Genomic DNA, 55,764 nt, shown 5'->3' with positions numbered 1-55,764 from the left:
TAGAGGAGCGCGACTCATGACCGTGATCAAGCAAGACGACCTGATTCAGAGCGTTGCCGACGCCCTGCAATTCATTTCCTACTACCACCCCGTTGATTTCATCCAGGCCATGCACGAAGCCTACCTGCGCGAAGAATCGCCAGCGGCGCGTGATTCCATCGCCCAGATCCTGATCAACTCGCGCATGTGCGCCACCGGTCATCGCCCGATCTGCCAGGACACCGGTATCGTTACCGTGTTCGTGCGCGTGGGCATGGACGTGCGTTGGGATGGCGCCACCATGGGCCTGGACGACATGATCAACGAAGGCGTGCGTCGCGCCTACAACCTGCCGGAAAACGTCCTGCGTGCCTCCATCCTCGCCGACCCGGCAGGCGCGCGTAAAAACACCAAGGACAACACCCCAGCGGTCATCCACTACTCCATCGTCCCGGGTAACACCGTGGAAGTGGACGTGGCGGCCAAGGGCGGCGGTTCCGAAAACAAGTCGAAAATGGCCATGCTCAACCCGTCCGACTCGATCGTTGACTGGGTGCTCAAGACCGTTCCGACCATGGGCGCCGGCTGGTGCCCTCCGGGCATGCTCGGCATCGGCATCGGCGGCACCGCCGAGAAAGCCGCGGTGATGGCCAAGGAAGTGTTGATGGAGTCCATCGACATCCACGAGCTGAAAAAGCGCGGCCCGCAGAACCGTATCGAAGAGATGCGCCTGGAGCTGTTCGAGAAGGTCAACCAACTGGGCATCGGCGCCCAGGGCCTGGGTGGCCTGACCACCGTGCTCGACGTGAAGATCATGGACTACCCGACCCACGCCGCCTCCCTGCCGGTGTGCATGATCCCCAACTGCGCCGCCACCCGTCACGCGCATTTTGTGCTCGACGGCTCGGGCCCGGCGTCGCTGGAAGCGCCACCGCTGGATGCCTACCCGGAAATCGTCTGGGAAGCCGGCCCTTCGGCCCGCCGCGTCAACCTCGACACCCTCACCCCGGAAGAAGTGCAGAGCTGGAAGCCGGGCGAAACCGTGTTGCTCAACGGCAAGATGCTCACCGGCCGCGACGCCGCGCACAAGCGCATGGTCGAGATGCTGAACAAGGGCGAAAGCCTGCCGGTGGACCTCAAGGGCCGCTTCATCTACTACGTCGGCCCGGTTGATCCGGTGCGCGAAGAAGTGGTTGGCCCAGCGGGCCCGACCACCGCGACGCGGATGGACAAGTTCACCCGTCAGATCCTCGAGCAGACCGGCTTGTTGGGCATGATCGGCAAATCCGAGCGCGGTCCGACCGCCATCGAAGCGATCAAGGACCACAAAGCCGTATACCTGATGGCCGTCGGTGGTGCCGCTTACCTGGTGGCGCAAGCCATCAAGAAGTCGCGCGTTGTCGCCTTCGCCGAACTGGGCATGGAAGCGATCTACGAGTTCGATGTGAAAGACATGCCGGTCACCGTGGCGGTGGACAGCAAGGGCGAATCCGTCCACATCACCGGTCCTGCCATCTGGCAGAAAAAGATCAGTGACAGCCTGGCGGTAGAAGTGCAGTAAGCATTTCCCCTGCAAGGATAGGCGACTGCGGCCTTGGCCCTAGTCGCCTTTTTATTGCCTGCTGGTTTCTCTGTAGTGAGCGGGCTTGCCCCGCGCTGGGTGGCGAAGCCGCCCCATCATTTTGCCAAACAGAACGCGGTGTCAGGTTTTAGGGCGGCTTCGCCACCCAGCGCGGGGCAAGCCCGCTCACTACACAACCCCGCTCGCCACAACGTTAACGTCGTGCATGCTATGGTGCACTCCCCTTTCTGCGCCTGCCCATCACCGTATGATCGTGATCCCTCGCCCCCTGCGACTGACGTTCTACTCGCTGCTGATCATCGCCGGTGCCGTGCTGGCTGCCGCCTTGGCCACGCGCCATGCCGAACGCCAGGCCCTGGTGGACGATGCCGCCCGCGCCAATCAGCAGCTTGCGTTGTATGCCAACTCGCTGCACACCCTGATCGAACGCTACCGCGCCCTGCCCGCCGTGCTGGCGCTGGACTCGGAGATGATCAACGCCTTGAAGGGCCCGCTGGATCCCTCCACCCAGGACCTGCTCAACCGCAAGCTCGAACGCATCAACGGGGCTGCGCAGTCTTCCACGCTGGAGTTGATGGACCGCACCGGCCTGGCCGTGGCCGCCAGCAACTGGAACCTGCCCAGCAGTTACGTGGGGCATAACTACGCGTTCCGACCATACTTCAGCCAGACATTGAGCCAGGGCACCGGGCGCTTTTATGCGGTGGGCGTAACCACCGGGATCCCCGGTTACTTCCTTTCCAGCGCGGTGCTGGATGAACACGAGCAGTTCCTCGGCGCCATGGTGGTCAAGCTGGAGTTCCCCGAGCTTGAGCGCGAGTGGGCCCAAGGCAATGACTTACTGCTGGTCAGTGATGCGCGTGGCATCGTGTTTATCGCCAATCAACCCGGTTGGCGTTATCGCAACCTGCGGCCGCTGTCGGCCAGCGACCTTGCCGAACTCAAGGCCACCCGCCAATACGACAAAAAACAACTGCTGCCGCTGGATGCCCAGTCACTGCAGCGCTTTGGCGAAAACAGCCATTTGATGCGTGTCAACGGCCCGGAGGGCAGCGCCAACTACATCTGGGAGTCCTTGCCGCTGAAAGCCGAAGGCTGGACCCTGCACCTGCTGCGCAAGCCCCAGTTCGCCTTCGAGGATCAACGCAACGCCGGGCTGGCCGCCGCCGGTTCCTGGCTGGCGCTGGTGTTCCTGGTGCTGTTCCTGACCCAACGCTGGCGCCTGGCCCGTTTGCGCCAGCGCAGTCGCGAGGAGCTTGAACAACTGGTGGAAGAACGCACCCAGGCGCTGCGCACCGCCCAAGATGGCCTGGTGCAATCGGCCAAGTTGGCAGCGCTGGGGCAGATGTCCGCCGCCCTCGCCCACGAAATCAATCAGCCACTGACGGCCCAGCGCATGCAGTTGGCCACGTTGCGCCTACTGCTCGATCACGGCCGCGTCGACGACGCCTACAAGGCGCTCACCCCGCTGGACGACATGCTCACGCGCATGGCCGCGCTCACCGGTCACCTCAAGACCTTCGCGCGCAAAAGCCCGAGTGGCCTGCGTGAACGCCTGGACTTGGCCACGGTGGTGGACCAGTCCCTGCATCTTCTGGATGCACGCCTGCGCGATGAAGCCATCGGCGTAGTGCTGGACCTGACCCGCCCCGCCTGGGTCCGCGGCGATGCGATTCGCCTGGAGCAGGTGCTGATCAACCTGCTGCGCAACGCCTTGGACGCCATGGCCGACAAGCCGCGCAAACGCCTGGAAATCCGCCTGCAGGCCGATCAACAGCTGTGGCAGCTGACCGTCAGCGATTCCGGCGGCGGGATTGCCGACGACCACTTGAACAGTGTGTTCGACCCGTTCTTCACCACCAAGCCCGTGGGTGACGGGCTCGGCTTGGGGTTGGCGGTGTCCTACGCTATCGTGCACGAACTGGGCGGACGCCTGAGCGCCAGCAACCGGGGCGACGGCGCGGTATTCACCCTGACCTTGCCTATCGCGCTGGAGACGCCCGAACCATGCTGAACGCGGTGATTGTGGTCGATGACGAAGCCAGTATTCGCACAGCCGTCGAGCAATGGTTGAGCCTGTCGGGGTTTGAGGTGCAATTGTTCAGCCGCGCCGACGAATGCCTGGCGCGACTGCCCAAGGACTTCCCCGGAGTGATCCTGAGCGACGTGCGCATGCCCGGCCTCAGCGGCCTGGAACTGTTGGCCGAGGTGCAGCGCCGCGACGCGGATTTGCCGGTCATTCTGCTCACCGGCCACGGCGATGTGCCGATGGCCGTTGAGGCCATGCGCGACGGTGCCTACGACTTCCTGGAAAAACCCTTCAGCCCCGATGCCTTGCTCAACAGCCTGCGCCGTGCCTTGGACAAGCGTGGCTTGATTCTCGAAAACCGACGCCTGCATCAACAGGCCGATCATCGGGCGCAGTTGGAATCGACGCTGCTGGGTGTGTCCCGGGGTTTGCAAACCTTGCGCCGCCAGGTGCTGGACCTGGCAAGCCTGCCGGTCAACGTGCTGATCCGTGGCGAGACCGGCAGCGGCAAGGAGCTGGTCGCCCGCTGCCTGCATGATTTTGGCCCGCGCGCGAAAAAGCCGTTTGTGGCACTCAATTGCGCCGCGATTCCCGAGCAATTGTTCGAGGCCGAACTGTTCGGCCACGAAAGCGGCGCGTTCACCGGGGCCCAGGGCAAGCGCATCGGCAAGCTGGAGTACGCCCACGGTGGCACGCTGTTCCTCGATGAAATCGAAAGCATGCCGCTGGCCCAGCAGGTGAAACTGCTGCGCGTGCTGCAGGAGCAGAAGCTGGAGCGGCTGGGCTCCAACCACAGTATTCACGTGGACCTGCGCATCATCGCCGCCACCAAGCCGGACCTGCTGGAAGAGGCCCGCGCCGGGCGTTTTCGCGAAGACTTGGCCTACCGCTTGAACGTCGCGCAATTGCGCCTGCCGCCTTTGCGTGAGCGCCGCGAGGATATCCCCTTGCTGTTCGACCACTTCACCCACAGTGCCGCCGATCGCCTGGGCCGCACCGTCGAACCGCTGAGTGGCGCGCAACTGGGGCGCCTGCTCAGTCACGACTGGCCGGGCAATGTGCGTGAGCTGGCTAATGTCGCCGAGCGCCAGGTGCTGGGGCTTGGCGACCCGGAACCGGAAGGCGTCGAGGCCGGGCAATCCCTGGCGGCGCAGCAGGAGGCGTTCGAGGCTCATTGCTTGAAGGCCGCGTTGACCCGGCATAAAGGCGATATCAAGGCGGTGCTGGCGGAGTTGCAACTGCCGCGCAGAACCTTGAATGAAAAGATGCAGCGGCATGGGTTGGTGCGGGAGATGTTTCTCTAGGCCCATCGTTGTGTTGACTGGCAGGCCGCTATCGGGGGCAAGCCCCCTCCCACACTTGAGCGTGTTCACAAATCAAAATGTGGGAGGGGGCTTGCTCCCGATGAGGACAGCAGCCATAAGCGGATTTCCGCTCATCACCTGAAAATCATCAGCAACTTTCCGCTCAATAAAATCTTGTAACCCTTCTATTCCGGGCCTTCACCCACCTGGCACAGCTCCTGCTATAGCCCCAGCCAGGCAGTGCTCAAGCACGCTCCATAAAAACAACTAGATGAAGGATCCTTCAATGGATAACTCCAACTCCCTGCCTCTGGGGTCGGCGGCTGCGCCGGCGAAAGAGCGCACCACGTCCAGCCGGATCAAATCGATTTTCAGCGGATCGGTCGGCAACATGGTCGAGTGGTACGACTGGTACGTCTACGCCGCTTTCTCGCTGTACTTCGCCAAAGCCTTCTTCCCGAAAGGCGACACCACCGCCCAACTGCTCAACACCGCCGCGATCTTCGCCGTGGGCTTCCTGATGCGCCCGATCGGTGGCTGGCTGATGGGCCTGTATGCCGACAAAGTCGGACGTAAAAAGGCCTTGATGGCCTCGGTCTACCTGATGTGCTTCGGCTCGCTGCTGATTGCCCTGAGCCCTGGCTATGAAATCATCGGTATCGGTGCGCCGATCCTGCTGATATTTGCCCGCTTGCTGCAGGGCCTGTCGGTCGGCGGCGAATACGGCACCTCCGCCACTTACCTCAGCGAGATGGCGACCAAGGAACGTCGCGGTTTCTACTCCAGCTTCCAGTACGTGACCCTGATCTCCGGCCAGCTCATCGCCCTGGCAGTACTGATCGTGCTGCAACAAGTGCTGACCACCGAGCAACTGTATGCCTGGGGCTGGCGTATCCCGTTCGCCATTGGCGCCCTGTGTGCGGTGGTCGCGCTGTACCTGCGGCGCGGCATGGAAGAAACCGAGTCGTTCACCAAAAAGGAAAAAGCCAAGGAAAGCGCCATGCGCACCTTGATGCGCCACCCCAAGGAACTGCTGACCGTGGTCGGCCTGACCATGGGCGGTACGCTGGCGTTCTACACCTACACCACCTACATGCAGAAATACCTGGTGAACACCGTCGGCATGAGCATTTCCGACTCCACCACCATCTCGGCGGCGACGCTGTTCCTGTTCATGTGCCTGCAACCGATCGTCGGTGGGCTGTCGGACAAGGTAGGCCGTCGGCCGATCCTGATCGCCTTCGGTATCCTCGGCACGCTGTTCACCGTGCCGATCCTCACCACCCTGCACACCATCCAGTCCTGGTGGGGCGCGTTCTTCCTGATCATGGCTGCGCTGATCATCGTCAGCGGCTACACCTCGATCAACGCCGTGGTGAAAGCCGAACTGTTCCCGACCGAAATCCGCGCCCTGGGCGTGGGCCTGCCGTATGCGCTGACAGTGTCGATCTTCGGCGGTACCGCTGAATACATCGCGCTGTGGTTCAAGAGCATCGGCATGGAGACCGGCTACTACTGGTATGTGACCGCATGCATCGCGGTGTCGCTGGTGGTCTACGTGACCATGAAGGACACCCGCAAGCACTCGCGCATCACCACCGACTAACGATTATCTGCAGGAACAAATGTGCGAGCGGGCTTGCCCGCTCCCACATTTTTTTGTGTTGCCTGGTAAAGCGCAGTCAGGACAATTGCCCCACCTCGCGCTGCCCATACCGCCGCTGCGCATACGACGCGCCGGCAATCATCACCACCAGCACCGCCGCCAACACCGCCGATGATCCAATGGTGCCAAAATCCAAACCGCCCTTTTCATGGGGTTTGGTCAGAAAATCCCCCAGCGTAGCGCCAAACGGCCGCGTCAGTACAAACGCCACCCAGAACAACAGCACCGACGAGATCCGGGTGAAGTACTTGAGCGCCACCACCGCGGCGATGGTCGAGCCGATCAACAAGGCGCCACCGGCAAAACCGAGCCCCGAATCGTCCGCGAGGAAATCGCCCAAGGCCGTGCCCAAGGTGTTGGAGAACAGGATCGCCATCCAGTAGAACAACTCGCCTCGGAAGGTCTGCACCTTGTTCACGTTCAGCGAGTCACCACTGAGGTGCCACACGGCAAAGATGATCATCAGGATCACAATCAGGATCATCGAGCCCGTGGCGTAGCCCAGGCCGAGGGTGCGGTCCATGAAGTCCGACATCGTAGTGCCGGCGGTGCTGGTGGACAGGATCACGATCCAGTAGAGCACGGGGTTGTAGGTTTTGGACCAGAGTTGCGTCACCAAGGTGACCAGGAACACGCTGATCAGGATCATTGAGCTGATGGCATAACCGACATTCAGCGTCATCGACAGCAAATCCCCGGCGGTTTCGCCCAGGGTGGTTGCGCAGATTTTCATGACCCAGAACGCGAGGGTGATCTGAGGAAGTTTGTTCATGCGGTAGAAGGCTCCAAGGTTCAGTCTTATGGGGGTGTCGACCTTGGGCGCAGACTGAACGGGGAACTGTGAAAAATAGGTGGGCGAGGAATGAAAATTCCATATCGCCGATGGAAATTAGCCGCCTTGGGTTGCAGTATGGCCACCTCAACGAAGCCAACAGCAGGAACCCGGCCATGTCCGACGATATCCACTTCTACGAACCCGCCAACGGCCACGGCCTGCCCCATGACCCGTTCAATGCCATCGTCGGGCCACGGCCGATCGGCTGGATTTCGTCACACGACAGTGAAGGCCGCCTGAACCTGGCGCCCTACAGCTTCTTCAATGCGTTCAACTACATTCCGCCGATCATCGGGTTTTCCAGCGTCGGGCGCAAAGACAGCCTGAACAACATCGAACAGACCGGCGAGTTTGTGTGGAACCTGGCGACCCGCCCGCTGGCCGAGCAGATGAACCAGAGTTGCGCCGCCGTTTCCCCCGAGGTCAACGAGTTCGAGTTGTCCGGCCTGACGCCGGTGGCGTCGAAGATTGTTGGCGTGCCACGGGTGGGCGAGAGCCCGGTGTCGTTCGAGTGCAAGGTGACGCAGATCATCCAGCTGCAACGTGCGGACAAGGCGTTGGTGCCGAGTTGGCTGGTGTTGGGCGAGGTGGTCGCGGTGCACATCGCCAAGTGGCTGCTCAAGGATGGGGTCTACGACACCGCCGCCGCCGAGCCGATTTTGCGCGGTGGTGGCCCGGCGGATTACTTCCAGTTGGGGCCGGAGGCGCTGTTCAAGATGTACCGGCCAGGCGCCACCAAACCCTGACTGAAAATGCCGTCAAAACTGTGGGAGGGGGCTTGCTCCCGATAGCAGGGGGTCAATCAGCAAACCTTTAGCTGATACACCGCTATCGGGAGCAAGCCCCCTCCCACGTGTGGTTTAGTTTGCGGCGGCTGCCCAGGTCAGTTGACCGTCTTCGTCCACATCGACCAATCGCTCCAATTGCACCGTCGCTGCATCGTCGGCGTCGGAAGCGGTCTTGAACGTCTGTCCATCAAGGATCTTGTGAAACTTCGGTGCGCCCATGCCATCCAGTGCCTTGACGGCGACGGCGGCGCTGTAGCCACCTTCACCCGGTACTACGGCGGATACGGCTTCGTGGTGGGCAAATTGTTTACGTGCCATGTTGCAGGTCCTGGCCAATGGAAAGTCGGCCATTCTAAACCTGATCAGCCGGCGAGTTGCAGGTACTCGCCGTAGGCATTCGCGGCGGATGCATCGGTGAAGGTCTGGAAGTCCATGCTGCGCACGACCATGTCGTTCAACAGCTCGGTAAAGATCATCAGGGCCGGAGAGTCGAAGTAGGCGCTCATCGCCTGCTCGCTGCTCCAGAAACCGGAGATCAACCAGACATCAGGGTCGACCTGGGAATGCTGCAACGAGAATTGCAGGCAACCCTGAGCCTGGCGGCCCGGTTCGATCAAACTGCTCAAGCGTGCACCGAGTTCGGTGCTGCACCCGGTGCGGGCGCGGATAAAGGCCATATGGCTCGCGGGAATGGGGGTGGACATGTTCGACTCTCCCGTTGAGAAGTGATGCTCGGCAAGCACTGTGAGGGTGTGTTGCCACAGGATCAAAGATAACGGCGCGGGTGAGCACGCGGTTAGTCGATTCCTGCCGGCTTATTGCACAATCCTGCGAGAAGCGTAGAGAGGACGTTCGGCCCAGGGCTTTATTCCACGGACAAACGCCGTGTTTCAGGGAGATGACAGGCCCGCTGCTTGCCTGATTCACGATAGGGCGCAGGATCAGGCAAGGATTGTGCAGAATCGACGTAACACGGTTTGAACCGTCGCCGCTAAGCTTGCCCCCATCACCGCAGCCTGTAGAGGACGCCCCATGCCGTCGCCCGAATCCAAATCCATCCCCCTCGATGCCGAGATGGAAAAACAGCGCGCCGAGCTGGCCAGTATCGTGCACCGGCATACCTGGGAAGAAGGCTCCTACGGCACGGCCATCACGACGCTGTACCTGAACCGCCACAACACGCCGCGCGACTTCATGCCGGTGCTGGTCGAGCCGGCCCTGTGCATTCTGGCCAGCGGCAGCAAGGAAGTGCGCCTGGCTGACGAAATCTTCGCCTACGACCCGCTCAACTATTTAGTCTTTTCGGTGGCCATGCCGGTGGCCGGGCGGATCATTGATGCCACCCCGCAAGACCCGAACCTGTCGGTACGCATCAATATCGACCCGGCCCAGCTCACCGCCTTGATTGCCGAAGCCGGCCCGATGGGCGTGCCGACGCGTCCAACCTCCCGTGGCATGTACGTGGACCGTATCGACACCCAATTGCTCGACGCCGTGCTGCGCCTGGCGCGCCTGCTCGATACGCCCAAAGACATCGCGATGCTCGCGCCATTGATCAACCGGGAAATTCTCTATCGCCTGTTGCGGGGCCCGCAGGGTTATCGGCTGTATGAAATTGCCGTGGCCAACAGTCAGAGCCATCGCGTCAGCCAGGCGATCAAGTGGTTGAATGGCAACTACGAACAACCGCTGCGTATCGATGACCTGGCCAAGGAAGTGAACCTGAGCGTCTCGACCTTGCACCACCGCTTCAAAGCAATCACCGCCATGAGTCCGCTGCAATATCAGAAGCAACTGCGCTTGCAGGAGGCCCGGCGATTGATGATTGCCGAAGGGTTGGAAGCGTCGGCGGCGGGGTATCGCGTGGGGTATGAAAGCCCGTCGCAGTTCAGTCGGGAATACAGCCGATTGTTTGGGGCGCCGCCGTTGCGTGACCTGGCGCGGTTGCGCCAGAGCATCTGACCCAATGAAGATCAAAATGTGGGAGGGGGCTTGCCCTCGATTGCGGTGGGTCAGCTACAGACTAAGCTGACTGACATACTGTCATCGGGGGCAAGCCCCCTCCCACACGTTGACCGCTTGTGTTCAGTCTAAGCCGCGCGGTAGTTGCAGGGTCACCCGCAACCCACCCTCGCGCAGATTCTGCAAACTCACTTCGCCGCCATGGCTATGCGCAATGTTGCGCGCTATCCCCAAGCCCAAGCCGTAACCCTGCTGCTGCCCGGCCAGGCGGAAGTGCGGTTCGAACACCTGCTCCAACCGCTGCTCCGGCACGCCGGGGCCTTCGTCATCCACGTGCAGGATGAACTCCGCGCCATCGTCCTCGATGTGCAAATGCGCGTTCTGCCCGTACTTCAAGGCGTTGTCGATCAAGTTGCCGATGCAACGCTTGAGCGCCAGCGGCTTGCCCGGATAAGTGCTCAGGGCGCGGCCATGTTGAGTCACGCGGCCATTACCGTTAGGCGCCAGATACGGCTCCACCAGGCAGTCGAGCACGTGATTGAGGTCGACCGGCTCGATGTTTTCGTGGATATCGGTGTCTTTCACACATTGCAGCGCGCCCTTCACCAGCAACTCCAACTCATCCAGGTCGCGGCCAAACTTGGCTTGCAGGTTTTCGTCTTCAAGCAATTCAACGCGCAGGCGCAGGCGGGTGATCGGCGTGCGCAAGTCGTGGGAGATCGCACTGAACAATTGGCTGCGTTCGGTCAGGTAGCGGCTGATGCGCTCGCGCATGGCATTGAACGCACGCCCTACTTCCACCACTTCGCTGCCGCCGCCTTCGGCCACCGGCTCAACATCGGCCCCCAGGGACATGTCCCGCGCCGCCCGCGCCAGGCGCTTGAGCGGCCGGCTCTGCCAGTGCACCAGCAACCCGATAAACAGCAGCAGGAAACCGCTGGTCAGCACGATAAACCACACTTGCTGGGACGGCAGGCCTTGTTCTTCAAGGCTGGTGTAGGGCTCGGGCAGCAGCGAGGCGATGTACAGCCATTCGCCCTGGGCGAGTTGGATCTGGGTGACCAGCACCGGCGGGTTCACCGGTTCCAGGGTCAGGGCGTAGTGCGCCCAGGAGCGCGGCAGTTCATCGAGTTTCAGGCCGGCGTTGAAGATACGCAGGTCTTCGGCGCTGACGAACTCCACCGACATGTGCACATCGGCGCCGAGGGTTTGTTTCAACACCTCGTCCACCGCCTCGAGCACCGCCTGTTTACGCGGGGTCTGCGGCAGGATGGCCATGTCCAGCGGACGATCATTGAGGGTCACCACAAAACGCGTGCCGCCCATGCTGCGCAATTGGTCCAGCACCAACGGCCGATACGCCACCGGCAACGAACGGAAGTAACTCACGCTGGCGGTCATCGAATGCGCCAGGCTGCGGGCGCTGGTGACCAGCCCTTCGAGCTGGGTGGCACGCAACTGCGACACCCAGATCACACTGGACAGCGCTTGGGCAAACAACACGGCCAGCAGCGTCAGCAGCAGCATGCGCCCCAACAGCGAGCGCGGCACCGGGAAGCGCCGACGGCGCTCGGTCAATGGTTCAGTGGGCATTGCCGGCAACCACGCTGGCTGCCAGTTGATACCCACTGCCGCGCACCGTACGGATCAGCCTCGGCGGTTTTTCGGTATCGCGCAGGCGTTGGCGCAGGCGGCTGACAGCCATGTCGACGATACGGTCCAACGGCATCAGGTCGCGGCCACGGGTGGCGTTGCCGATGGTGTCGCGGTCGAGGATCTGTTGCGGGTGGTCGAGAAATAATTTGAGCAGGGCAAAGTCGGCACCGGAGAGGATCACCTCTTCGCCATCCACGTGGAACAGGCGGTGGCTGATCATATCCAGGCGCCACTCATCAAACACCAGCACATCGCCGCCACTGCTGCGCTCCTGGCCGAACTGGCAACGGCGCAACAGGGCCTTGATCCGCGCCTGCAGCTCGCGGGGGCTGAAAGGCTTGCCGATGTAGTCATCGGCACCCAGCTCCAGGCCGATCACGCGGTCGGCCTCGTCGGAGCTGGCGGTGAGCATGATGATCGGCACCTGCGCCTGGCGCGGGTGCTGGCGGATCCAGCGGCAGAGGCTGAAACCGTCTTCGTCTGGCAACATCACATCAAGGATGACCAGGTCGCAGGGCGCCTCGTTCATCGCCTGGCGGAACCCCGCGCCATCCGGCACGCCACGCACCTGGAAGCCGGCGCGACTGAGGTAGGTCTGCAGCAATTCGCGGATTTCCTGGTCGTCGTCGACGAGGAGAATCGATTTACTGATTACGCTCACGGGGTCCTCCTTGTTGTTATGGGGTGTACTTGATGGCCTCATCGAGGGCAAGCCCCCTCCCACACTTTGAATGTATTCACACATCAAACTGTGGGACGGGGCTTGCCCCCGACAGGGCCATCACTGCCTATGCAAAAGCCTGTTCGAGCGCCACACCCGCCCCGGTCAACCCGGAATACGGCGCCGTCACCAACCACACCGGAATGCCCTTGAAGTAGTCGCTCATGCAGCCTTTGTCACTGAAGCTCTTGGCAAAGCCACTGCTGATAAAGAAGTCGGCAAACCTCGGTATCACCCCGCCCACGATATACACACCACCGCGTCCACCGGTGGTCAGCACATTATTGCCTGCGACGCGGCCCAGCCAGATGCTGAACTGGTCCAATACTTCCATCGCCACCGGGTCACCGGCCAGGCCTGCGGCCGTGATGGCCTCGGGCGTTTCCAGGACCGGTGTGTGGCCATCAACCGCACAAATCGCACGGTACAGACGCGGCAACCCGCCACCGCTCAACGCGGTTTCCGCACTGACGTGACCGATCTCGCTGTAGATGTGCTGCCACAACTGGGTTTCCCGTGGGCTGCTCAGCGGCAAATCGACATGCCCGCCCTCCCCCGGCAACGCCGCAAAGCGGCCTGCGCCGAGGTCCAGCAACGTACCGACACCCAGGCCGGTGCCCGGGCCGATCACCACCGCCGGGCGCAACGGCTCCGGCGTGCCTGCGCAGACCACGCGGAATTCGTCGGGCTTGAGACGGGTCATGCCCAGGGCCATGGCCGAGAAGTCATTGACCAGCAGCAGCTCATCCACTTGCAGGGTTTTGCAGAAGGCAGTCTTGCTCAGGCGCCAGTGATTGTTGGTGAATTTAAATTCATCCCCGCTCACTGGCCCGGCGACTGACAGGCACACCGCGCCGATGTCCCCGATTTCCAGGCCTTCCTCGTTGAGGTAGACCTTGATCGCCTCTTCAGGACTCGTGTGATCCGCCGTGGCATGCACACGGATCGAATGCAGTTCCTGATCCCGCCACAACGCAAAACGGGCATTGGTGCCCCCGATGTCACCGACCAGCGCTAACTTCACTTAAGCGTCTCCAAGGCAGAGGTAAAGGCGCTGGCGCCCTGCTCTGCGGAGCTTGCGGCCATGCGCATAAATGCAAACAGCTCGCGACCGGCCCCCACGTTATTGCCCAACAGGCCCGTGGCAGGCGCGCGCGCTGCAAACTCTTCGGCGTCCACCTTAAGCTCCAAGGTGCCCTTCACGCCATCCACGCGAATGATATCGCCATCGCGCACCCGCGCCAGTGGCCCGCCGCTCTGGGCTTCGGGGTTGACGTGAATCGCGGCGGGGATCTTACCCGACGCGCCGGACATCCGCCCGTCTGTTACCAGTGCGACCTTGAAGCCGCGGTCCTGCAGCACGCCGAGGAACGGCGTCATCTTGTGCAATTCGGGCATGCCGTTGGACCGTGGGCCCTGGAAGCGCATGACCGCGACAAAGTCTTTTTCCAGTTGCCCGGCCTTGAAGGCGTCGGCCAGGTCCTGCTGATCCTGGAACACCACGGCAGGTGCTTCAACGATCTGGTGCTCCGGCGCCACGGCCGAGACTTTCATCACGCCACGGCCAAGGTTGCCTTCCATCACGCGCAAGCCGCCTTCGGGCGAGAACGCACGGGCCACGGGGCGCAGGATGGTTTCGTCGAGGCTTTCGATGGGGCCGTCGCGCCAGATCAGCTCGCCGTCGACCAGGAACGGTTCCTGGGTGTAACGGCTCAGGCCCTTGCCGGCCACGGTGTTGACGTCTTCATGGAGCAGGCCGGCTTCGAGCAATTCGCGGATCAGGAACGACATGCCGCCCGCCGCCTGGAAGTGGTTGATGTCGGCCTTGCCGTTTGGATACACGTGGGACAGGGTCGGCACCACCTCGGAGAGGTCGGCCATGTCGTCCCAGGTGAGGATGATGCCCGCCGACATCGCGATGGCCGGCATGTGCAGGGTGTGGTTGGTGGACCCGCCGGTGGCATTGAGCGCGATGATCGAGTTGACGATGGATTTCTCGTCGACGATCTCGCCGATCGGCGTGAAGTTGCCGTTGGCCTTGGTCAGGCGCGTGACCTGGTGTGCGGCTTCGCGGGTCAGCGCATCACGCAGCGGTGTGTACGGGTTGACGAACGAGGCGCCCGGCAAGTGCAGGCCCATCACTTCCATCAACAGCTGGTTGGTGTTGGCAGTGCCGTAGAAGGTGCAGGTGCCGGGGCTGTGGTAGGACTTCATCTCCGATTCCAGCAGCTCTTCGCGGGTGGCCTTGCCTTCGGCGTAGCGCTGGCGCACGTCGGCCTTCTGTTTGTTGGAAATACCCGACGGCATTGGCCCGCCCGGTACGAAGATCATCGGCAGGTGGCCGTAGCGCAGCGCCCCCATCATCAGGCCGGGGACGATCTTGTCGCAGATACCCAGCATCAGCGCGGCGTCGAACATGTTGTGAGACAGCGCTACCGCCGTGGACATGGCAATCACTTCGCGGCTGAGCAGGCTCAGCTCCATGCCGGGCTCGCCCTGGGTCACGCCGTCGCACATCGCCGGGGTGCCGCCGGCGAACTGGCCGACCGAGCCGACTTCGCGCAGGGCTTTCTTGATCTGTTCCGGGAAATGTTCGTACGGCTGGTGCGCCGAGAGCATGTCGTTATATGAAGAAACAATTGCCACGTTGGCGGCATTCATCATGCGCAGGCTGTTTTTGTCTTCGGTGCCGCAACCGGCCACGCCATGGGCGAAGTTGGCGCATTGCAGCTTGCCGCGCATCGGACCGTCGCTGGCTGCGCCGCGAATGAGCGCAAGGTAAGCCTCGCGGGTGGCGCGGCTGCGGGCGATAAGCCGTTCGGTGACCTCAAGGACGCGGGGATGCATGTGTAGAACTCCAGGCTAACGGATGTGGCGACCTGAGTGTCTATGCTGATCAAACGCCCGCAGCGCATGGGATGGCAGGGAGTCGTTTGGATCATCGGACCAGTTGATTCAGGTCGCTCGTTGTAGATTGAACAAAATATTGCCACTAAAAAGGCTTGTTTTCTATTTTTATGCGAATAATCTTGTAATTCTTACAACAAATCGACGACAGGCACTTTCCAATGACTCTTCGTATCGCAATCAATGGTTTTGGCCGTATCGGCCGTAATGTCCTGCGCGCACTGTATACCCAAGGCTACCGCCAGGATTTGCAGATCGTCGCCATCAATGATCTGGGCGACAGTTCGATCAATGCCCATCTCCTCAAATACGACACCGTACATGGCACTTTCGAAGCAGAGGTCGCCCACGATCAGGAAAGCCTGACCGTCAATGGTGACCGGATTGCCGTGAGTGCCATCCGCAACCCGGCCGACCTGCCGTGGGCCGCGCACAAGATCGACGTGGTGTTTGAATGCACCGGCCTGTTCACCGACCGTGACAAGGCTGCCGCCCATATTACCGCCGGCGCACGCAAGGTGATCATCTCGGCACCGGCCAAGGGCGCGGACGCCACGGTGGTCTACGGCGTCAACCATGACATTTTGCGTCAATCGCACCAGATCATCTCCAACGCCTCGTGCACCACCAACTGCCTGGCGCCGGTCGCCCAGGTGCTGCACCGCGAGTTGGGCATCGAAAGCGGCTTGATGACCACGATTCACGCCTACACCAACGACCAGAACCTCACCGATGTCTACCACACCGACCCGTACCGCGCGCGTTCGGCCACCCAGAACATGATCCCAAGCAAGACCGGCGCCGCCGAAGCGGTCGGCCTGGTGCTGCCGGAACTGGCGGGCAAGCTGACCGGCATGGCCGTGCGGGTACCGGTGATCAACGTGTCGCTGGTGGACCTCACTGTGCAGTTGAAGAAAGAAGCCAGTGCCGAAGAAGTCAACGCGCTGCTGAAAGAAGCCAGCCAACACTCGAAGATCCTCGGCTACAACACCCTGCCGCTGGTTTCCAGTGACTTCAACCATAACCCGCTGTCGTCGATCTTCGATGCCAATCACACCAAAGTCAGCGGCAAATTGCTGAAAGTGCTGGCCTGGTATGACAACGAGTGGGGCTTCTCGAACCGTATGCTGGATAACTGCCTGGCGCTGTGCAACGCGGAATAATTTGAGTTGTGCAGGGCTTGTGTGGGAGGGGCTCGCCCCCTCCCACATTTGATCGATACAGGCTCACAGCAATAGCCACTTGCCATTTGAGTTGATGATAAGCATTATCATTAACTGCAAACCGGTCTGGTATCACTGTGAGCCAATCTCGCTTCAACCACGTCTTTATCACCCAACGGGTGGTTCTGCTTCGCACCTTGCAGCGGATGGTGAATAACCACAGCACCGCCGAGGACCTGTTGCAGGAAACCTACCTGCGCGTCACCCGGGCCCTCAGTGAGCGGCCGATCGATCACCTTGAGCCCTTCGTCTATCAAACTGCGCGCAACCTCGCGCTGGATCATCTGCGCGCGCGTAGGATCCAGGCCCGTACGCTGCAGGAAGATGTTCCGATGGACGTCCTGCAAAGCGTCGCCGCGCCCATCAGCACCCCCGAAGACGCCACCCAGGCCGAGCAGATGCTTGAAGCCCTGAGTGTCAGCCTCGGCCAGTTGAGCGCCCGCCAACAGCAGATTTTCATCCTCAGCCGCCTGCACGGTTGCAGTTACCAGGAGATCGCGGATCAGTTGGAAGTGTCCTTGAGCACCGTGCAAAAGGAACTGAAATTGATCATGGCCATCTGTGTAGGTGTGGCCGAACGGCTGGATCGGCCTTAAGCTTCTCCCGACAGAAACGTCGACCTAAGCTGTAGGAAAGTTGAATAGAACGTGGCGAAGACCCGAGGAACACCGTGACGGACCCGAATAAACTGCGCCCCCATGAGCTGGCTCATGAGGTGTTGCAAGACACGGCTATGGACCAAGCCCTCGACTGGCTGATCGCCCTGCAGTGCCCGCTGCCCGGGCAGCAGGCTGAATTCGAAGCCTGGCTGGCCAGCGACCCCGCGCATGTCCACGCGTTCGGCAAGGCCCAAGCCGCCTGGGGTGGCGCGCCGGTCCACAGCGCTGCTGTCGCACTGGCCGCGCCGCGCAAACCCAGCGCCTGGCGCCGGGTCAAGCCGCATTGGAAACCGCTGGCCACTGCCGCCGTGCTGTTGATCGGCCTGTTCAGCTTCAGCAACCTGCCGGTACGCCTGCAAGCCGACCACCTCACCGTGGTGGGCGAACGCCAGCGCCTGCAATTGGACGATGGCTCCAAAGTACTACTCAACACCAACTCGGCGTTTTCCAGCAGCATCAAGGACCACCAGCGCATCGCCCGCCTGTACCAGGGCGAAGCGTTTTTCGACGTCGTGCCCAGCCATGGCCTGCCCCTGGAGATCGACGCCGGCCCCGTACGCGCCAGCGTGCGCGATACCGCCTTCGCCGTGCGCTACCTCAATGGCGAAGCGCAGGTGCAAGTGCAGCGCGGCGATGTGGACCTGAGCAATACCTTCGACGATGCCCGTGTGCGCCTGAGCGCCGGTGAAAGTATCCGCATCGGGCCCAAGGGCTTTGGCCAACCCGCCAAACTGGACGCCAACAAGGACTTGGCCTGGGTGCAAGGCCGGCTGATCTTCGAAAACTGCCCGATGAGCGAAGTGCTCGCCGAGCTGCGTCGCTATTACCCCGGCTGGATCGTCAACACCAACGACCAACTCGCCAGCGTCGCCGTCACCGGCAATTACCGCCTCGACCAGCCCCTGGACGTGGTGCGTTCGCTGGCGCACATCACCTCGGCCAAGCTGTCGGAATACCCGGCGCTGGTGATCTTGAACTAAATGAGAATTATTTTTACTCGATAGCTGTCGGTGGTACGTCTCGTCTTAGCCAATGCAACTGATTCCTATTTGTCTCAGTTCGCAACTATAAGACTCGTACCCCGGAGCGCTCTCGATGTCCTCTTGTTTCAACCGCCGGTCCTCTTCGCCCGTCCTGTCCTTGCTGACGGCAGCCATCCTGTTGGCCGCTGCGCCAGTGATGACCGCCACCGCCGCCGAACCTGCCCCGCGCAGCCACGGCAATTACACCTTCAGCATCGAGCAGCAGCCGCTGGTTTCGGCACTGAACGCCTTTACCGCCGTGACCGGCTGGCAAGTCGGCCTGCCGGCGGAACTGGGCAAGGGTGTATCGTCCCCTGGCGTAAGCGGCCCGTTGTCGCCGGAAAAAGCCCTGGACCGGCTGTTGGTGGGGACCAACCTGAGCTACCGCAAACTGGGCAGCAACAGCATCGTCCTGGAAAAGCGCGCAGCGGGTGGCGCCCTCAACCTGCAACAGGTGACCATCAGCGCCACCCGTAACGAGCAGGATGTGAGCAGCGTGCCGAGCACCGTCAGCGTGCATGAGCGCGAAGCGCTGGACCGCCAGAACGTCAACACCATTCGCGAACTGGTGCGCTACGAGCCTGGCGTTTCAGTCGGCGGCGCCGGCACCCGTGCCGGTAACGCCGGTTTCAACATTCGCGGCATCGACGGCGATCGCATCCTCACCCAGGTGGACGGCGTGGAAGTGCCGGACAACTTCTTCAACGGCCCCTACGCCAAGACCCGTCGCAACTACGTCGACCCGGAAATCGTCAAGCGCGTGGAGATCCTGCGCGGCCCGGCGTCGGCCCTGTACGGCAGCAGCGCGATTGGTGGCGCGGTGAGTTACTTCACCCTCGATCCGGACGACATCATCAAGCCCGGCCAGGACGTCGGCGCGCGCCTGAAGACTGGCTACAGCTCCGCCGACGAAAGCTGGCTGACCTCCGGCACCGTCGCCGGCCGTGTGCAGGACGTCGACGGCTTGCTGCACCTGAGCCAGCGCAATGGCCACGAGATGGAGTCCTACGACGGCAACAACGCCACCGGCCTGGCCCGCACCGGCGCCAACCCGGAAGACGCACGTACGACCAATATCCTGGCCAAGCTCGGTTGGAACTACGGCGATGACAACCGCCTGGGCCTGACGTATGAAAAGTACAAGGATGATCGCGACACCAACCTCAAGAACGCCGTGGGCGGCCCGTTCAACGCCGGCCCCTTCGTCTCGAACTGGTACCGTGCCCGTACCGGCAACGACACCATTACCCGCGAACGCTTCGGCCTGGAAAACAGCATTGCCCTCGAGTCGCCGATTGCCGACCGCATCAAGACCAGCCTCAACTACCAGATTGCCAAGACCGACCAGACGACGGCCGAAATCTACCAGCCAAGTCGACGCGTATTGCGTACCCGCGAGACCTTGTACCAAGAACGGCAATGGGTGTTCGACGCCCAGCTGGACAAGGCTTTCAGCCTCGGCGAAACCGATCACCACGTCACGTACGGCACCACCCTCAAGCAGCAGAAAGTCACCGGTTCGCGCGAAGGCGCCGCCACCTGCCTGGCCGTCGGCAGTGGTTGCACGGCCATCGGCGCACCCAGCCCCTCGGCCGGTGACAGCGTGCGCAAGGCCAGCGACTTCCCAGACCCGACCATCAACACCTACTCGCTGTTTGCCCAGGACCAGATCGCCTGGAACAACTGGACCTTCCTGCCCAGCGTTCGCTACGACTACACCCAGCTCAAGCCCAAGCTGACCGAGGACTTCCTCAACGCCACCGACCCGACCCGCATTTACCCCCACGACGACAGCACCAAGACCTGGCACCGGGTCTCGCCGAAATTCGGCCTGACCTACGCGCTGACCGATCACTACACCTGGTTCGGCCAATACGCCGAAGGCTTCCGCACGCCGTCGGCCAAGGCGTTGTACGGTCGCTTTGAAAACCTCCAGCAAGGTTACGTGGTCGAGCCCAACCCGGACCTTAAGCCGGAAACCAGCAAAGGCATCGAGACCGGGATTCGCGGCAACTTCGACGCGGGCAACTTCGATGTCGCGGTGTTCTACAACAAGTACAAGGACTTCATCGACGAGGACAACACCTCGGTAAGTCCGACCGGCACGATCTTCCAACCCTTCAACATCAAACGCGCCACCATCAAGGGCATTGAAGCCAAGGGCCGCATGAACCTGGACGCCTTCGGCTCACCGCAGGGTCTGTATACACAGGGCGCCGTGGCCTACGCCTACGGCCGTAACGACGAAACCGGCCAGCCGCTCAACAGTGTCAACCCACTCAAGGGCGTGTTCGGCCTGGGTTATGACCAGGAGCAATATGGCGCCCTGGTCAGTTGGACCCTGGTCAAGAAACAGAACCGCGTCGACAAAAATACGTTCTTCTCGCCCGACGGCAACACCACCAGTGCCCCGTTCAAGACCCCAGGCTTCGGCATCGTCGACCTGACCGGTTTCTACAAGGTCACCCACGACGTGACCGTCAACGGCGGCCTCTACAACCTGACCGACAAGAAGTACTGGAACTGGGACGACGTGCGCAGCTACGACGGCGTCGGCGAAGCCGGTGTGACCTCCCCGGCCAACCTCGACCGCCTGACCCAGCCAGGTCGCAACTTTGCGATCAACGTGATCTGGGACATCTGATGAAACCCGCCTCACCCCGGCGTAATTATTCAGCGCCGGGGTGAGGATTTTTTACTGTGCCGCGTCTTCTTGTTCGTCTAGTTGATAACAGCTCTCTTTCGGGCACCCAGGCGCTTCCCTTCTCAAGGACTTTTTTCATGACCGCTTCCCCTACCGCTGAACGCCCAAGCCTGCGCTCCCAGCGCCTGAACCAGATCACCCACGAGCCACACACCAGGCTCGACGCACTGGTGAAGGCTCATGCCCCGTTTGAAACCCAAGCCAACTTCGCCCGTTTCGTGGTGGCGCAATACCTGTTCCAATCGGAACTGGTGGCCCTGTACAACGATGCCGAATTGATCAAGATCGTGCCGGACCTGGCCGAGCGCTGCCGCGCCGAAGCCGCCAAGCTGGACCTGGGCGACCTGGACACCGACGTGCCTGCACCGGTCGCCGGCGCCGTGAAAAACCCGAGCAAGGCCGAAGCCCTGGGCTGGCTGTTTGTGTCCGAAGGTTCCAAGCTGGGCGCCGCGTTCCTGATCAAGCGCGCCGTGGGCCTGGGCCTGAGTGAAACCTTCGGTGCCCGCCATCTGGGTGAGCCGGCCGGTGGTCGTGCCGAAGGCTGGAAAAGCTTCACGCGCACTCTCGACGCCCTGCCATTCAGCGCCGAAGAAGAAGCTGCTGTGGAAAAAGGCGCGATCGACGCGTTTGTACGCTTCACCGTATTGCTGGAACAGGCGTACGCTAGCGCCCCTGAATTGGCCTGACCTCCAGATTGAAATGCCATCAACTGTGGGAGGGGGCTTGCCCCCGATAGCTGAGTACCAGTCACCCTCTACAGTGACTGAACTACTGCCATCGGGGGCAAGCCCCCTCCCACAGTTGGCGCTCACTTCGCGACGTTACAAATAAACCATGACCCGCAAAACCCCATCCACCTCGAAAATCGCCCGGATCCTCTTCGGCCTGCTGGCCTACGTCAGCCTGGGCATCGGGTTGGTGGCGATTGTCATACCGGGTTTGCCCACCACCGAATTCATCCTGCTGGCCGCCTGGGCCGCCACCAAAAGCTCGCCGCGTCTCAGCGCCTGGCTGGAAAACCATCGGCTGTTCGGGCCGATCCTGTCCAACTGGCGTAACGGCAAGATCATCGCCCGGCGGGCCAAGGTCAGCGCCACCGTGAGCATGCTGCTCTGCGCCACGCTGATGCTGGTGATGCTCGACCACGGCTGGCCGATCTACCTGGCGATTGCCGGGATGAGCCTGGGCAACCTGTGGATCTGGTCACGCCCCGAACGGCTCGCACAGCCCGTATAACGGCGCGTACAGGCGCTTACGCGCCGTTCATCGCCTGCCTCTCATGTATTGATTTATGACGCCGATGTTTCAGACATAGCGCTGAATGGACTTGGCTCTGGTGCTTGCATACCCATGAGTGCATTCGTGAGTGAACCTATGTTCAACACCCTCTCCATCCGCTTGAAAATTGTGCTGCTGTCCGGTCTTTGCCTGTTGGGGGTGATAGCGCTGATCATCAGCATCAACCTCTACGAGACCGATCAGAACGACCATCTGATCAGCGATTCAAGCTCACGAATGCTCACAAGCAGCGTCCAGAACCTGCTGCAATCCAAGGCTGCCGAACAGGCGGTGCAACTTCAGAAAACCTTCGGCGAGAACCTGCTGGTGGTGACCGCCCTCGCCGACCAAGTCAAAGACCTGCGCAACCTCGCCATCAAACGCTCACTGGACCCAGGCGCCTTGCGTGAAGAACTCAACCAGAGCCTGAAAACCACCTTCGAACGCAACAGCAAGGTGCTCGGTGTCTGGCTGTCGTTCGAGCCCAATGGCCTGGATGGCAAGGACAGTGATTTCGTCGACGACAAGGCCCGCGCCTCCAACGAAAAAGGCCGTTTCTCCAGCTACTGGAACCGCGTCGGTGGTGAAGGTTTGAACACCCTCATGGTTGAGGAAGATCTGACCAAGACCACCCTCAACCTCAGCGGAACGCCCTACAACATTTGGTACACCTGTCCACGAGACACCCGCAGTATTTGTCTGCTGGACCCGTACGAAGACACGGTGACTGGCACACCGGTACTGATGACCACTATCTCCCTACCGCTGATCGTGGACGGCAAAGTGATCGGCGTGGTCGGTGTCGATATCGGGCTCAACAGCCTGCAAGCGGCGACGGACTCGGCACAAAAAGAACTGTTTGACGGTGCGGCGCACTTGGAGATCCTGTCCAGCACCGGCCTGATTGCCGCCTACAGCGGTGAATCAGACAAAGTTGGCAAAAACCTGGTCGACATTCTGGGTACCGAAGGCAAGGAAATCGTGCAACTGCTGGCCAGTGGCACCAACGTCAACCGCGAACAGGGCGATACGATCCGTGCGGTCTACCCGGTCAAACCGATTGCCGATGCAAAAGCCTGGGGCGTGGTGATCAAACTGCCCAAACACGTGATGCTTGCCGACGCCACGAAACTGCAAGGCGTGCTCGACGCCGCCCAGGCCAGCGGCACTCTCAAGGCCTTATTGGTAGGCGCCGCCGCGTGCCTGCTTGGCCTGCTGCTGATCTGGCTGACCGCCACCGGCGTGACCCGTCCGATCAACAGCGTGGCCGCCATGCTCAAGGACATCGCCAGCGGCGAAGGCGACCTCACCCAACGCCTGGCCTATGCCAAAAAGGATGAACTGGGCGAACTGGTGAACTGGTTCAACCGCTTCCTCGACAAGCTGCAACCGACCATCGCCCAAATCAAGCAGAGCATCACCGAAGCCCGGGGCACGGCGGACCAGTCTTCCGCCATCGCGCGCCAGACCAGTGAAGGCATGCAGGTGCAGTTCCGCGAAATCGACCAAGTGGCCACCGCGTCCAATGAAATGAGCGCCACCGCCCACGACGTCGCCAACAGCGCCTCGAATGCTGCCAACGCGGCACGCGGTGCCGATCAATCGGCACGCGAAGGCATGCAAATCATTGAACAGAGCACACGGGATATCACGACCCTGGCCGAGGAAGTCAGCAAGGCGGTGACGGAAGTCGAAGCCCTGGCGGTCAATAGCGAGCAGATCGGCTCAGTGCTGGAAGTGATCCGCAGTATTGCCGAGCAGACCAACCTGCTGGCCCTCAACGCCGCCATCGAAGCGGCGCGCGCCGGGGAAAGTGGCCGTGGGTTTGCGGTGGTGGCCGACGAAGTGCGCAACCTGGCCAAGCGCACCCAGGATTCGGTGGAGGAAATCCGCCTGGTGATCGAACGCATCCAGAGCGGCACCCGTGGCGTGGTGGCCACCATGCATTCGAGCCAAAGCCAGGCCCAGAGCAATGCGGGGCAGATCCATCAAGCGGTGCAGGCCCTGGGCAAGATCAGCGATGCTGTCACCGTGATCAGCGACATGAACCTGCAGATCGCCAGCGCCGCCGAACAACAAAGCGCGGTGGCCGAAGAGGTCAACCGCAATGTCTCGGCGATCCGCACCGTGACCGAAACCCTGACCGGGCAGGCGACTGAGTCGGCGGCCATCAGCAGCCAACTCAATGCCTTGGCCAGCCAGCAGATGAAACTCATGGATCAGTTCAAGGTTTAAATAACACCAAAGGAGCAATGTGGAAGGGGGCTTGCTCCCGATGGCAGAGTATCAGTCTACTTATCTGTAGCTGACACACCGCTATCGGGGGCAAGCCCCCTCCCACATGGGGTCCACGAACGGCTAAAGACCCTGCCAGGCCTGGACGAACGCCGCCACATCTTCCTTAGCCGCCGTACGCGGCGGGTTCTGCGGCGTACCCAAATAGAGGAAGCCAATCACTTCCTCATCCGCCGTCAGCCCCAGGCCTTTGGCGACGTGGGCCGAGTAGGACAACTCACCGGTGCGCCACACCGCACCAATCCCCTGGGCATACGCGGCCAGCAGGATGCCGTGGGCCGCGCAGGCGGCGGCCAGCCGTTGTTCGGACTTGGGCACCTTGAAGTGTTCCTGCAAACGGGCAATCACCACCACCACCAGCGGCGCACGCAGCGGGCCGTTCTGGGCCTTGTCGATGGCGGCTTGCGGTGCGTCCGCATCTTGCAGGCGCGCAGCCTCGGCCAGCAGCGTGCCCATTTGCTCACGGGCAGCCCCTTCAACCGTCAGGAAACGCCAAGGACGCAGCTGGCCGTGGTCGGGTGCACGCATGGCGGCGGCGAACAGCACGTCGCGCTGCTCCTGGGTCGGTGCCGGTTCCAGCAGGCGCGGCACGGAAACACGGTTGAGCAAAGCGTCGAGAGCCTGCATTGGCCACCTCCAGAAAAAAATGTGCGGTCATTCTAGCGGGAATGAATCGGATACCACCAAACGATAATTGCTCTTATTCATTGCGCCCCGCCCTGTTAGACTTTGCGCCCCTATTTTGCGCCTTCACTCAGGAAACCCGATGTTCCGTTCGCTTTTTCGCCTGTCCGCAGGGTTGCTGGCCTTGAGCCTGACTGCCTGCGATGACGCGCCCAGGTTTACCAAGGCCGAGCCGGGTGAATCACGGGCGGGCGGCGCTGCGACGGTGAACAAGCGCGACCAGAACGCGTTTTCCTTGCCCTCGGCGAACCTGTCGCCCACGCGGCGCCTGGACTTCAGCGTCGGCAACAGCTTCTTTCGCAGCCCGTGGGTGATCGCCCCGTCCACCACCACGGCGCGTGATGGCCTGGGCCCGTTGTTCAACACCAACGCCTGCCAGAACTGCCATATCAAGGACGGCCGTGGGCATCCGCCGTTGCCCGACGCACCCAATGCGGTGTCGATGCTGGTGCGCCTGTCGATTCCGGACGCTGCGCCCTACGCCAAACTCATCGAACAGATCGGCGTAGTGCCCGAGCCGGTCTACGGCGGGCAACTGCAGGACATGGCGGTGCCGGGCGTAGTGCCCGAAGGCAAGGTGCGCATGGACTACACACCGGTCAACGTGACGTTCAAGGACGGCACCGTGGTCGAGTTACGCAAGCCGGACCTGCAAATCACCCAACTCGGCTACGGCCCGATGCATCCGGACACACGCTTCTCCGCCCGCATCGCCCCGCCGATGATCGGCCTGGGCCTGCTCGAAGCCATCAGCGATGCCGATATCCTGCGCAACACCGACCCGAAGACCGCCGACAAGGAAGCCATCGTCGGCCGCGCCAATTGGGTCTGGGACGACGCCCAGCAAAAAGCCGTGCTCGGGCGTTTTGGCTGGAAAGCCGGGCAACCCAACCTCAATCAACAAAATGTTCACGCGTTCTCTGGTGATATGGGCCTCACGACTTCCCTGAGACCGTTCGATGACTGCACCGATGCCCAAGTCGCCTGCAAACAAGCCCCTAACGGCAATGGCCCCGACGGCGAGCCGGAGGTCAGCGACAATATCCTGCGTCTGGTGCTGTTCTACACCCGTAACCTGGCCGTACCGGCGCGCCGAGGCGTCAACACGCCACAGGTGCTGGCCGGTAAAAACCTGTTCTATCAAGCTGGCTGCCAGGGTTGCCACACGCCCGCGTTCACCACGGCCGCCAACGCCGCCGAACCTGAGCTGGCCAACCAAGTGATCCGCCCCTACAGCGACCTGCTGTTGCACGACATGGGACCGGGCCTCGCCGACAACCGCAGCGAATTCAAGGCCGGCGGCCGCGACTGGCGCACGCCGCCGTTGTGGGGTATCGGCTTGACGCAAACCGTGAGTGGCCACACCCAGTTCCTGCATGACGGCCGCGCTCGCAACCTGCTGGAAGCCGTGCTGTGGCACGGCGGCGAAGCACAAGCGGCGCAGCAGCATGTGTTGTCTTTTAATGCCGAGCAGCGCGCTGCGTTGCTGGCGTTCCTGAATTCTTTATAAGCTTTGCCCCAATTACAGAAGGGAGCTCGACATGTTCCGTCCCAAGTTGTTGTTCACCAGCCTTGCCGCCCTCGCCCTCGGTGCCTGCTCGCCGCAAGACCCGCAAGCCGTGACCTCGGCGGCCATCGCCAAGCAAGTGATTCTGCCCACCTACAGCCGCTGGGTTGAAGCCGACCGCCAACTGGCCGTCAGCGCCCTGGCCTACTGCCAGGGTAAAGAGAGCCTGGACACCGCGCGTGCCGACTTCCTCCACGCACAAAAGGCCTGGGCCGAGCTGCAGCCGCTGTTGATCGGCCCGCTGGCTGAAGGCAACCGTGCGTGGCAGGTGCAGTTCTGGCCGGACAAGAAAAACCTGGTCGGTCGCCAGGTCGAGCAACTGGTCGCCAGCCAGCCGCAGATCGACGGTGCCGCCCTGGCCAAGTCCAGCGTGGTGGTGCAAGGCCTGTCGGCCTACGAATACATCCTCTACGACGCCAAGACCGATATCGCCGACGACGCCCAAAAGGCCCGTTACTGCCCACTGCTGATGGCCATCGGTGATCGCCAGAAGGCGCTCGCCGAAGAGATCCTGGCCAGCTGGAACAGCACCGACGGCATGCTCGCGCAGATGACCAAGTTCCCGAACCAGCGCTACGCCGATTCCCACGAAGCCATTGCCGATCTGCTGCGCGTCCAAGTGACCGCACTGGACACCCTGAAGAAAAAGCTCGGCACGCCGATGGGCCGCCAGACCAAGGGTATCCCGCAGCCTTTCCAGGCCGATGCGTGGCGTAGCCAGTCGTCCCTGCAAAGCCTGCAAGCCAGCCTCGCGGCGGCCCAGACCGTGTGGGTCGGCGTCGACAACAAAGGCCTGCGCGGCCTGCTGCCGTCCGAGCAGAAACCGTTGGCTGACAAGATCGACGCCGCCTACGCCGCGTCCCTGAAACTGTTCGACAGCAACCCGCGCACCCTCAACGAGCTGCTGGCCGACGATGCCGGGCGCCAGCAGCTCAACGATATCTATGACAGCCTCAACGTCGTCCACCGCCTGCACGAAGGCGAATTGGCCAAGGCGCTGGGCATCCAACTGGGCTTCAATGCCAACGACGGTGACTGATGATGCTCAGGCGACAGGCTTTGGCCGTTGGTAGCGTGCTGCTCAGCGCACTCACGTTGGGTGGCTGGACGCTGTTCAAAAGTAAAGACAAGGGCCCGCTGCTGCTCTCGGCGCGGGATGATGCGGACGGCAAGCACTACGCCGTGGGCTATCGCCTGGACGGCAAGCCGGTGTTTGCCACCCAGGTCGGCCAGCGCTGCCACGACATCATCAACCACCCGACGTTGCCGATTGCGCTGTTTGTCGCCCGTCGCCCGGGCACCGAGAGTTACCTGATCGACCTGCGGGATGGCGCGTTGCTGCAAACCATCACCTCGAAGGCCAACCGGCACTTCTATGGCCACGCGGTCATTCACAAGAGCGGCGACTGGCTGTACGCCACCGAAAACGATACGTCCGACCCTGGCCGCGGCCTGCTCGGCGTGTACACGTTCGAAGGCGAACGGCTGGTGCACACTGGCGAAATCTCCACCCACGGTATCGGTCCGCACCAGGTGTCGTGGATGCCCGACGGCGAAACCCTGGTGGTGGCCAACGGCGGCATTCGCACCGAAGCCGAAAGCCGCGTGGAGATGAACCTCAACGCCATGGAACCGAGCTTGGTGCTGATGCAGCGTGACGGTACGCTGATCAGCAAGGAAACCCTCGGCCAGCAGATGAACAGCGTGCGCCATATGGGGATCGCCAGCGACGGCACCATTCTCACCGGGCAGCAGTTCATGGGGCCGTCCCAGGAACGCTCCGAGTTGTTGGCGATCAAGCGTCCAGGGCAGCCCTTCGTGGCATTCCCGGTGGCCGATGAACAGCTGCAGGCCATGGGGCACTACACCGCCAGCGTTGCAGTGCACAGCGAGCTGCGCTTGGTGGCGTTGACCGCACCGCGTGGCAACCGCTTCTTCATCTGGGACATGGACAGCGGCGAACTGCGGCTTGATGGGCCGCTGCCCGACTGTGCCGGTGTCGGTGCCGTAGACGATGGGTTTGTCGTGACGTCGGGACAAGGGCGTTGCCGGTTCTACGACTGCCGCCAGAACCCACTGCTTGCAAAACCGTTGGAGCTGCCGGCGGGGCTCTGGGATAACCATCTGCATCTGATCTAACGCCGGGACTCTCTTCAGCGCCTTAGCGCCTGGGCTGACGCCCTGGCGCATGCCCCTCCCTCAGCAACACTCCGCATTTTTCCTACAGCAAATATGAAAAAACCTTTCATTTAGAGATCTGTATTCCTACAGAAACTCGCGAATTTACTGCTTATTGCCCCCGCCTTTCTCGTGAAAACTTCGGCGCTCAGCGTGTCGTCGGATGGTCCTGCCTGCGCGTCCTTCATGCAACACCTCACTCGCCTCACTATAAGGAACCAGCTATGCCGGGCCGTCGGATGCTTACCATGCTCAGTATCGTCCTGTTAGTCGTACTGATGCTTGCCAGCTACAAGGCGTTTTGGGTTTACCAACAGCTGCAGATCCTGCATGCGCCAAAGCCGCCCGTGAGCGTGGCGGTCTCCAACGCATTCGAAAAGCGCTGGCAGCGCCAGTTGCCGGCGGCTGGCACGTTCAAGGCATTGCAAGGTATCAATTTAAGTATCGAAGTCCCCGGCGTGGTCACCCAGCTGCACTTCGAGTCAGGGCAAAGGGTCGATGCGGGCCAACCGTTGTTGCAACTTGAGCACCAGACCGAACAGGCCGAATTGGACATGGCACGGGCCGACCAACGTTTGGCCCGGCAGAATTTCGAACGCGGCAAGGAGCTGGTGACGATCAACGCCATTTCCCGAGGTGAGTACGATCGACTGAGTGCAGAGCTCACGCGGCACAATGCCCTCGTTGCGCAACGCAGCGAAGCACTGAAAAAGAAATCTATCGTCGCCCCTTTCAGCGGCATCATCGGTATTCGCCAAGTGGATCTGGGTGACTTCCTGCAAAGCGGTACGGTGATCGCCAGCCTGCAGGACACCAGCAGTCTTTACGTTGATTTCCATGTCCCTGAGCAAGCCGCCCAATTGATCACGATCGGCCAGTCGGTTCAGGTTGAAGTCTCCGCGCGCCCCGGTGTTTTCAGCCTCGCCAGCGTCAGCGCCATCAACCCGATCGTTGATGACAGCACGCGAAATGTATTGGTGCGGGCGACCCTGGCAGACCCGCCCAAAAATGTGCTGCCAGGCATGTTCGCTGACCTGCGGATACAGCTGGCCGACCCGCAATTGCACACGGTGGTTGCGGAAAGCGCGATCACGTTCAGCCCCTACGGCCAATACGTGTACGTTGTGGCCCCCCCCGATAACACCCAGGAGCATGGGGTGCAGGAAGACGGCACGCCCGTGCTGATCGCCGAGCGGCGCTTGATCCAAAGCAGCGAGCGACGCGATGGCCTTGTCGTGGTCGACAAGGGCCTGCACAAGGGTGAACAAGTCGTCACTGCCGGTCAGAACAAGCTGGTGCACGGTACGCCGGTCCATATCAGCATCGACAGGAATCAACCGGACGACCTGCCCCAGGCGACCTATCGGGAAAACGAAGAATGACGATCACCGACCTGTTCATTCGCCGCCCCGTACTTGCGCTGGTGGTGAGTCTGTTAATTGTGTTGCTGGGCTGGCAGGCGTACGGAAAATTGCCGTTGCGCCAGTTCCCACAGATGGAAAGTGCGCTGATCACGGTGACCACGGTCTCTCCAGGCTCAAGTGCCGAGAGTGTTCAAAGCTACATCACCCAACCGTTGCAGAAGAGCCTGGCCAGCGCGCAAGGCATCGATTACATGAAGTCTTCCAGTCGCCAGAACATTTCGATCATCTCGATCTACGGGCGAGTCGGCGCCGACAGCGACCGCTTGTTCACGGAGCTGCTGGCCAAGACCAATGAAGTCAGGAACCAGTTACCGCGCGAGATTGACGACCCGATACTGAGCAAGGTCGCGGCTGACAATACCGCGTTGATGTACCTGAGCTTTTCCAGCGAAACCATGAACAACGCCCAGATCACTGACTACCTGAGTCGTGTGATTCAACCTCGGCTGGTGACCCTGCCGGGCATGGCCGAAGCGCAGATCATCGGCAACCAGAGCTTTGCCATGCGCCTGTGGCTGGACCCTATAAAACTCGCTGGTTTTGGTTTGAGCGCCAGTGAGGTGACGCAGGCGATCAAGCGCTACAACGTGCAGCCCACCGCAGGTGATGTGACAGGTGAATATGTCGTCACCAGCATCCAGACCAACACCGAACTCCATTCGGTAGAGGGGTTTAATGCGATCCCCCTGAAAACCAAGGGCGACAGCCAGGTGCGCCTGGGTGACGTGGCACGCGTGGAATTGGGTTCCCAGAACTACGACAGTTTCAGTACGTTCAATGGCATCCCTGCACTCTACATCAGCATCAAACCGGCCCCCGACGCCAACCCCTTGGAGTTGGCCAAGCACGTTCGCGAATTGCTGCCGCAGCTGCAATCGCAGATCCCACCTGGCCTGGACGTGGACATCGCCTACGACTCGACGCTGTACATCAACGCCTCTATCGACCAGGTGCTGTCCAGCCTGGTGGAGGCCATCGTGATCGTGGTGTTGGTGGTTTTTTTGTTCCTGGGTTCGCTGCGCTCAGCGGTAATTCCAGTCGTCACTATTCCGCTGTCACTGATTGGCACGCTGTTTTTCATGCAAGTGATGGGATACTCCATCAACGTTCTGACCCTGCTGGCCATGGTTCTGGCGATCGGCCTGGTCGTCGATGACGCCATCGTGGTGATGGAAAACATTCACCGGCACATCGAAAGGGGTAAATCCCCTCTTGAAGCGGCTATCCGGGGTGCGAGAGAGATATGTGTGCCGGTGCTGTCCATGACCATCACACTGGCTGCGGTGTATACCCCTATCGGTTTCCTGCAAGGCCTTACGGGCGCCTTGTTCAAGGAGTTCGCCCTGACGCTCGCCGGTGCCGTGGTGATTTCCGGTATCGTCGCGCTGACCCTGTCACCGATGATGTGCGCGGTGTTGCTACGCCCCGAGGAACAGCCCAAGGGCCTGTTCCTGATCCTGGACCGCTTCTTTAATGCGTTGAGAAAAAGCTATCAGCAACGCCTGCATCAGATCATGAAAGCGCAGTCGGTGGTCTTGGTGTTTGCCCTGGTCATACTCGGCCTGATTCCCGTAATGCTCATGTTCACCCTTTCGGAACTGGCGCCCGATGAGGACAAGGGCCTGATATTCATCCTTTCCAGTGCGCCGCAGCCGACCAACCTTGCCTACCTGAATACGTATACCCAAGCATTTATCGAGCCGTTCAAGACGCTGCCCGAATACCAGGCTTCGTTCCAGATCAACGGCCTGGACGGTGTTCATTCAGGTGTCGGTGGGTTTCTACTCAAACCCTGGAATGAGCGTGACCGCACACAGATGCAGGTACTCGCCCCCCTGCGCGAAAAATTGGACCGTATCCCCGGCCTGCAGGTCTTCGCGTTTAACCTGCCGTCCCTGCCAGGAGGGGGTGAGGGCCTGCCCTTCGGCTTCGTGCTCAGTTCCCAGCAAGACTATGAGTCGATGATGAGCGTGGCCGAACGTATCAAGCAACGTGCAATAGACTCAGGAAAATTTGCCTACGTGGATATCGACCTGGCGTTCGACCGCCCCGAAGTGGTGATCGACATCGACCGGACCAAAGCCGCGCAAATGGGGGTATCCATGGAAGAGCTGAGCCTGACCCTGGCGACCCTGCTGGCTGAAACGGAAATCAACCGATTCAGCATTGATGGCCACCTCTACAAGGTGATTGCCCAGGTCGAGCGCACCTACCGAGACAATCCACAATGGCTGAGCCACTACGCAGTCAAAAACGCCGACGGTCAATTGCTCCCCCTTTCGACATTAATCAAAGTATCCAGCCAACAGGTGCGACCACGGCAGTTGAATCAGTTCCAACAGCTCAATTCAGTCATCGTTTCAGGGTTTCCGATTGTCGGCATGAGTCATGCGCTCGAAACCCTGCAAGCAATCGCCCAAGAGGAGGCGCCACCGGGCTACACCTTCGATTACAGCAATGCTACCCGCCAGTTTGTTCAGGAGGGGAACGCGCTGTGGGGCACCTTCGGCCTGGCGCTGGCGATCATCGGCCTGGTATTGGCCGCACAGTTCGAAAGCCTGCGCGATTCGTTGGTGATACTGGTGACGGTGCCACTGTCGATAGCCGGGGCGTTGATCGCGCTGTTCCTGGGCTGGTCCACCCTGAACATCTATACGCAAATCGGTTTGGTCACGTTAATAGGCCTGATCAGTAAGCACGGTATCCTCATCGTCGAATTTGCTAACCAACTGCGCAAGGAACAGGGCCTTTCACCGCGCGCCGCCGTCGAGGAGGCAGCAGCAATCCGTCTGCGACCTATTCTGATGACCACCCTGGCAACCGTGCTGGGGGTGATCCCGCTGATTTTGTCCAGCGGCGCAGGCGCCGTCAGCCGATTTGATATTGGCCTGGTGATCGCCACCGGCATGTCGATCGGGACATTATTTACCTTGTTCGTCCTGCCATCGGTGTACGCGGCATTGACCAAAGCCGACCCTGCGGCTCGAACAGTTGGCAGCACATCCCCGCACTGATTCACTGGAAAGGGCTGACAGCCCTTTCTCACCTTTTACAACTGACAATCGGTGAGTTCCAGCCTGCCACCGACGGTAAAACTTACCCGCTGGAATACCTCCGACACTCGGAGTATGTTCCGGATGTGCCTGTCTTCGTCTGCCCCAGTTTTTCCAAGGAACCGGAATATGCTGCGCCGTCGCCTGCTGATCATGTTGGGTGTTGTCCTGTTAATTGTCCTGCTGCTGGCGGGCTATAAAGCCTTTTCCATCTATCAGCAAATCCAGGTCTTCTCCAAACCCAAGCCACCCGTGAGTGTGGCCGTCGCCACGGCGACCGAGCAGCCCTGGCAACTACGCCTGCCCTCGGTGGGTACGCTCAAAGCCTTGCAAGGGGTCAACCTGAGCCTGGAGGTTGCCGGCACAGTCAAGGACGTGCAGTTCGCGTCCGGGCAGAAGGTCAAGGCCGGGCAGCCGCTGGTGCAACTCGACAGCGCAGTGGAAAGCGCCCTGCTGGAAACCGCCCAGGCCGACCTCGGCCTGGCCCAGCTGGACTACGGTCGCGGCAGCCAACTGGTCGGCAGCCAAGCCATCTCCAAAGGCGAGTTCGACCGCCTCTCCGCGCAACTGCAAAAGAACAAGGCCACGGTCAATCAGCTCAAGGCGTCGTTGGCGAAAAAGCACATCGTCGCGCCATTCAGCGGCACCATCGGCATTCGCCAAGTGGACGTAGGCGACTACCTGGCCAGCGGCACGGTGATCGCCACCTTGCAGGACATCAGCAGCCTCTACGTCGACTTCTATATCCCCGAGCACTCCGTGCCCAAAGTCGCCCTTGGGCAGGCCGTTCAGGTCGCCGTCTCGGCTTACCCGGGCGAACCATTCCCCGGCAGCGTCAGTGCGATCAACCCCAAGGTCGAGAACAGCACGCGCAATGTGCTGGTGCGCGCCACCCTGGCCAACCCGGAGGGCAAGCTGCTGCCCGGCATGTTCACCAGCCTGGACGTGCTGCTGCCCAATCCCGCCGCGCAGATCGTGGTGCCGGAAGGCGCGATTACCTACACCCTCTACGGCAACTCGGTGTACGCCGTGGCCGAGAAAAAAACCGAGAGCGGCGAGGTGGAAAAGGATGCCGATGGCAAGCCGCTGCTGATCGCCGAACGGCGGTTCGTCGAGACCGGTGAGCGGCGCGGCGGCCTGGTGCTGGTGAGCAAGGGCCTGAAAGCCGGCGAGCAGGTGGTCAGCGCCGGCCAGCTGAAGCTGGACAACGGCACGCCCATTGCCATCAGCCCGGACAAAAACCTGCCGGCAGGGCACTGAGCCATGAAGTTCACCGACGTCTTTATTCGCCGGCCCGTGCTGGCCATGGTGGTCAGCCTGCTGATTGTGCTGCTGGGTTTCCAGGCTTACAGCAAGCTGCCGCTGCGCCAGTATCCAAGCATGGAGAACGCCCTGATCACGGTGACCACCGCCTACCCCGGTGCGAACGCCGAGACCATCCAGGGCTATATCACCCAACCCCTGCAACAAAGCCTGGCCAGCGCCGAAGGCATCGACTACATGACCTCGGTGAGTCGCCAGAACTTCTCGGTGATCTCGATCTATGCGCGCATCGGCGCCAACAGCGACCGCCTGTTTACCGAATTGCTGGCCAAGGCCAACGAGGTCAAGAACAAGCTGCCCCAGGATGCCGAGGACCCGGTGCTGAGCAAAGAAGCCGCCGACGCCTCGGCGCTGATGTACATCAGCTTCTCCAGCGGGCAACTAAGCAATCCACAGATCACCGACTACCTGTCTCGGGTGATCCAGCCCAAGCTCGCCACCCTGCCCGGCATGGCCGAAGCGGAGATCCTCGGCAACCAGGTATTCGCCATGCGCATCTGGCTCGACCCGGTGAAACTCGCCGGTTTCGGCCTCAGCGCCAGCGACATCACCGACGCCGTGCGCCGCTACAACTTCCTGTCCGCCGCCGGCGAGGTGAAGGGCGAGTTCGTGGTCACCAGTATCAACGCCAACACCGACCTCAAGTCCGCCGACGCATTTGGCGCGATCACGGTGAAAACCGCCGGCGACAGCCGTGTGCTGCTGCGGGACGTGGCCCGGGTGGAAATGGGCGCGGAAAACTACAACGCCATCAGCTCATTTGGCGGCACGCCGTCGGTGTACATCGGTATCAAGGCCACGCCCAGCGCCAACCCATTGGATGTGATCAAGGAAGTGCGCAAGATCATGCCGGAGCTGGAATCCCAGCTGCCGCCCACCCTCAAGGCCGAAATTGCCTATGACGCCACGCTGTTTATCCAGGCGTCCATCAACGAAGTCGTCAAGACGCTGTTTGAAGCGGTACTGATCGTGATTGTGGTGGTGTTCCTGTTCCTCGGTGCCCTGCGGTCGGTGGTGATCCCGGTCATCACGATCCCGCTGTCGATGATCGGCGTGCTGTTTTTCATGCAGTTGATGGGCTATTCGATCAACCTGCTGACCCTGCTGGCGATGGTCCTGGCCATCGGCCTGGTGGTGGACGATGCCATCGTGGTGGTGGAAAACATCCACCGGCATATCGAAGACGGCAAGACGCCTCTGGATGCAGCGCTGGAAGGCGCACGGGAAATCGCGCTGCCGGTGGTGTCGATGACCGTCACCCTGGCGGCGGTGTATGCGCCGATTGGCTTTCTCGAAGGGCTCACGGGTGCGCTGTTCAAGGAATTCGCCCTCACCCTCGCCGGTGCAGTGATCATTTCCGGCATCGTCGCCCTGACGCTGTCGCCGATGATGTGCGCGCTGTTGTTGCGTCACGATGAAAACCCTTCGGGCCTGGCTCACCGCCTCGACCGGATCTTCGACAGCCTCAAGCGCCGCTACCAGAGCATGCTGCACGGCACCCTGAACACGCGGCCGGTGGTGATCGTGTTTGCGTTGATCGTGCTGTGCCTGATCCCGGTGTTCCTCAAGTTCACCCAGTCGCAACTGGCGCCTGACGAAGACCAAGGCATCATCTTCATGATGGCCAGCGCGCCGCAGCCGACTAACCTGGACTACCTCAACACCTACACAGACGAGTTCATCAAAATCTTCAAGGAGTTCCCGGAGTACTACTCGTCGTTCCAGATCAACGGCTTCAACGGTGTGCAATCGGGCATCGGCGGTTTTCTGCTCAAGCCGTGGAACGAGCGCGACCGCACCCAGATGCAAATCCTGCCCGAGGTACAAAAGCGCCTCGAGCAGATTCCCGGCCTGCAAGTGTTCGGCTTCAACCTGCCCTCTTTGCCGGGCACGGGCGAAGGCTTGCCGTTCGGCTTTGTGATCAACACGGCCAACGACTATGAGTCGTTGCTCGATGTGGCCAACCGAGTGAAAAAGCGCGCGATGGCGTCGGGCAAGTTTGCCTTTGTCGATATCGACCTGGCATTCGACAAACCCGAAGTGGTGGTGGATATCGACCGTGCCAAGGCGGCGCAGATGGGCGTGTCGATGCAGGACCTCGGCGGCACCCTGGCGACGTTGCTCGCGGAGGCGGAAATCAACCGGTTCACCCTGGATGGACGCAGCTACAAAGTGATTGCCCAGGTCGAGCGTGCCTACCGCGACAACCCCGACTGGCTGAACAACTACTACGTGAAAAACGCCCAGGGCGAGTTGCTGCCACTCTCGACCCTGATCACGGTGACGGACCGCGCCCGCCCCCGGCAGCTGAACCAGTTCCAGCAACTCAACTCGGCGCTGATCTCGGGTTTTCCCATCGTCAGCATGGGCGAGGCCATCGACACCGTGCGCCAGATCGCCCTTGAAGAAACCCCGCCCGGCTATGCGTTCGACTACAGCGGCGCGTCCCGGCAATTTATCCAGGAAGGCACGGCGCTGTGGGTCACCTTTGGCCTGGCCCTGGCGATTATCTTCCTGGTGCTGGCGGCGCAGTTCGAGAGTTTCCGTGACCCGTTGGTGATTCTGGTGACAGTGCCGTTGTCGATCTGCGGGGCGCTGATTCCGCTGTTCCTGGGTTGGTCAAGCATGAACATCTACACCCAGGTCGGTTTGGTGACGCTGATCGGTTTGATCAGTAAGCACGGGATCCTGATCGTGGAGTTCGCTAACCAACTGCGCAAAGACAAGGGCCTGACGCCACGCCAGGCGGTGGAAGAAGCCGCAGCGATTCGCTTGCGACCGGTGTTGATGACCACCGCGGCGATGGTGTTCGGCATGGTGCCGCTGATTTTCGCCACGGGTGCGGGCGCGGTCAGCCGGTTTGATATCGGTATGGTGATTGCGACAGGGATGTCGATCGGCACGCTGTTTACATTGTTTGTGCTGCCTTGCGTGTATACCTTGCTGGCCAAACCGGATAAGGCCTGACCTGCAGGCAAAAAAAAGGGCCTCGCATCGCAAGGCCCTTTTTCGGGGGTTTGAATCGTTTCAACTCTGCGGCCTCATCCCTTGAGACATTCCAAACATGAACAGCAACAACTCATGATCAGGCTTGACCGCCACACTGGTCTTGGCGACGCGCGGCAACAGGCATTGCCCGCCACCCTGCGTCGCACTGAGCACCTGTGTGCGGGGCTGTTCCCACGCCGCCAGCGCCAAGGCTGCAACGCCCAGCGCCCCGACCAGGAACAAACCTCGTGCTATTTCTAGCTTCATCTGGTTAAACCCTTGATAGCGCTGCCAAACGCCGTCTCATAAAAATAGCTGAGTTTCTTCCAGTCGGTATCGTTCCACGACGAATGGCGGCGCAATTGCAGCATGTCATGGGAGGCCGCCCGATAAGCGGTCAAACGCTGGCGGCATTTCTCGAAATCCAGCAGCGCCACTTCCACGTTGGCCGAGTCACCTTCGCCCGTCACCCGCACGAAAATATGCTTGATGTACAGGCAGCCATGCTGCCAACGGCCCTTGTGCATACGCGCCAGGGTGCCGGCCAATTCCTTGAGCAGACGCTCGTGAACCAACTCGCCGTACTGTTCGCGGCCACCGGCGGCGTACCAGTTTTCGATTTCGTCGAAACCGTCGAGAGAGGCGGTGACCAACAACGCCTTCCATTGGTGCTCGGGGTCGCGGCGCGCCTCGCAAAACACCATCTCCGGCACTCGCACATCCAACAGGCGCAGGCCCTTGATGGCATCGCGCTCGCGCAACACCGTGGGGCGGCCGAACGGGTGCAACCAGCTGCGGTAGATATGCCCAGTCTGGCGTTTGCTGTAGAGCAAGCGTCCATTGGGGCCCATGACCCGTTGCACGCCACTTTCACCGCCACGCCGACGGTTAGGCTCCTCGACCCACTCGCCCTGCTGGCGCCAGAAATAATCGAATCGCTCTTCGGGAGCTACGTGACTGCCCGCTACGCACTCAACTGCCATCCTGTTACCTCTTGCGCAATACATAGACTCGCCACATGGCGTAGAGCGGTATGAAGTCCAGGGACTCCTGGACACGGAAACCCGCTTCCTCGAATTCTGTTTCAACAGTAGCAGCCGGTAACACAAACCGGTTTTGGTAACCTTCCTGCTCACCCTTGTTGCGACGTTTTACTTCGGCGCGCTTGCGTTTCCAGGCCTTGAAATTGCCATCCACCCACAGCGAAATGATGACGCTGTCGCGGGTAACACGCTGAAATTCCCGCAGTATCGCTAGCCTGTGCGCCGGATCACCAATATGGTGCATCAGGCGCATGCAGAAGATGCTGTCGACCGAGTTATCTGGCAAATCGATATCAAAGGCAGATGTCTGCAAGGGGCGTACCCGTTTCACCACGTCCGCCGGTTGGGCGATTGTGGCGACCTTCAACATCGACGCTGAATTGTCGGCACCGATAATCACACGGTTGGGCTTCTCCGCCAGCAACGGCCAGAACCGCCCGGCCCCGCATGGCAAGTCCAGCACCAACCCCGGCTCACCGGCCATGGCCAGCGCACCGCGCGCTAATTGCTCGTCGCGTTTGTGGGACAGCCGGCGAGCCAGATTGTCCTGATGCTTGAGCAAATAATTCTGCGCGTGCTCGTCGTCGTACTTTTCGGAAAATTCGAGTTTGATCGGGGTAGACATCACTGATCTCCAGTTACTGATGCCTACAACCTTAAGCAGTGAACTGTGATCAACAGGTCAACCAGTTGTGAAAAACTTGTCCTGTCCAATCCCATACATTTCAAGACTTTACAGACACAAGCAATGGCATGGGGCCATCTTCGCCGAATAGCGGGGATCTCTGGCAGGATTGCGGCAGAGGGTAGAGTCAGGCGTTGACCTGACTCAATTGCACATGAAAGCGACAGCCGTTGGGCTCCATGGTGCTGAGGCTGACGCTCCAGCCCTGGTTTTCGCAGATCCGCTGGACCAGCGACAAGCCCAAGCCCAAGCCTTCACCGCGTTTCTCGTTGCCGCGCACGAAGGGCTCGAACATCGCTTCGCGCTTGTCTTCCGGAATGCCCACTCCGGAGTCTTCCACCACAAAACCGCTCGGCTCCAACGTGAGGCGGATAAAGCCGTGTTCGGTGTAGTGCAAGGCGTTGCGTAACAGGTTGCCCATTACCGCATGCAGGAAGGTGGTGTTGTAGCGCGTGTCCAGGGGGTTACCCGGCTGGTAGATCAGTTCCAGGCCTTTACGCTCGATTTGTTCACGCCAGATGCCGAGTAAGTCGTCGGCGACCTGCGGCAACGTCACCTGTGGCGACATTGACGCATTGTCGTGTTCGGCGCGGGCAAGCATCAGGAAGGTTTGCACCAGCTCACGCATCTCTTCACACGCCCGGGCAATACGCTGTACCTGGTTACGCCCACGCTGATCGATGGCCGGGTTTTCCAGCAACAGTTCGCAGGAGCTGGCCAATACCATCAACGGCGTGCGTAATTCGTGGCTTACATCGCTGGTAAACATCTGCTCGCGGAACAGCGCCTGACGGAGCCTTCCCAGCGTGGCATCAAAGGCCACGGCCAGCTCACCCACTTCATCCGCCGCGTAGTCCGGCGCCAGGGGCGGTGCCAGGCCCAGCAACTGGTCACGGTGACGTACCTGGCGGGCCAGACGCACGACCGGTGCCATCACTTTGCGCGCCAGCACCCAACCCAGGAACACCGCCAGCGCCAGGCTGAGGACGAAGCCCACCAGCACGACCGCAAACAGCACCCGCTCGCGTTCTTCGAAATCGCTTTGATCCTGCAGCAGCACATAGCGCCTGCCGTCGACGACTTCGACCATGGCGTGGTACGACAGCGTCTCGCGGAATACTTCATGGAACCCAGGCTCAAGGTGCCGCAAATCCTTGGGCAACTCGAAGTCGCCAGGCCCACCGCTGAAATAAAACAGTTGGTCCGGCTCGGGCCGGTGCCGCCAGTCCTCGACCGTGTCCATCAGCAGCAGACGCTGCAAGTCACCGCCCAGGCCCGCCGAGATCAACTTTTCTTCGACCAAGTGCACAGTCGCCACGATGCCCATGGCAAAGGCGCCCGCCACCAACGCACTCATCAAGGCAAAGGCGATGATGATCCGCTGGGAAAGGCTTTGCTTAAACTCCATCACGACCCTCGGCCAGGCGATAACCCACGCCATGCACCGTTTGCAGCAACGGTTTGGCGAACGGCTTATCGATCACTTGGCGCAATTGGTGAACGTGGCTGCGCAGGCTGTCGCTGTCCGGGCAGTCATCGCCCCACAGGGCTTCTTCGAGAATTTCGCGGCGCAGCACGTGCGGGCTCTTCTGCATCAGGACCGCCAGCAGTTTCAGGCCGACCGGGTTGAGCTTGAGCAGGCGCCCCTCGCGGGTGACTTCCAGGGTGTCGAGGTCGTAGCTCAGGTCACCCACCTGCAGGGCGCGGCGACCGCCGCCCTGGGCACGACGCAGCACGGCTTCGATACGCGCGGCCAGTTCCGACAGGGCAAACGGCTTGAGCAGGTAGTCATCGGCACCGGACTTGAAGCCCTGTAGCCGGTCGTCGAGTTGGTCGCGGGCGGTGAGCATGATCACCGGCGTGTCACGGCGGGCGTCTTCACGCAGGCGCTTGCACAGGGTGTAGCCGTCGATGCCGGGCAGCATGATGTCGAGCACGATCAGGTCGTAATGCTCGGTGGCGGCCAGGTGCAGGCCTGACAAACCGTCCTGCGCACAGTCCACGGTATAGCCCTTCAAACCCAGGTAATCCGCCAGGTTGGCGAGGATATCGCGGTTGTCTTCAACCAATAAAATTCGCATGGGCAGTGTCTCCGTACGCGGTAACGGCCGTGTTGGCTCGCGCAGCTTAAGGCCAAGTGGGGCTCAGGGATAGAGCTGAAAGGCCTGTCGATAAAGCTTTTCAACTGATTGTATTGTCGAACGAGTTTTTCACTATAGCTTCACAAACTGACTACAGTGTCAGGGCGAAGATCGCCTCCCATTGATATAAGGAACATAGACATGGGTTTGTTCAAAACAGCGCCAATGCGCTATTTGCTGTTGGTAACCGGTGCCTGGCTGGTTGTTTTCTTGCTCACACGCAGCGTACTGCTCATCACTCACCTGGACGAGGTCGGAGGCAACTTACTGCCGGTGTTTGGTGTGGGTTTGCTCTACGACTTGGGTTTTCTAGCCTACGCGGCCCTGCCACTGGGGCTGTACCTGCTGCTATGCCCGCCCGCCCTGTGGCGCCGCCGTGGGCACCGTTGGTTCCTGCAGGCAGTGCTGACTGTCAGCCTGTTCGCCATGTTGTTTACTTCGGTTGCCGAATGGTTGTTCTGGGATGAATTCGGCGTGCGCTTCAACTTTATCGCCGTCGATTACCTGGTGTATTCCGATGAGGTGTTGAACAACCTGTTGGAGTCCTACCCGATCGGCAAACTGCTCAGCCTGCTGGCGATGCTGGCCATTGTGCTGAGCCTGGCCCTGCGCAAGCCATTCAACGCAGCGATGAGTGCCCCGCTGCCGGCGATGCGTGGTCGTCTGCTGAACGCCCTCGCCTTGCTGGTCGTCACCGGCCTGAGCCTGCAACTGATCAGCCAGGACAGCCCGCGCACGCAGGGCGGCAATGCCTACAAGAACGAGTTGGCGAGCAATGGCCCGTATCAGTTCTTTGCCGCCTTCCGTAATAACGAGCTGGATTACCCGCAGTTCTACAAAACCCTGCCGACGGACATCGTGGCCCGACAACTGCGCGCTGAACTCAGCGAACCCAACGCCCGCTTCATCGGCCAGGACCCGCTGGATATCCGCCGCGCCATCACCAACCCAGGCACACTACGTAAACCCAACATCGTGCTGGTGACCATCGAAAGCTTCAGCGCCAAGTACCTGGGCAGTAATGGCGATGGCCGCAACCTCACGCCTAACCTGGATGCGCTGCGCAAACAGAGCCTGTATTTCAATAACTTCTACGCCACCGGCACCCGCACCGATCGCGGTCTGGAGGCAATCACCCTGGCAATTCCACCCACGCCTGGGCGCTCGATCGTCAAGCGCATCGGCCGGGAAAGCGGCTTCGCCAGCCTCGGCCAACACCTCAGCGCCATTGGCTATGACAGTGTGTTCGTCTACGGCGGGCGTGGTTACTTTGACAATATGAATGCGTTCTTCAGCGGTAACGGTTATCGGGTCGTCGATCAGAGCAGCGTGCCTGAATCGGAGATCTCGTTTAAAAACGCCTGGGGCATGGCCGACGAGGATCTGTATAAACAGACCCTCAAGCTGGCCGATGCCGACTACGCCAAACAGCAGCCGTTTTTGTTGCAACTGATGACCACGTCCAACCATCGCCCCTACACCTACCCGGACGGGCGCATCGATATCAAATCCGGCAACGGCCGTGATGGCGCGGTGAAATACACCGACCATGCCATCGGCGAGTTCCTGGAGGCAGCGCGCCAGAAGCCGTGGTTCGATAACACGATTTTCGTGTTCGTCGCCGACCACACGGCCGGCAGCGCGGGCAAGGAAGACTTGCCTATCACCAACTACCAGATTCCACTGTTCATCTATGCGCCCAAGCTGATCGATGCTCGGGAAACCGCGCAACTGGCCAGCCAGATCGACCTGGCGCCAACCTTGCTGGGCCTGATCAACCTGAGCTACGAATCAACCTTCTTCGGCCGCAACCTGTTGCAGGACAACCCGCTGCCACCGCGCGTAGTGGTCGGTAACTACCAACACCTGGGTTTGTTTGACGGCACTGACCTGGCGATCCTCAGCCCACGCCTGGGTCTGCGTCGCCACGATCAAGCCTTGGGCGAGAGCCAGGAGCTGCGGGTCGGCAGCGAGGACGCGTTGATCCAACGGGCGATCACCTACTACCAAGCCGCCAGTTACGGGTTCAAGCAGCAATTACTTGGATGGCGAGCCCCCAAGGACGAGGCTCCGGTACTCAGCAAGCGTTAACGAACACGTCCCGTGCCGTTCGGTACGGGATTCTTCAATCAGGGTTCGTCATGCAGTCCACACTCGCGGCGCCGGCTTCCAAGCCGCTCAATCTTTGGCTGTGCTTGGGCATACCCGCCGGTGCCGCGCTCCTGATGCTGTTGCTGGAGCTGACATCGCTGGACATGGACCTCGCCAAGCGTTTCTACAATGCGGCGGATGGCGGCTTCATCGGGCGTTACAGTTTCTTCCTTGAAGACATCCTGCATGACCGTGCCAAGCAATTGGTCATCCTGTTTTCGGTCCTGGCGATTCTAGGGCTCGTCGGCACCTTCATCCTGCAACGGCTCAAGCCTTATCGCCGCGAACTGGTCTGCCTGGTCCTGTCCCTCGGCCTGGCGACGGCCTTCGTCTCGCCGTTGAAAACCATCACCGCCGTGCAGTGCCCCTGGAGCCTCAAGGAATTCGGCGGCCAGGAAACCTACAGCGAACTGCTGAGCCCGCGCCCGCCCACGGATAAACCTGGGCGCTGCTGGCCCGGCGGTCATGCGGCAACCGGGTTTGCCTTGTTTGCCTGGTTCTTTGCGCTACGCGATCGCCGGCCACGCCTGGCGCGCAAGGCATTCATCTTTGCCATCGGCTTGGGCAGCGCTTTTTCAGTGAGCCGCATGCTGCAAGGCGCCCACTTTTTCTCCCACAATGTATGGACGGCGATTTTCTGTTGGCTGATCTGCCTGGGCCTGTACTGCCTGTTGCTCTACCGGCCCTCGAGGGTTGAGGTGCCGCAGGTGCGGGAACTCCACACGTAGACGGGCAACCTGTTCAGCCACTGCCGATGCCCACACAGGCACAAAAAAGCCCCGCCTGCATCACTGCAGGCGGGGCTTTTTCAAGGGCCGGGTAAGGCTGGCTTACATCATGCCGCCCATGCCACCCATGCCGCCCATGTCTGGCATACCGCCACCGCCAGCGCCTTCAGCCTTAGGCTTGTCAGCGATTGCAGCTTCGGTGGTCAGGATCAGGCCACCGATGGAGGCTGCAGCTTGCAGCGCGGAACGAGTCACCTTGGTAGGGTCCAGGATGCCCATTTCGATCATGTCGCCGTAGACGCCAGTCGCAGCGTTGTAACCGTAGTTACCTTTGCCGTTCTTGACTTCGTTGACCACAACGCTTGGCTCGTCGCCGGAGTTGGCAGCGATCTGGCGCAGCGGCGCTTCAACAGCACGACGCAGTACAGCGATACCGACGTTCTGGTCAGCGTTGTCGCCGGTCAGGTTGGTCAGGGCTTCCAGAGCACGGATCAGCGCAACGCCACCGCCAGGTACCACGCCTTCTTCAACGGCTGCGCGGGTTGCGTGCAGGGCGTCTTCAACGCGGGCTTTCTTCTCTTTCATTTCAACTTCGGAACCGGCGCCAACCTTGATCACTGCAACGCCGCCGGACAGCTTGGCCAGACGCTCTTGCAGTTTTTCACGGTCGTAGTCGGACGAAGTTTCGGCAACCTGGGCACGGATCTGGGTGATGCGAGCCTGGATGTCCTGCTCTACGCCAGCACCGTCAACGATGATGGTGTTTTCTTTGGAGATGGTCACGCGCTTGGCGCTGCCCAGGTTTTCCAAGGTGGCGCTTTCCAGGCTCAGACCGATCTCTTCGGAGATAACGGTACCGCCGGTCAGAACGGCGATGTCCTGCAGCATGGCCTTGCGACGGTCGCCGAAGCCTGGAGCCTTGACGGCTGCGACTTTAACGATGCCACGCATGTTGTTCACAACCAGCGTCGCCAGGGCTTCGCCTTCAACGTCTTCGGAAACGATCAGCAGTGGGCGGCCGGCTTTGGCAACGGCTTCCAGCACTGGCAGCATTTCGCGGATGTTGGAGATTTTCTTGTCGACCAGCAGGATCAGCGGGCTGTCCAGCTCGGCAACCATGGTTTCCGGCTTGTTGACGAAGTACGGGGACAGGTAGCCACGGTCGAACTGCATGCCTTCTACAACCGACAGTTCGTTTTCCAGACCAGTGCCTTCTTCAACGGTGATCACGCCTTCTTTACCGACTTTTTCCATGGCTTCGGCAATGATGTCGCCGATGGAGCTGTCGGAGTTGGCGGAGATGGTGCCTACCTGAGCGATAGCCTTGGTGTCAGCGCATGGCTTGGACAGGTTTTTCAGCTCAGCAACGATGGCGATGGTCGCCTTGTCGATGCCGCGCTTGAGGTCCATCGGGTTCATGCCGGCAGCGACGGCTTTGTAGCCTTCGTTGACGATCGCCTGGGCCAGGACGGTAGCAGTGGTGGTGCCGTCGCCTGCGTCATCGTTGGCACGGGAGGCAACGTCTTTGACCAGCTGCGCGCCCATGTTTTCGAAACGGTCTTCCAGTTCGATTTCTTTGGCGACGGAAACGCCGTCCTTGGTGATGGTCGGAGCGCCGAAGCTCTTCTCGATGATCACGTTACGGCCTTTCGGGCCCAGGGTCGCTTTTACTGCGTCAGCCAGGACATTGACACCGGTGAGCATTTTCTTGCGGGCGGAATCGCCGAATTTAACTTCTTTAGCAGCCATGATCGATATTCCTTAAATACTTTGTAGTAACGGGAAAATGAGCGGGGAAATCAGTCTTCCAGAACGGCGAGAATCTCGTTCTCAGCCATAACCAGCAGGTCTTCGCCGTCGACTTTCACAGTGTTGCTGCCGGAGTAAGGGCCGAATACAACCTTGTCACCGACTTTAACGGCCAGCGCACGTACATCACCGTTTTCCAGGGTCTTGCCTGGGCCAGCAGCGACGATCACACCGTGGTTGGCTTTTTCAGCAGCCGAACCTGGCAGAACGATCCCGCCGGCGGTTTTCTTTTCTTCTTCGCTGCGACGGATTACGACGCGGTCGTGCAGAGGACGAAGCTTGCTCATTGTCGATCTCTCCTAATTGTGTTTTTCATCGGCCGGTGTGTGTACCGGCGGGTTGTCTTCCGGCTGTGCCGGTCGCGCCTCGCCAAGCAAGACGCGGAAGTCTGTCTGGTGTCGCCACCAGAAACCTTGCGGTGACCGTTACATAAGGGCGCATAAGCTTATTACAAGGGGCCGCGGCGGAATTTTTTTACCTGTGCCGACGGCTGAAAGCAACACGGCACCCGAAGGTGCCGTGCCAATGACGCGGTTATTTGCTGTCGCGGTGTTCGAACTCACCTTCGATCACATCGCCTTCACGCCCCAGGGGCTGGCGCGGAGCCGGGCCACCACGGGGTTGCAGGTCTTCGGCGAAGGCACGCTGGCGAATCGCAGCCTCTTCAGCCCGCTGGCGCATCTTGCCGGCCAGCAGCTTACGGGTGACTGGCAGCAACATCACCAGGCCCACCACATCGCTGATAAAGCCTGGCAGGATCAACAGGCCACCCGCCAGGGCCATCATCAGGCCTTCAAGCATGGTCTGCGCGGGCAGTTCGCCACGGTTGAGGCTTTCACGGGCACGTAGCGCCGTGGCCAGGCCGGCGACGCGCAGCACCAGGACGCCGAGCATCGAGCCGAGAATGATCAGCAACAGGGCCGGGAAAAACCCGATCGCACTGCTGACTTGAACGAATACGAACAGCTCCAACACCGGGAACAGCAGAAAGAGCAATAAAAAAGGGCGCATCAAATGGTTCCTCAACGCAAGAATGCCTTGCCAGTCCACCTTAGATGACGTCGCCATTTCGTGAATTCAAGCGTCAGCGGCCTCTTTTTTCGGCCAGACCTCGGCGTGAGCCAATGAAACCAGCGCTTCGCGGACTTGTGTCGGCGTGTTGCAAGGCGCTGCAAAAGGCAACCAATGCAACGACTGGCCAATACGCAAATGCATGCCTTCGCTGTCGATGCCCGCCAACTGCGCAGGTTCGGTGGCAGGCAGGCCTGCCAGTTCAACGTAGTGGGCAATGGCCTTGGTGTGATCGCTGTTCATGTGTTCGATCATGCTGCGCTCAGCCTGGCCGGCGAACGGGTTGGCCAGAGTCAGTTGGTCGACCCAGTGAATCGCGCCAAAGCCGCCGATGTAGCGGTGGCGCACCGGCTTGAGTACCCAGAAGTCAAAGTCGTGGGCCTTGTGGTAGTTGGCCGAATCGGGGAAGTACCGGTAGTAGCGTTCGGCCGCCGCTTCAATCGCGGCGCCCTCTTCCAGTTTTTCGGCTTCGGCCAGGTAGGTCAGGCGCCCGACCGCCTGCACGTCATCCGCCTCACGTTCACCCACCAGCAATGAGCACTTGGGGTCTTTTTGCAGGTTATGGGTGTGCTGGGCAATCCGGCTGATCAGGATCAGCGGGCGGCCCTGCTCGTCCAGGCAATACGGCACGACCGACCCGAAAGGGAAACCGGGCATGGCCTTGGACAATGTGGAGAGGGCCCCACGGTATTCCTTGAGCAACAGCTCTCGGGCGTTCTTGGCAACCTGTGCGCTCAACGTTTGACTCCTCGGGTATTCCGCCGCCCATGGCATATGGGAATGGATCTCAACACAAGGTAATCAATCTACGCACCAGTTGCCAGAGGCTCTCCTGCCGGGATGTGTCGAAGGCTGTTACCAGGCCACACCGAAGCCTGCGGTGTAACGGGTCTTGCTCAGGCTGCTTTCCGAGTCGCCACTGATGACATCGCGTTCAGCCTTGAGGTTGAGCGAGGCCCATTCGGTGACTTTGTAGCGCAGGCCCATTTCCGCATCCAGGGAATACTCCGCCGGACCACCGATGGGTTTGCCGAGTTCGCCGCTGGTGAAGAACTCAACGGTCTTGCCTACCAGATAGCGGTTGTAGTTCCACTTCATGGCCAGGGAATAGAAGTTGTCCTTGCCGCCGTCGGAATATTCGTAATCGGTGCGGTTAACCAGCGAGCCCAGGGAGAATGCCCCCAGCTCATCATCCCAGAACTGATAGCCCGGGCCGGTACCGACCGTACGCTGGCGGGCGAGGTCTTCAACCTTGTCACGCTTGTAGGTCAAGCGACCTTGCCAGAACCAATGTTCGGTCAGGAAGCGGTCGAGGTCGTATTCCAACGCCCAGTTGTCGGTGGTGGTCACGTCGTCCTGGAATTCGCGGTTGTACTCGCCCTGCCCGGTATGGCGCCATTGGCCATGCCGCGCGGTGGTCTTGAAGTCGACGTCGTAGTCGTTGGTGTCCTTCTCGGCGCGCTTGTAGTCCAGCGCCATGTCGACATTGCCCTTCCACACCAAGTCTTCGATCACCGGCTTGGGCTTGATGATCTGCTGGATACTGGCCAGGTCGACGGTCTTGGGCGCCTCGCCATTGGCCAGCACCACTTTGCCATCATCCGCCGCTTGCAATGATTTGGCCTTCTCGCCCGTGTAGGCATCCTGCTTGACCAGTAACTCCTGGTCGCTTTGCAGGGTCTTGACCTGCTTCCAGTCCACCGGGATGGCGCCCGCGTAGTCGGTCTGGATCAGCAACTTACCGCCGTCGAAGACCTTGATCTTGCCGGTCAGGCGGTCACCGTTCTTTAACCACACGGTATCTGCGAGCAAGGGCGTTGAGGCGCTGACAACAGCGAGGCACAGCAGGGTTCTGGACAACATAAGCGGATTCGAGGCTCGGGCTTGGCGAAAAGAGGGCATTATCGTGTTAGATAACGTCTTAGCAAGGACTGACTCAAGGATCGGGGTTGAGTTCAATGCTCATCGCCATGTTTACAGACGTTTCTTACACAAATGACGACGATTTCAACGGATAGACTCACAGTGAATAAATCTGCCGAGCCCCCGCAAAGCCCCGCCGAGATGCGCCGCACCGCGCTGTACCTGACTCTGGCGCAAGTGCCTGAAGGTTGCGTGGTCAGTTACGGCGAGCTGGCACACCTGGCCGGGCTCGGACGCGCGGCGCGCTGGGTGGGCCGCACCTTGAGCCAGCTTCCCGAAGACACCAAGCTGCCTTGGCACCGTGTATTGGGTGCCGGTGGTCGGATAAGTCTGCCGGCGGGCAGTGCGTCAGGTGACGAACAGCGCGCGCGTTTACGCGATGAAGGTGTCACTGTCCGCAACAATCGCGTGGATATTCGGCGCCATGGCTGGCGCCCGGTAGAGCACAGCGGTTAGAGTGCGCGCTTTGTTTCCGCAAACCTGAGGCAGACTCCAGCCCATGCCCCGTAAAACCTGGCGCGCCGCGCTCGCCGCCTATGCCAGCCCCTCGACGTTAGTCCTGTTGTTGCTCGGCTTTGCCGCCGGCTTGCCTTACATGTTGGTGTTCTCGACGCTTTCAGTGTGGTTGCGTGAGGCCGGTGTGGCCCGCGAGACCATCGGTTACGCGAGCCTGATCGGTCTGGCGTATGCCTTTAAATGGGTCTGGTCGCCGCTGCTCGACCAATGGCGCCTGCCGTTGCTCGGCAAACTCGGACGCCGCCGCTCCTGGCTGGTGTTGGCCCAATCGCTGGTGATCCTCGGATTGATCGGCATGGGCTTTTGCGACCCGCAGAAACACTTGTCCTGGCTGATCGCTATCGCCGTCGTCGTGGCCTTCGCGTCGGCGACCCAGGACATCGCCGTCGACGCCTACCGCCTGGAAATCGCCGACGACAGCCGCCAGGCTGCCCTGGCCGCGAGCTACATGTCCGGTTATCGCATCGCCGCGCTGCTGGCCACGGCGGGTGCACTGTTCTTTGCCGAAGGCTTCGGCTCCACCGGCTTCAACTATAAACACTCGGCCTGGACCGGCACCTATGTGCTGTTCGGCGTGTTGATGATTCCTGCGCTGCTGACCACCCTGTTCATGCGCGAACCCAATGTGCCGCTGCGCACCCAGTTGCAGGCCGGGCGCTACAGCTTCGTGCATCAATTGGTCTCGGTGTTTGTGCTGATCGTGTTGCTGGTGTCGGTGCCGGCGATGTTCACCCAACTGTTCAACACGGATTTCGCAAGCGTGCTGTTCCACGGCATGAGCCTGTGGGACTTGCTGATGGAAGACCGTGCCTTCCTGCGCGCCATCCTCTATATCACCCTGACCGCCCTGTGCCTCTCGGCCATGGGTCGACGCGGCCTGGCCCCTGTGCTGACGCCGGTCAATGACTTCATCCTGCGCTACCGCTGGCAAGCATTACTGCTGCTGGGGCTGATCGCCACCTATCGCATGTCCGACACGGTGATGGGCGTGATGGCCAACGTGTTCTACATCGACCAGGGCTTCACCAAGGACCAGATCGCCGGGGTCAGCAAGATTTTCGGCCTGATCATGACCTTGGTGGGTGCCGGCATGGGCGGCCTGCTGATCGTGCGCTTCGGCATCCTGCCGATCCTGTTTATCGGCGGTATCGCGTCGGCCGGCACCAACCTGCTGTTCGTGATGCTGGCGGACATGGGCCCGGACCTGCAAATGCTGATCTTCACCATCTCGCTGGACAACTTCAGCTCGGGGCTGGCGACCTCGGCGTTCGTCGCCTACCTTTCAAGCCTGACCAACCTGAAGTTCTCCGCCACCCAATACGCCCTGCTCAGCTCGATCATGCTGCTGCTGCCGCGCCTGATCGGTGGGTATTCGGGGGTGATGGTCGAAAAGTTCGGGTATCACAATTTCTTCCTGATCACCTGCATGTTGGGTGTGCCGACGTTGTTGCTGATTGCGCTGCATTGGTATCAGGAGAATCGGCGGATTCGGTTGAATCCACCGGTAGACGACTGACACACATGCTTGTGTAGTGAGGGAGCTTGCTCCCGCTGGGGTGCGAAGCGCCCCTATAAAAGCCGGCTCCAGCTGCGCTGTCGAACGGGAGCAAGCGCCCTCACTACAAACAGCCCTGTATTCTGATGCCTGTACGGCGGCAGCTTGCGCCCGTACAATCCCAAGTCATTTCAAGTCCAAGCAACCGACAACGGCCTACCATGCGTACCAGTCAATATTTGCTCGCCACACAGAAAGAAACGCCTTCCGACGCGGTCGTGATCAGCCATCAGCTGATGCTGCGCGCCGGTATGATCCGCAAACTGGCCTCCGGCCTGTACACCTGGCTGCCCATGGGCTTGAAGGTGATGCGCAAGGTCGAAGCCATCGTGCGTGAAGAGATGAACGCCGCCGGCTCTCTGGAAGTGTTGATGCCGAGCACCCAACCGGCTGAGCTGTGGCAGGAATCCGGGCGCTGGGAAGAGTACGGCCCTGAACTGCTTCGCTTCAAGGACCGTCATGGCCGCGACTTCTGCGCCGGCCCGACCCACGAAGAAGTGATCACCGACCTGATGCGCAACGAGCTGAGCAGCTACAAGCAGCTGCCGCTGAACCTGTATCAGATCCAGACCAAATTCCGTGACGAAATCCGCCCACGCTTCGGTTTGATGCGCGGCCGCGAATTCATCATGAAGGACGCCTATTCGTTCCACGCTGACCAGGCGTCCCTGCAGGTCACCTACGACCGCATGCACCAGGCCTACTGCAACGTGTTTACGCGCCTGGGCCTGAAATTCCGCCCGGTTGAAGCGGACAACGGCTCCATCGGCGGTGCCGGCTCCCACGAATTCCACGTGCTGGCCGAGTCCGGCGAAGACGATATCGTATTCAGCAACGGTTCCGACTACGCAGCGAACATCGAGAAAGCCGAAGCCGTGCCACGGGAAACCTCCCGTCCAGCGCCGGCTGAAGAGCTGCGCCTGGTGGATACGCCAGAGACCAAGACCATCGCGGCCCTGGTGGAGAAATTCAATCTGCCGATTGAAAAGACCATCAAGACCCTGATCGTGCGCGCCGAAGAAGAAGGCAAGTTGATCGCCCTGGTGATCCGTGGCGACCACGAGCTCAACGAAATCAAGGCCGCCCAGCAACCTGGCGTGGCCAGCCCGCTGGTCATGGCCTCCGACGCCGAACTGCGCGACGCCATTGGCGCCGGTGCCGGCTCCCTCGGCCCGCTGAACCTGCCGCTGCCGATCATCATCGACCGCTCGGTCGAGCTGATGAGCGACTTCGGGATCGGCGCCAACATCGACGACAAGCACTACTTCGGCGTGAACTGGGAACGTGACCTGCCGGTGCCGACCGTGGCCGACCTGCGTAACGTGGTGGCCGGCGACCCAAGCCCGGATGGCAAGGGCACCCTGGAAATCAAGCGCGGCATCGAAGTCGGGCATATCTTCCAGCTGGGCAACAAGTACAGCAAGGCGATGAAGTGCGAAGTGCTGGGCGAGAACGGCAAGCCGATCACCCTGGAAATGGGTTGCTACGGCATTGGCGTATCGCGCGTGGTGGCCGCTGCCATCGAGCAGAACAACGACGAGAAAGGCATCATCTGGAGTGACGCCCTGGCGCCGTTCCAGGTTGCCCTGGTACCGCTGCGTTATGAAACCGAGCAAGTGCGCGAAGCCACCGACAAACTGTATGCCGAACTGACGGCCGCCGGTTTTGAAGTGTTGCTGGATGACCGGGACAAGAAAACCAGCCCGGGCATCAAGTTCGCCGACATGGAACTGATTGGCATCCCGCACCGGATCGTGGTCAGTGACCGCGGCCTGGCCGATGGCAATCTGGAATACAAGAGCCGGACCGAAGCCGAAGCCCAACCGTTGCCGGTGGCTGACGTGCTGTCTTTCCTTCAGGCGCGTATTCGTCGCTGAAAACCAGATCAAGAGAAGTCATGTTCAAGCGAAACACCAGAGCCCTGGGGGGCGCCGCCTTGTGCGGCGCCCTGCTGGTCAGCGGCTGCGCCAACCAGATGTCGCAACGCAGTGAGCACGAGGAGCGAGTCGAGCGTAAGTTGCTCGACCACAGCCTGCAGATCGATGTAGGCGAACCCAAAGTGCTGGAGCTGCCGCAACGCCGGGTACGCATTCACGAGCAAAAGACCTTCGAGGTCACTGAGTTCGAAGTCACCCGTCGCTACGATCGCTACACCCCTTACCAACCCTGGCGCAAACTCTATGAGATGCCCTTGGGCGCGGTCGCTTTGGTGGCGGGCGCGGGCGCCAACGTGGTGAACATCTTCGCCCTCGGCAACCTGCCGACCAGCATGACCCACGACTGGCTGACCTACGGTGTGGACGGTCTCAACCCGTTCATGAACGTGCAATCCCACGGCCGTGCGCAACAGAACCTGGCGGGCATCGATGAAGTCCAGCGCGACAAGCGTGTGGAGTATTCGAGCCTGCCCTGGAGCGAACGCCCGGTGCAGGTCACTGCCGGCAAGCAAGTGCATGAGCTGACCACCGACCGCAACGGCGTGCTGCGCCTGAACCTGTTGGACAGCCCGTTTGCCGAGCAGGACTTGAACCGCGTCACGACCTTGAAGATCAGCGTGGAAGATGGCCAGGACGATGTGCATTCGGACTCGACCCTGGCGATCAGCAACACCCTGCGCGGCAAGTTGCTGGAAGCCCATGGCCTGATCTACGACGACCTGGAAGACGACGAAGTCAGCCAGTGGGTGCACCGCGTCAAGCGCCTGTCGGAGCTGGGCCTGGAAGAGGAAGCCAGCGAGCTGGAACAAAGCCTGATCGAACTGACCCGCAATGATCCCGAGTTGCAACAGGAATTCCTGCAGGCACTGACCAAGGATGCGGGGCGTCTAGTCGCAGACCCTGGAGCACGCTGAGACGCTCGAAGTGTTGCAGAACAAATATGGGAGGGGGCGTGCCCCCTCCCATATTTTAGTTCCGGGTTCCTACCAGGAGAACTCGAGCTGTTCGTTGCCGTTGCTCAGATCCAGCAACCGCACACCAATCCCCAACAACCGCACCGGCTTCCCGCCACGATTGAACGCCTGGGTCAGCAGTTGCTGATAACTCTCCAGGTCCCGCCCGGCCCCCGCCTGTTCCAGGGTTGTCTGGGTAAAGTCATGAAACTTCACCTTAACGAACGGCTTGCCCGCACGGTAACTGCTGTCGATGCGCGCCATGCGTCCGGCCAGGGTTTCCATCAATTCGGGGAGTTTGGCCAGGCAGCTTGAGAGGTCAGGCAGGTCCACGTCGTAGGTATTTTCTACACTGATCGACTGCCGGCGACTGTCGTTCTGCACGACACGATCATCGATCCCACGGGCCAGGCTCCACAGCCGCTCGCCAAAACTGCCGAATTCGCGCACCAGCGCCAGCTTGTTCCATTCACGCAACTGCAAGCAGTCTTCTATGCCCAGGCGCGCGAGCTTGTCGGCGGTGACCTTGCCCACACCGTGCAACTTGCTCACTCGCAACTGCGAGACAAAGTCTTCGACCTGGTCCGGGGTGATCACGAACAACCCGTTGGGTTTCTTCCAGTCACTGGCGATCTTGGCCAGGAACTTGTTCGGCGCCACGCCTGCGGACACGGTGATGTGCAATTGGTTGGAGACGCGGCGGCGAATGTCCTGGGCGATACGCGTGGCGCTGCCGCCAAAATGCGGGCTGTCGGACACGTCCAGGTAGGCTTCATCCAGCGACAGCGGTTCGATCAGCTCGGTGTAATCGCGAAAGATCGTCTGGATTTCCTTCGACGCTTCCTTATAGGCATCCATGCGCGGCTTGACGATGGTCAGGTCCGGACACAGCTTCAAGGCATGGCGTGACGACATCGCTGAGCGCACCCCGTAGGCGCGTGCCTCGTAGTTGCAGGTAGCGATCACCCCGCGCCGGTCCGCCGAGCCGCCCACCGCCAACGGCTTTTGCGCCAGGCTCGGGTCATCGCGCATCTCGATGGCGGCGTAGAAGCAATCACAGTCGACGTGGATGATTTTGCGCTGCGTCATATAAACGGGGTGTGAACCTACGGGGCGCCAGTATCGCATTCACACCTGTATATAGCACCAGTAGTTTGAATCTTCCGCTTGAGCGGTAGGAAAATTCCAAGATGAATTTATTTTCTCAATCGAATTTCGCATCCCAATAGAGCTGAAACCCTCGGCCCGACTGGCCCAGAGCCTCATCAGGCGTTAGCTTGGAGAGCTAACCACTTGAACCACAAGCGCTTTTCTTCAATTCACAGGTTGACACACACGCGTTCCTCTGTAGAATGCCGACACACAGACGCGGGATGGAGCAGTCTGGTAGCTCGTCGGGCTCATAACCCGAAGGTCGTCGGTTCA

Annotated in this window: 45 protein-coding genes and 1 tRNA gene (1 of these 46 only partly in view); 27 read left to right on the top strand and 19 right to left on the bottom strand. The window is 60.8% G+C overall.

Features of this window, described 5'->3' with window-relative positions:
* The first annotated feature begins 16 nt into the window (after positions 1-16).
* The 4 genes from AC3ZU9_RS02900 to AC3ZU9_RS02885 all read left to right on the top strand — a co-directional run bounded on the left by AC3ZU9_RS02900 (position 17) and on the right by AC3ZU9_RS02885 (position 6,500).
* Entirely contained in the window at positions 17-1,540 is a 1,524-nt protein-coding gene (locus AC3ZU9_RS02900; protein ID WP_046035276.1) for a fumarate hydratase, read from the top strand.
* A 268-nt stretch (positions 1,541-1,808) separates the two neighbouring features.
* Complete coding sequence (locus AC3ZU9_RS02895; RefSeq protein ID WP_490090294.1) at positions 1,809-3,575, top strand: sensor histidine kinase; 1,767 nt, start codon at positions 1,809-1,811, stop codon at positions 3,573-3,575.
* Positions 3,569-4,894 carry a sigma-54-dependent transcriptional regulator gene (locus AC3ZU9_RS02890; RefSeq protein ID WP_015885647.1) on the top strand — a complete coding sequence of 442 codons (1,326 nt, stop codon included), beginning with the start codon at positions 3,569-3,571 and terminating at the stop codon, positions 4,892-4,894. Before AC3ZU9_RS02895 ends, AC3ZU9_RS02890 begins: the two co-directional genes overlap by 7 nt.
* Before the next feature lie 286 nt (positions 4,895-5,180).
* Positions 5,181-6,500 carry an MFS transporter gene (locus AC3ZU9_RS02885; RefSeq protein ID WP_490090293.1) on the top strand — a complete coding sequence of 440 codons (1,320 nt, stop codon included), beginning with the start codon at positions 5,181-5,183 and terminating at the stop codon, positions 6,498-6,500.
* Positions 6,501-6,576: 76 nt separating this feature from the next.
* Here AC3ZU9_RS02885 and AC3ZU9_RS02880 read toward each other — a convergent pair whose 3' ends face one another.
* Positions 6,577-7,332, bottom strand: coding sequence for a COG4705 family protein (locus AC3ZU9_RS02880; protein WP_046035273.1), 756 nt, complete (start codon positions 7,330-7,332; stop codon positions 6,577-6,579).
* A gap of 176 nt (positions 7,333-7,508) precedes the next feature.
* Here AC3ZU9_RS02880 and AC3ZU9_RS02875 point away from each other — a divergent pair, with 176 nt between their 5' ends.
* Positions 7,509-8,141 (top strand): flavin reductase family protein, encoded by a 633-nt coding sequence (locus AC3ZU9_RS02875; RefSeq protein WP_015885650.1) that lies wholly within the window; start codon positions 7,509-7,511, stop codon positions 8,139-8,141.
* Between the two features lie 114 nt (positions 8,142-8,255).
* Here the strand turns inward: AC3ZU9_RS02875 and AC3ZU9_RS02870 are convergent, their stop codons facing one another.
* Positions 8,256-8,501: a hypothetical protein gene (locus tag AC3ZU9_RS02870; protein WP_043205829.1), complete on the bottom strand. Its 246-nt coding sequence runs from the start codon at positions 8,499-8,501 to the stop codon at positions 8,256-8,258.
* Between the two features lie 44 nt (positions 8,502-8,545).
* Positions 8,546-8,887, bottom strand: coding sequence for an antibiotic biosynthesis monooxygenase family protein (locus AC3ZU9_RS02865; RefSeq protein WP_064054598.1), 342 nt, complete (start codon positions 8,885-8,887; stop codon positions 8,546-8,548).
* Positions 8,888-9,215: 328 nt separating this feature from the next.
* On the opposite strand from AC3ZU9_RS02865, the gene AC3ZU9_RS02860 reads away from it, so the two are divergent.
* Entirely contained in the window at positions 9,216-10,145 is a 930-nt protein-coding gene (locus tag AC3ZU9_RS02860; RefSeq protein WP_015885653.1) for an AraC family transcriptional regulator, read from the top strand.
* Positions 10,146-10,268: 123 nt separating this feature from the next.
* Here the strand turns inward: AC3ZU9_RS02860 and AC3ZU9_RS02855 are convergent, their stop codons facing one another.
* The 4 genes from AC3ZU9_RS02855 to edd all read right to left on the bottom strand — a co-directional run bounded on the left by AC3ZU9_RS02855 (position 10,269) and on the right by edd (position 15,369).
* Positions 10,269-11,696, bottom strand: coding sequence for an ATP-binding protein (locus tag AC3ZU9_RS02855; protein ID WP_218189864.1), 1,428 nt, complete (start codon positions 11,694-11,696; stop codon positions 10,269-10,271).
* A gap of 31 nt (positions 11,697-11,727) precedes the next feature.
* Positions 11,728-12,504 (bottom strand): response regulator, encoded by a 777-nt coding sequence (locus AC3ZU9_RS02850; RefSeq protein ID WP_252121015.1) that lies wholly within the window; start codon positions 12,502-12,504, stop codon positions 11,728-11,730.
* Positions 12,505-12,589: 85 nt separating this feature from the next.
* Positions 12,590-13,546 carry a glucokinase gene (locus AC3ZU9_RS02845; protein ID WP_490090292.1) on the bottom strand — a complete coding sequence of 319 codons (957 nt, stop codon included), beginning with the start codon at positions 13,544-13,546 and terminating at the stop codon, positions 12,590-12,592.
* Entirely contained in the window at positions 13,543-15,369 is a 1,827-nt protein-coding gene (gene edd, locus AC3ZU9_RS02840) for a phosphogluconate dehydratase (protein WP_015885657.1), read from the bottom strand. The genes AC3ZU9_RS02845 and edd overlap by 4 nt, the downstream gene beginning before the upstream one ends.
* 221 nt (positions 15,370-15,590) lie before the next feature.
* On the opposite strand from edd, the gene gap reads away from it, so the two are divergent.
* From gap to AC3ZU9_RS02805, 7 genes are all read left to right on the top strand, one after another.
* Positions 15,591-16,592, top strand: coding sequence for a type I glyceraldehyde-3-phosphate dehydrogenase (gene gap / locus AC3ZU9_RS02835; protein WP_024077195.1), 1,002 nt, complete (start codon positions 15,591-15,593; stop codon positions 16,590-16,592).
* A gap of 137 nt (positions 16,593-16,729) precedes the next feature.
* On the top strand, positions 16,730-17,248 hold the full coding sequence (locus tag AC3ZU9_RS02830; RefSeq protein ID WP_015885659.1) for an RNA polymerase sigma factor: 519 nt from the start codon (positions 16,730-16,732) through the stop codon (positions 17,246-17,248).
* 74 nt (positions 17,249-17,322) lie between these two features.
* Entirely contained in the window at positions 17,323-18,291 is a 969-nt protein-coding gene (locus AC3ZU9_RS02825; protein WP_015885660.1) for a FecR family protein, read from the top strand.
* A gap of 115 nt (positions 18,292-18,406) precedes the next feature.
* A complete protein-coding gene (locus AC3ZU9_RS02820; protein WP_490090291.1) occupies positions 18,407-20,977 on the top strand; it encodes a TonB-dependent receptor in 2,571 nt (856 codons plus the stop codon).
* 137 nt (positions 20,978-21,114) lie between these two features.
* Positions 21,115-21,723: a biliverdin-producing heme oxygenase gene (locus AC3ZU9_RS02815; RefSeq protein WP_490090290.1), complete on the top strand. Its 609-nt coding sequence runs from the start codon at positions 21,115-21,117 to the stop codon at positions 21,721-21,723.
* 148 nt (positions 21,724-21,871) lie between these two features.
* On the top strand, positions 21,872-22,273 hold the full coding sequence (locus AC3ZU9_RS02810; protein ID WP_015885663.1) for a YbaN family protein: 402 nt from the start codon (positions 21,872-21,874) through the stop codon (positions 22,271-22,273).
* 138 nt (positions 22,274-22,411) lie between these two features.
* Positions 22,412-24,550, top strand: coding sequence for a methyl-accepting chemotaxis protein (locus AC3ZU9_RS02805; protein WP_490090296.1), 2,139 nt, complete (start codon positions 22,412-22,414; stop codon positions 24,548-24,550).
* A 123-nt stretch (positions 24,551-24,673) separates the two neighbouring features.
* On the opposite strand, the gene AC3ZU9_RS02800 is transcribed toward AC3ZU9_RS02805, so the two are convergent.
* The gene (locus AC3ZU9_RS02800; RefSeq protein ID WP_015885665.1) at positions 24,674-25,237 is read right to left on the bottom strand and encodes an NAD(P)H nitroreductase; all 564 of its coding nucleotides are present in this window, start codon (positions 25,235-25,237) and stop codon (positions 24,674-24,676) included.
* A 139-nt stretch (positions 25,238-25,376) separates the two neighbouring features.
* Here AC3ZU9_RS02800 and AC3ZU9_RS02795 point away from each other — a divergent pair, with 139 nt between their 5' ends.
* The 7 genes from AC3ZU9_RS02795 to AC3ZU9_RS02765 all read left to right on the top strand — a co-directional run bounded on the left by AC3ZU9_RS02795 (position 25,377) and on the right by AC3ZU9_RS02765 (position 37,806).
* Positions 25,377-26,804 carry a di-heme oxidoreductase family protein gene (locus AC3ZU9_RS02795; protein ID WP_490090289.1) on the top strand — a complete coding sequence of 476 codons (1,428 nt, stop codon included), beginning with the start codon at positions 25,377-25,379 and terminating at the stop codon, positions 26,802-26,804.
* Positions 26,805-26,835: 31 nt separating this feature from the next.
* Positions 26,836-27,900, top strand: a complete 1,065-nt coding sequence (locus tag AC3ZU9_RS02790; protein ID WP_015885667.1) for an imelysin family protein — start codon at positions 26,836-26,838, stop codon at positions 27,898-27,900.
* A 2-nt stretch (positions 27,901-27,902) separates the two neighbouring features.
* Positions 27,903-29,000 (top strand): DUF1513 domain-containing protein, encoded by a 1,098-nt coding sequence (locus AC3ZU9_RS02785; RefSeq protein ID WP_046035297.1) that lies wholly within the window; start codon positions 27,903-27,905, stop codon positions 28,998-29,000.
* A gap of 263 nt (positions 29,001-29,263) precedes the next feature.
* Entirely contained in the window at positions 29,264-30,421 is a 1,158-nt protein-coding gene (locus tag AC3ZU9_RS02780) for an efflux RND transporter periplasmic adaptor subunit (RefSeq protein ID WP_122811906.1), read from the top strand.
* Positions 30,418-33,477, top strand: a complete 3,060-nt coding sequence (locus tag AC3ZU9_RS02775; protein ID WP_490090288.1) for a multidrug efflux RND transporter permease subunit — start codon at positions 30,418-30,420, stop codon at positions 33,475-33,477. The genes AC3ZU9_RS02780 and AC3ZU9_RS02775 overlap by 4 nt, the downstream gene beginning before the upstream one ends.
* A 168-nt stretch (positions 33,478-33,645) precedes the next feature.
* Positions 33,646-34,776 carry an efflux RND transporter periplasmic adaptor subunit gene (locus AC3ZU9_RS02770; RefSeq protein WP_490090287.1) on the top strand — a complete coding sequence of 377 codons (1,131 nt, stop codon included), beginning with the start codon at positions 33,646-33,648 and terminating at the stop codon, positions 34,774-34,776.
* Between the two features lie 3 nt (positions 34,777-34,779).
* A complete protein-coding gene (locus tag AC3ZU9_RS02765; RefSeq protein WP_046035262.1) occupies positions 34,780-37,806 on the top strand; it encodes a multidrug efflux RND transporter permease subunit in 3,027 nt (1,008 codons plus the stop codon).
* A 60-nt stretch (positions 37,807-37,866) separates the two neighbouring features.
* Here AC3ZU9_RS02765 and AC3ZU9_RS02760 read toward each other — a convergent pair whose 3' ends face one another.
* The 5 genes from AC3ZU9_RS02760 to colR form a co-directional block, all read right to left on the bottom strand.
* Positions 37,867-38,094, bottom strand: coding sequence for a hypothetical protein (locus tag AC3ZU9_RS02760; protein WP_015885673.1), 228 nt, complete (start codon positions 38,092-38,094; stop codon positions 37,867-37,869).
* Entirely contained in the window at positions 38,091-38,810 is a 720-nt protein-coding gene (locus AC3ZU9_RS02755) for a lipopolysaccharide kinase InaA family protein (protein ID WP_015885674.1), read from the bottom strand. The genes AC3ZU9_RS02760 and AC3ZU9_RS02755 overlap by 4 nt, the downstream gene beginning before the upstream one ends.
* A 4-nt stretch (positions 38,811-38,814) precedes the next feature.
* On the bottom strand, positions 38,815-39,495 hold the full coding sequence (locus tag AC3ZU9_RS02750; protein WP_490090286.1) for a class I SAM-dependent methyltransferase: 681 nt from the start codon (positions 39,493-39,495) through the stop codon (positions 38,815-38,817).
* Positions 39,496-39,682: 187 nt separating this feature from the next.
* Positions 39,683-40,963, bottom strand: a complete 1,281-nt coding sequence (locus AC3ZU9_RS02745) for a sensor histidine kinase (protein ID WP_122811904.1) — start codon at positions 40,961-40,963, stop codon at positions 39,683-39,685.
* A complete protein-coding gene (gene colR, locus AC3ZU9_RS02740; RefSeq protein ID WP_003175870.1) occupies positions 40,953-41,636 on the bottom strand; it encodes a two-component system response regulator ColR in 684 nt (227 codons plus the stop codon). The genes AC3ZU9_RS02745 and colR overlap by 11 nt, the downstream gene beginning before the upstream one ends.
* A 201-nt stretch (positions 41,637-41,837) precedes the next feature.
* Between colR and AC3ZU9_RS02735 the strand changes: the two genes are divergently transcribed.
* Together AC3ZU9_RS02735 and AC3ZU9_RS02730 are read left to right on the top strand one after the other, a co-directional pair.
* Complete coding sequence (locus tag AC3ZU9_RS02735) at positions 41,838-43,787, top strand: LTA synthase family protein (RefSeq protein WP_490090285.1); 1,950 nt, start codon at positions 41,838-41,840, stop codon at positions 43,785-43,787.
* A gap of 50 nt (positions 43,788-43,837) precedes the next feature.
* Positions 43,838-44,575, top strand: coding sequence for a phosphatase PAP2 family protein (locus AC3ZU9_RS02730; RefSeq protein ID WP_046035260.1), 738 nt, complete (start codon positions 43,838-43,840; stop codon positions 44,573-44,575).
* A 102-nt stretch (positions 44,576-44,677) separates the two neighbouring features.
* On the opposite strand, the gene groL is transcribed toward AC3ZU9_RS02730, so the two are convergent.
* From groL to AC3ZU9_RS02705, 5 genes are all read right to left on the bottom strand, one after another.
* On the bottom strand, positions 44,678-46,324 hold the full coding sequence (gene groL, locus AC3ZU9_RS02725; protein WP_015885679.1) for a chaperonin GroEL: 1,647 nt from the start codon (positions 46,322-46,324) through the stop codon (positions 44,678-44,680).
* 50 nt (positions 46,325-46,374) lie between these two features.
* Positions 46,375-46,671, bottom strand: coding sequence for a co-chaperone GroES (locus AC3ZU9_RS02720; RefSeq protein ID WP_003175874.1), 297 nt, complete (start codon positions 46,669-46,671; stop codon positions 46,375-46,377).
* Between the two features lie 247 nt (positions 46,672-46,918).
* Positions 46,919-47,395: an FxsA family protein gene (locus AC3ZU9_RS02715; protein WP_015885680.1), complete on the bottom strand. Its 477-nt coding sequence runs from the start codon at positions 47,393-47,395 to the stop codon at positions 46,919-46,921.
* 66 nt (positions 47,396-47,461) lie between these two features.
* On the bottom strand, positions 47,462-48,193 hold the full coding sequence (locus AC3ZU9_RS02710) for a HugZ family pyridoxamine 5'-phosphate oxidase (RefSeq protein ID WP_046035258.1): 732 nt from the start codon (positions 48,191-48,193) through the stop codon (positions 47,462-47,464).
* Positions 48,194-48,310: 117 nt separating this feature from the next.
* Positions 48,311-49,318, bottom strand: coding sequence for a DUF481 domain-containing protein (locus AC3ZU9_RS02705; RefSeq protein WP_046035257.1), 1,008 nt, complete (start codon positions 49,316-49,318; stop codon positions 48,311-48,313).
* Positions 49,319-49,519: 201 nt separating this feature from the next.
* Here AC3ZU9_RS02705 and AC3ZU9_RS02700 point away from each other — a divergent pair, with 201 nt between their 5' ends.
* The 4 genes from AC3ZU9_RS02700 (at position 49,520) to AC3ZU9_RS02685 (ending at position 54,300) form a co-directional block, all read left to right on the top strand.
* Positions 49,520-49,834, top strand: coding sequence for an MGMT family protein (locus AC3ZU9_RS02700; RefSeq protein WP_490090295.1), 315 nt, complete (start codon positions 49,520-49,522; stop codon positions 49,832-49,834).
* 43 nt (positions 49,835-49,877) lie between these two features.
* Positions 49,878-51,410, top strand: coding sequence for an AmpG family muropeptide MFS transporter (locus tag AC3ZU9_RS02695; protein ID WP_015885684.1), 1,533 nt, complete (start codon positions 49,878-49,880; stop codon positions 51,408-51,410).
* Positions 51,411-51,610: 200 nt separating this feature from the next.
* Positions 51,611-53,326: a proline--tRNA ligase gene (locus tag AC3ZU9_RS02690; RefSeq protein ID WP_043205836.1), complete on the top strand. Its 1,716-nt coding sequence runs from the start codon at positions 51,611-51,613 to the stop codon at positions 53,324-53,326.
* A 20-nt stretch (positions 53,327-53,346) separates the two neighbouring features.
* Entirely contained in the window at positions 53,347-54,300 is a 954-nt protein-coding gene (locus tag AC3ZU9_RS02685; RefSeq protein ID WP_015885686.1) for a hypothetical protein, read from the top strand.
* 69 nt (positions 54,301-54,369) lie between these two features.
* Here AC3ZU9_RS02685 and dinB read toward each other — a convergent pair whose 3' ends face one another.
* Positions 54,370-55,428, bottom strand: coding sequence for a DNA polymerase IV (dinB, locus tag AC3ZU9_RS02680; protein ID WP_046035254.1), 1,059 nt, complete (start codon positions 55,426-55,428; stop codon positions 54,370-54,372).
* 278 nt (positions 55,429-55,706) lie between these two features.
* On the opposite strand from dinB, the gene AC3ZU9_RS02675 reads away from it, so the two are divergent.
* A tRNA-Met gene (locus AC3ZU9_RS02675) sits at positions 55,707-55,764 on the top strand; it runs 19 nt beyond the window's last position.

This window comes from Pseudomonas sp. A39, from assembly GCF_058145955.1.
The sequence above is the reverse complement of the archived record's forward strand: the minus strand, read 5'-3'. Positions and strand labels throughout refer to the sequence as shown.

Bases quoted from the DNA above. Each gene is read 5' to 3' on its own strand.
- AC3ZU9_RS02900 (WP_046035276.1), top strand. From the start codon at position 17: ATGACCGTGATCAAGCAAGACGACCTGATTCAGAGCGTTGCCGACGCC.
- AC3ZU9_RS02895 (WP_490090294.1), top strand. From the start codon at position 1,809: ATGATCGTGATCCCTCGCCCCCTGCGACTGACGTTCTACTCGCTGCTG.
- AC3ZU9_RS02890 (WP_015885647.1), top strand. From the start codon at position 3,569: ATGCTGAACGCGGTGATTGTGGTCGATGACGAAGCCAGTATTCGCACA.
- AC3ZU9_RS02885 (WP_490090293.1), top strand. From the start codon at position 5,181: ATGGATAACTCCAACTCCCTGCCTCTGGGGTCGGCGGCTGCGCCGGCG.
- AC3ZU9_RS02880 (WP_046035273.1), bottom strand. From the start codon at position 7,332: ATGAACAAACTTCCTCAGATCACCCTCGCGTTCTGGGTCATGAAAATC.
- AC3ZU9_RS02875 (WP_015885650.1), top strand. From the start codon at position 7,509: ATGTCCGACGATATCCACTTCTACGAACCCGCCAACGGCCACGGCCTG.
- AC3ZU9_RS02870 (WP_043205829.1), bottom strand. From the start codon at position 8,501: ATGGCACGTAAACAATTTGCCCACCACGAAGCCGTATCCGCCGTAGTA.
- AC3ZU9_RS02865 (WP_064054598.1), bottom strand. From the start codon at position 8,887: ATGTCCACCCCCATTCCCGCGAGCCATATGGCCTTTATCCGCGCCCGC.
- AC3ZU9_RS02860 (WP_015885653.1), top strand. From the start codon at position 9,216: ATGCCGTCGCCCGAATCCAAATCCATCCCCCTCGATGCCGAGATGGAA.
- AC3ZU9_RS02850 (WP_252121015.1), bottom strand. From the start codon at position 12,504: ATGAGGCCATCAAGTACACCCCATAACAACAAGGAGGACCCCGTGAGC.
- edd (WP_015885657.1), bottom strand. From the start codon at position 15,369: ATGCATCCCCGCGTCCTTGAGGTCACCGAACGGCTTATCGCCCGCAGC.
- gap (WP_024077195.1), top strand. From the start codon at position 15,591: ATGACTCTTCGTATCGCAATCAATGGTTTTGGCCGTATCGGCCGTAAT.
- AC3ZU9_RS02820 (WP_490090291.1), top strand. From the start codon at position 18,407: ATGTCCTCTTGTTTCAACCGCCGGTCCTCTTCGCCCGTCCTGTCCTTG.
- AC3ZU9_RS02815 (WP_490090290.1), top strand. From the start codon at position 21,115: ATGACCGCTTCCCCTACCGCTGAACGCCCAAGCCTGCGCTCCCAGCGC.
- AC3ZU9_RS02810 (WP_015885663.1), top strand. From the start codon at position 21,872: ATGACCCGCAAAACCCCATCCACCTCGAAAATCGCCCGGATCCTCTTC.
- AC3ZU9_RS02805 (WP_490090296.1), top strand. From the start codon at position 22,412: ATGTTCAACACCCTCTCCATCCGCTTGAAAATTGTGCTGCTGTCCGGT.
- AC3ZU9_RS02800 (WP_015885665.1), bottom strand. From the start codon at position 25,237: ATGCAGGCTCTCGACGCTTTGCTCAACCGTGTTTCCGTGCCGCGCCTG.
- AC3ZU9_RS02795 (WP_490090289.1), top strand. From the start codon at position 25,377: ATGTTCCGTTCGCTTTTTCGCCTGTCCGCAGGGTTGCTGGCCTTGAGC.
- AC3ZU9_RS02790 (WP_015885667.1), top strand. From the start codon at position 26,836: ATGTTCCGTCCCAAGTTGTTGTTCACCAGCCTTGCCGCCCTCGCCCTC.
- AC3ZU9_RS02785 (WP_046035297.1), top strand. From the start codon at position 27,903: ATGCTCAGGCGACAGGCTTTGGCCGTTGGTAGCGTGCTGCTCAGCGCA.
- AC3ZU9_RS02780 (WP_122811906.1), top strand. From the start codon at position 29,264: ATGCCGGGCCGTCGGATGCTTACCATGCTCAGTATCGTCCTGTTAGTC.
- AC3ZU9_RS02775 (WP_490090288.1), top strand. From the start codon at position 30,418: ATGACGATCACCGACCTGTTCATTCGCCGCCCCGTACTTGCGCTGGTG.
- AC3ZU9_RS02770 (WP_490090287.1), top strand. From the start codon at position 33,646: ATGCTGCGCCGTCGCCTGCTGATCATGTTGGGTGTTGTCCTGTTAATT.
- AC3ZU9_RS02765 (WP_046035262.1), top strand. From the start codon at position 34,780: ATGAAGTTCACCGACGTCTTTATTCGCCGGCCCGTGCTGGCCATGGTG.
- AC3ZU9_RS02760 (WP_015885673.1), bottom strand. From the start codon at position 38,094: ATGAAGCTAGAAATAGCACGAGGTTTGTTCCTGGTCGGGGCGCTGGGC.
- AC3ZU9_RS02755 (WP_015885674.1), bottom strand. From the start codon at position 38,810: ATGGCAGTTGAGTGCGTAGCGGGCAGTCACGTAGCTCCCGAAGAGCGA.
- AC3ZU9_RS02750 (WP_490090286.1), bottom strand. From the start codon at position 39,495: ATGTCTACCCCGATCAAACTCGAATTTTCCGAAAAGTACGACGACGAG.
- AC3ZU9_RS02745 (WP_122811904.1), bottom strand. From the start codon at position 40,963: ATGGAGTTTAAGCAAAGCCTTTCCCAGCGGATCATCATCGCCTTTGCC.
- colR (WP_003175870.1), bottom strand. From the start codon at position 41,636: ATGCGAATTTTATTGGTTGAAGACAACCGCGATATCCTCGCCAACCTG.
- AC3ZU9_RS02735 (WP_490090285.1), top strand. From the start codon at position 41,838: ATGGGTTTGTTCAAAACAGCGCCAATGCGCTATTTGCTGTTGGTAACC.
- AC3ZU9_RS02730 (WP_046035260.1), top strand. From the start codon at position 43,838: ATGCAGTCCACACTCGCGGCGCCGGCTTCCAAGCCGCTCAATCTTTGG.
- groL (WP_015885679.1), bottom strand. From the start codon at position 46,324: ATGGCTGCTAAAGAAGTTAAATTCGGCGATTCCGCCCGCAAGAAAATG.
- AC3ZU9_RS02720 (WP_003175874.1), bottom strand. From the start codon at position 46,671: ATGAGCAAGCTTCGTCCTCTGCACGACCGCGTCGTAATCCGTCGCAGC.
- AC3ZU9_RS02715 (WP_015885680.1), bottom strand. From the start codon at position 47,395: ATGCGCCCTTTTTTATTGCTCTTTCTGCTGTTCCCGGTGTTGGAGCTG.
- AC3ZU9_RS02705 (WP_046035257.1), bottom strand. From the start codon at position 49,318: ATGTTGTCCAGAACCCTGCTGTGCCTCGCTGTTGTCAGCGCCTCAACG.
- AC3ZU9_RS02700 (WP_490090295.1), top strand. From the start codon at position 49,520: ATGCGCCGCACCGCGCTGTACCTGACTCTGGCGCAAGTGCCTGAAGGT.
- AC3ZU9_RS02695 (WP_015885684.1), top strand. From the start codon at position 49,878: ATGCCCCGTAAAACCTGGCGCGCCGCGCTCGCCGCCTATGCCAGCCCC.
- AC3ZU9_RS02690 (WP_043205836.1), top strand. From the start codon at position 51,611: ATGCGTACCAGTCAATATTTGCTCGCCACACAGAAAGAAACGCCTTCC.
- AC3ZU9_RS02685 (WP_015885686.1), top strand. From the start codon at position 53,347: ATGTTCAAGCGAAACACCAGAGCCCTGGGGGGCGCCGCCTTGTGCGGC.
- dinB (WP_046035254.1), bottom strand. From the start codon at position 55,428: ATGACGCAGCGCAAAATCATCCACGTCGACTGTGATTGCTTCTACGCC.